Raw genomic sequence first — 57,671 nt, forward strand, 5'->3', positions numbered from 1 at the left:
GGGTGGTGTGGTTTTTTTTTAACACCCCCCGCCCCCGTGGGGGGGGGGGGGGGGGGGGGGGGTGGGGGCTCTGGGCGTATCTGGGGGGGGGGGTGGGGGGGGGTTGGTTTTTGGCGGCCCCCCCCCACACCTGGAAGCAACCTACTGAGCGGCGCGGTTCACTGCCGAGACGACCGCGCGCAGCGAAGCGGTGGTGATCGAGGTGGCGATGCCGACACCCCACACGACCTTCTCCCCGATCGCGACCTCGACGTAGGCAGCGGCCTGCGCGTCGTCACCGGCGGACATGGCGTGCTCGCTGTAATCGAGCACCCGCACATCGAAGCCGACGGTCGCGATCGCGTCGACGAACGCGGCCAGCGGGCCGTTGCCGGAACCGCTGATCTCCTGCTCGGCGCCCTCGACCTTCACGGTCGCCACGATCGAGTCCACACCACCGTCGGTCTCGGCGGCGGTGACCTTCTGCTTGATCCGCTCGAGCGGCAGGATCGGGTTCAGGTACTCGGTGGCGAAGACGTCCCACATCTCCTTGGGCGTCACCTCGCCGCCCTCACCGTCGGTGATCGCCTGGATGGCCTGCGAGAACTCGATCTGCAGGCGACGCGGCAGCACCAGCCCGTGATCGGTCTTCATGATGTAGGCCACGCCGCCCTTGCCGGACTGCGAGTTCACCCGGATCACGGCCTCGTAGGTGCGGCCGACATCCTTCGGGTCGATCGGCAGGTACGGGACCTCCCAGACGATGTCGGACACGTCGGCGCCCTGCGCGTCGGCGGTGGCCTTCATCGCGTCGAGGCCCTTGTTGATGGCGTCCTGGTGGCTGCCGGAGAACGCGGTGTAGACCAGATCGCCGCCGTAGGGGTGACGTTCCGCGACGGCCAGCTGGTTGCAGTACTCCACCGTGCGACGGACCTCGTCGATATCGGAGAAGTTGATCTGCGGGTCGATGCCGCGCGAGAACATGTTCATGCCCAGCGTCACCAGGCAGACGTTGCCGGTGCGTTCACCGTTGCCGAACAGGCAGCCCTCGATGCGATCGGCGCCGGCCTGGTAGCCCAGTTCGGCGGCCGCGACGGCGGTGCCACGGTCGTTGTGCGGGTGCAGCGACAGCACGATCGAATCGCGACGGGCCAGATTGCGGTGCATCCACTCGATCGAGTCGGCGTACACGTTCGGCGTGGCCATCTCGACGGTCGCGGGCAGGTTGAGGATCAGCGGCTTCTCGGGAGTCGGCGCGATGATCTCGGAGACCGCGTCGCAGACCTCACGGGCGTAGTCCAGCTCGGTGCCGGTGTAGGACTCCGGGCTGTACTCGTAGCGCCACTCGGTGTCGGGGTAGCGCTTCTCGATCTCCAGGCACAGCTTCGCGGCATCGGTGGCGATCTTCTTCACCGCGTCGCGCTCGGCGCGGAAGACCACACGACGCTGCAGGATCGAGGTGGAGTTGTAGAAGTGCACGATCACGTTCGGTGCGCCGGCGCAGGCCTCGAAAGTGCGCTCGATCAGCTCGGCGCGGCACTGGGTGAGGACCTGGATGGTGACGTCGGCGGGGACCGCGCCGTCTTCGATGATCTCGCGGACGAAATCGAAATCGGTCTGGCTCGCGGCCGGGAACCCGACCTCGATCTCCTTGTAGCCCATCCGCACCAGCAGGTCGAACATGCGGCGCTTGCGGGCCGGGCTCATCGGGTCGATGAGGGCCTGGTTGCCGTCACGCAGGTCGACGGCGCACCACGCGGGCGCGCGATCGATGATCTTGTCCGGCCAGGTGCGGTCGGGCACCGTGATCGGCTCGACCTCTTCGGCGAAGGGCCGATACCGGAACGACGGCATCGAGGAGTTCTTCTGGGTGTTCCAGGCGGGCTGGTCGGCCGGTGCGGGTTTGCCGGGGGCCGAAATGGTGCGCGAAGCGGATACGAATGCGTCAGCCGAGGACATGCAAGTTTCTCCGTGGGTGTGATGGATTCCCTGATGGGAGCGGGTCGACCGGCGCGTTGGAACCCCGCGACGGGAGCCGGTCCGTATCAGGACCCGTCGCGGCGGCCGAGAAGAAGAGCCCGCTGCAGCATGATCCTCCGAGCTTACCGCGTGCCCACCCTCGCTTGTCAGCGACCCGGACCAATTCGGTGAATCAAGTCCGCTGCCATTCACTCACCAGTTGACCAGTACGGTTTCCCCCATAACGCACGCTTGTACGGACCTGCGCGTCCGACGAGACGTACCAAAGGAATTCGAATGACTTGGTTACAACAGGTGGCCATCTTCGCCGCGGGTATCGCGGCGGGTGGCATCAATACGATCGTCGGATCGGGCACGCTGATCACCTTTCCCGCGCTGCTCGCGTTCGGGTTGCCACCGGTGACGGCGAATGTGTCGAACACGATCGGGCTCGTCCCCGGCTCGGTGAGCGGGGTAATCGGGTACCGGCGCGAACTGCGGGGACAGCGGTCGCGACTGCTGCAATTGGGCACCGCGTCGCTGCTCGGCGGCATCACCGGCGCGATCCTGCTGCTGACGATGCCGGAAGAGGCGTTCAAGGCGATCGTCCCGGTCCTCATCATCGTGGCGCTGATCCTCGTTGTCGTGCAGCCACGACTGGCCGCGTGGGTGAAACAGCGCCGCGAGGGCGGTGAATCGGCCGCGCCGGAGCACGGTGGCCCGATCCTGCTGGTCGCGGTGTTCGCCACCGGCATCTACGGCGGGTATTTCGGGGCGGCGCAGGGAGTGCTGCTGATCGGTTTGCTCGGGGTCTTCGTGCACGAGGACATTCAGCGGCTCAACGGCGTGAAGAACGTGCTGGCGCTGATCGTGAACGCGGTGTCGGCGGTGATCTTCATCGTGGTCGCCGAGGTGGATTGGCAGGCGGTGGCGCTGATCGCGGTCGGTTCGATCATCGGCGGGCAGCTCGGCGCGAAAGTGGGTCGGAAGTTGCCACCGAATGTGCTGCGCGGGGTGATCGTGGTGGTCGGAACGATCGCGGTGGTACGCCTGCTCACCAGCTGAGTTCCAGCCGGGCCGCTCGCGCCGTCGTGACTTGGGACAAATGTGGGTACCACCGGGCGATTTGCGTGTTTGCGGGGTATTCTTCGCGTCGGCCATGCGTGATGAGGGAGGTGGCCTGGTGCACAGACGTGCCTTCTTCAAGGCGGCGGGACTGGCGGCTGTTGCCGGTGCCGTGGGAACGACGCTGACAGGCGCGCCCGCTTCGGCGGATCCGCGCGAGGCGATGTTCCGGTCCTGGGTGCCGGAGATCTTCGCCCCGATTCCCGACGCGCCCGCGCACTCGCCCGCCATCGTGATCGGATCCGGCTTCGGCGCTGCCGTGACCGCGCTGCGCCTGGCCGAGGCCGGAATCGCCAATACCGTGCTCGAGCGCGGTTCGCACTGGCCCAACGATCCGTGGCGGGAGATCTTCACCGGCGACGATCTGCCCGACGGCCGCGGGTTCTGGCATCGCACCAGCTTCACCGGCGTCACCAAGGTGCCGGTGAGTTTCGGCGCGTTCGGCGGGGTGCTGGATGTGACCGAGTACTCCGGTATCGATGTGTGGCGGGCCGCCGCGGTCGGTGGCGGATCGGTGATCTTCACCGGGGCGATGGTCGCGCCGGAACGCAAGCTCTTCGACCAGGTCTTCGGTGGTGTGGTCGACTACGGCGAGCTGGAACGCGTCTACTACCCGCGGGTGCGCCAGATGCTGCGGCTGGACACGATGCCCGCCGACATCTACAACTCCTCGCCGTTCGCGCACTCGCGCGCCTGGGACGACCAGGTGCGCGCGGCCGGTTACCAGCCGCTGCCCAACGATTCGATCTTCACCTGGAACGTGCTGCGCAGCGAGCTCGCGGGCAGCTCCCGTGTCTCGGCCACCTCGGCCCGCTCGAACCTCGGCAACTCCAACGGCGCCAAGTTCGATCTCAACCAGAACTACCTGCGCTATGCGCGCGAGACCGGCAAGTCGCAGGTCTTCCCCGGCCACCGCGTCGACGCCATCGCCCAGGAGGCGAGTGGCAAGTTCGTGGTCGCTGTGTCGAAGCTGGCACCGAGCGGTCAGGTGCTGAGCACCCGCAACCTGACCTGCGACAAGCTGTTCCTCGGCGCAGGCTCGATCGGCACCTCGGAACTGCTGGTCCGGGCCCAGGCCACCGGGACGCTGCCCAACCTCAACGAGCACATCGGTGACGGTTTCGGCACCAACGGTGACGTAGTGCTGGCCCGCGGCGCGAGCGCCATCGCGGGCCACGGCCAAGGTGTGCCGAGCGCGAGCCGGATCTACGACGAATCCAGCGTGCCCCTCACCCTGGAGAACTGGTACATCCCCGGCATTCCGTTCGAGACCGGCGCGCTGGCCTCGCTCGGCATGGTCCTCGACCCGACCCGCGCCCGCTTCGGCTATCACGCCGCGACGGGCGGCGTCGGCCTGAACTGGTCGGCGGCCACCCAGCACGCGGTCGCCGCCGCGGCCCGCGCGGTCGACCACCGGATCGCCGAACGCGCGGGCGCGGTCGCCGAATACGGCGCGCTCGGCTACGACGCCAACGCCCAGTTCACCGCGCATCCGCTCGGTGGCGCGGTCCTCGGCAGGGCCACCGACGCCTTCGGCCGCGTCCACGGACACCCCGGTCTCTACGTGATGGACGGTGCCGCGATCCCCGGCAGCACCGCAACAGTCAACCCGTCCCTGACCATCACCGCGCTGGCTGAACGCAATATCGAGGCCATCCTGCGGGGCTGAACACGCCGCCGCCCGGCGTCCGCAACTACCCCTCGCGGCACCGGTCAACCAATTAGCGTGGGCAACTCAAGGCCGACCTACGCGGCGCCGACCGCCAGATGATCAGGAGCAACAGTGGCTTCACCGGGGATCGAACGGGTCGAGGCCCTGCCGGACGTACGTTCTAAAACGCCCACGCTGCGCACCGACATCTTCATGCTGATCCTCGCGATCATCTCGGTGGTGCTGGTCGTGTGGATCACCTTCTTCGACGTCAGCGAACCGACCTATCACGCGATCGTCATCGTCGACACGTCGATCTGCGCGATCTTCCTCGTCGAGTTCCTGTGGCGCTGGCGGCGCGCGGGCTGGCCGTGGTCGTACCCGTTCATCTACTGGTACGAGATCCTCGGCATGATCCCGGTGACCAGCCCACTGTTCCGCAGTTTCCGGCTGCTGCGGATCGTGGTGATCGTGATCCGGCTCGGCCGGGTCGCCGATCGGGCGCTGGGGGAGCGGGTCACCGCGTCGGTCGTCAACCGGTTCGTCGGCACGATCGTCGACGTCATCAAGCGCCCGATGACGATCGCGATCCTCGACGAGGTCTCCAAAGTCCTGCGCGCGGGCCACTACACCCAGAACATCGCCGCCGCGCTCGAGGAGAACCACGCCGAGGTCGACCAGCTGATCATGGACCTGATCAAGAACGACCCGCAGACCGGCAAACTGCGCTACGTCCCGTTCCACGACGACATCATCCGGCTCGTCGCCGACACGGTCTACCGCATGCTGCGCCAGCTGCTCGACGACCCGCGCACCGACGAACTCGTCGCAGACATGTTGCGGGAGAACCTCGACCAGATCAACGACGCCGTGCGCGCCGGGGTGCGGGTTCCGCCGTCGCACCGTGGGGCGACGCCCGCCGAGCACGGCGTGCGCCACCACCTCGGTCAGATCAAGCGTGTCTGATCTGGTCGCGCGGCTCGGCGAATCGCAGGGTCTCGAAGATCACCAGCGCGGCCAGCAGCGCGCACAGCAGGGTGAGTGAGGCGAGCGCGGGCAGATGCGCGGCGAACGGGATGAGCCCGAACAGCAACGCGGCGACCACGAGGCGCTCGGCCGACAGTGACTTGGTCGCATAGTACTTCGCGAACGTGATGCCGATCAGGAACAGCGCCGGACCGCCGTAGAGCGCGCCGAGCGGGATGCCGTACAGCGGGTCGGTGAGCGTGTGATGCGACGAGTCGCCGACGTAGTACAGCACCTTCTTCAACCCGAGCGAGAGACCGATGATGCCGACGATCATCGGGAAATGCCCGTACATGTAGGTGTTCTGGGCGATCTTGATCTGCCGCGCGTCCTTGGCATGGGCGAAGGCGTGCTCGATCGAGATCGCGGCGACGTCGAAGTACAACCACCACAGCAGGCCAGAGATGGCCAGGCCCAGCATGGAACCGAGTGCGATCGGCCAGGAGATGGGCAAGCCGGCCACCCCGATGCCGATCGAGACGATGGATTCGCCGAGCGCCACGATGATGATGAGTCCGTAGCGTTCGGCGTAGTGCTTGGCCGAGTTGAGCCGCCAGTCGGTGCCCGCCGCCCAGGTCCACAGCATGTCGCCGACGATCGCGGCGAGCCACAGCAGGATCTGGGCGAGACCTGTCGTCATCGCGGCGACGACCAGCAGCGTGGTGCCGACGGTGATCGAGCCGAGCGCCCAGCGCAGCAACTGCTTGCGCAGCTGCGAATCCCCGGCGCTGATCGTCCAGAACACCGTGACGTGCACCAGTCGCACGATCAGGTAGGCCACCGCGAAGACCAGCGGACCGGACCAGCCACCGGGTAGATCGGTGAAGGCCTCGGGAATGGTGAGCGCGGCCAGGAACGCGCCGCCCATCGCGACGAACATCGCGACCCGGGTGATGCCCTCGTCGGCCCGCACCACATTGCCCAGCCAGGAGTACGCGATCCACAGCCACCACATCAGGGCCAGGACCAGCGTCGCCCGCAGCATGTTCGCCGCGGTAGTCGCCTCGGCGGCCAGCGCCGTGACCATCGTGAATGCGAAGACGATCACCAGGTCGAAGAAGAGTTCGAGCTGGGTCACCGAGTTCTCTGCGGTGACGGGCTGGAACCGGGCCCGTCGATTTCCGATCATGCGCCAATCGTCGCACCCCTGGCCGCGATTCGCGCGGACAGGAAATCGACGACGCGATGGTTTCGCCGACGGCGCAACTAGCCGGCCGCGAAGCCCCCGACCTCGGGGTACCGCTCGGCGAAGTCGATGAAGTTCGCGACCGTCTCCTCGTGCAGCTTGCGCAGCGAGCGGTTGAACAGGATGCCCGGAATGGGTAAGGGGAGCGAGAGCTCCACGTGGTAGTCGACCTCGGTGCCCTCTGGAGTGTCGAGCAGCTCGATCCAGCCGCCGCCCTTGGATCCGCGGCTGCTGTCGACGACCCGCCACGACGACCGGTATTGCTCCCAGGTGTATTCGAGCACCTGGGCGTCGGAGTTGCCCATGAAGTGAGCGGTGGCGAAGACCCGGCGTGGCCTGCCGTCGGCATCACGCGGGCCGACCCGGACATCACTGAGCGAGGTCGACCACTCCGACATCAGGTCAACGGCCAGTAGTGCGTCCATCACTTGGTCGATCTCGGCGTCAACGGTGAATCGGATGTCGATCTTCGAGCGCATCTGTGTCTATCCTCCGAACCCCCGCAGCTTTCGCGCCCGATTGTGCACAGTCGTACTAGTGATCGTCAACACGTCTATGGTCTGGACATATGACCGGGTCAGCTGCATATCACACGCTCTACGGCTTTTTCGATCAACGCCATGCTCTGTTCCTCGGTGAAGATTCCGGGCAGTGTGAGGTGTTCGACAATGAGCCAGTTGAGCGCCAGATAGAGCAGTAGTACCGACTCCGCGTCGCCCGGCAGCCCGGATGCCAGATGGTTGCGCACGTTGAAATCGATGTCGGCGCGGACGCGTTCGGTGAGCACCTCGCGGAGTTCGGGGCGCCGGGTGGCCTCGAGGCGGAGTTCCAGCAGCGCGAGATAGGCCTTGCGATGCGATTCGATGCGCCCGACCACCTCTTTCATCAGTGCGGTGATGTTCTCGATGGTTTTGGGGCCATCGCTGACCAGGGCCATCGTCTCCTCGCTCGGCTGCACCACCTCGTAGAAGCGGATGCCCGCCTGGGTCAGTAGCTCGTCGCGATTGGCGAAGTAGTTCGATGCCGTGCCCGCGGGGACGGCCGCCTGTTTGTCCACGGCGCGGAAGGTGAGGCCACGGGCGCCTTCATCGGCGAGCACCTCGATGGCCGCGTCGAGCAGGGCTTGTCGTCGTTCGGGGTTGGTACGCACTTGACACCACTCCATCTGTAGTACTACGTTGAAACCACTTCAATCAGAGTACAACAACTGAGGCGGTAACCATGCGAAAGCTTGTCTACTACATCGGCGTCTCCCTCGACGGCTACATCGCAGGTCCCGGCGGCGAGGTCGACTTCTATCCGACACCGCAGAACTATGTGGAGTGGATGACGGCCGAGTTTCCCGACGCCATCCCGACCCACCTGCGTGGGCACTTCGGCATGGACCCCGACCTGCCTGCCGAGCACTGGGACACCGTGCTGATGGGGCGCGGCACCTACGTGCTGCCGGATGAGCACGTCGAGAGCCCGTTCTCGCACCTGAAGCAGTACGTCATCTCGTCCACGCTCGACCAGGCCGATCATCCCGGGGTCGAGATCGTCTCCGGTGATCCCCTCGAGCTGGTGCGCGAGCTCAAGCAGCGCGAAGGTGGCGACATCTGGCTGTGTGGCGGCGGGAAGCTGGCCGGGCAACTGCTCGACGAGATCGACCAGATGATCATCAAGAGCTATCCGATCGTCGCGGGTGACGGCGTCCCGGTCTTCACCGGCGTCTTCAAACCGACACAGTTCGCTCCGGTGCGGCGTAAGGAATTCGACAACGGCACGCAGGTCACCTGGTTCGATCGAGCGTGAATCCCGTGGTTATCCACAGGTGACAAGCCTGTGTCGTTTTCCACAGGCAGGGTAGGTAGCAGCAAAACCGGTGGACCTGGGCCGGTACTCTTGGTCGCTGATACCAACCTGACACTCGATCGTGAAGGACCTGCTGTGGCTCTCGTAGTTCAGAAGTACGGAGGATCCTCGGTGGCCACCGCCGAGCGGATCCGGCGCGTCGCTGAACGGATCGTGGAGACCAAGAAGCAGGGGCACGACGTAGTTGTCGTGTGCTCGGCCATGGGTGACACGACCGATGAATTGCTCGATCTCGCGGAGCAGGTGGCCCCGGCGCCGCCTGCTCGCGAGATGGACATGCTGCTCACCTCGGGCGAGCGCATCTCCAATGCCTTGGTGGCCATGGCTATTCATACTCTCGGCGCCGAGGCTCGCTCGTTCACCGGTTCGCAGGCCGGCGTGATCACCACCGGCGCGCACGGCAACGCCAAGATCATCGACGTGACCCCTGGCCGCCTGCAAGAGGCACTCGCCGAGGGTCAGATCGTGCTGGTGGCGGGCTTCCAGGGCGTGAGCCAGGACAGCAAAGACGTCACCACACTGGGCCGCGGCGGTTCCGACACCACCGCCGTCGCGTTGGCCGCGGCGCTGAAAGCCGATGTCTGCGAGATCTACACCGACGTCGACGGCATCTTCTCCGCCGACCCGCGCATCGTGCCCGACGCCCAGAAGCTCGACAAGATCTCCTACGAGGAGATGCTCGAGATGGCGGCCTGCGGCTCGAAGGTGCTCATGCTGCGCTGCGTGGAATACGCGCGCCGCTACAACGTTCCCGTTCATGTTCGGTCGTCCTACACCGACAAGATCGGCACCACTGTTTTCGGATCGATGGAGGACATTCCCGTGGAGCAGGCAATCCTGACCGGCGTCGCGCACGACCGCAGCGAAGCCAAGGTGACCGTCGTCGCCCTACCGGACGAGCCGGGCTACGCGGCCAAGGTGTTCCGCGCGGTGGCCGACGCCGAGATCAACATCGACATGGTGCTGCAGAACATCTCCAAGGTCGACACGGGCAAGACCGACATCACCTTCACCTGCCCCAAGACCGATCTGGTCCGCGCGGTGCAGATGCTCACCGCGCGCCAGGACGAGATCGGCTTCGCCGAGATCCTCTCCGACGACCACATCGGCAAGGTGTCGCTGGTCGGCGCCGGAATGAAGTCGCACCCGGGCGTCACCGCCACCTTCTGTGAAGCGCTGGCCGACGCGGGCGTGAACATCGACCTGATCTCCACCTCGGAGATCCGGATCTCGGTGCTGGTGCGCGATACCGAACTCGATGAAGCGGTACAGGTGTTGCACAGGGCATTCGATCTCGGCGGCGACGAGGCCGCTGTCGTCCACGGCGGAACGGGGCGTTAAGCAATGGGTGTACGTGTAGGTGTTGTCGGTGCGACCGGTCAGGTCGGCACCGTCATGCGCAAGCTGCTCGAAGAGCGCAACTTCCCGGCCGACGAGGTGCGGTTCTTCGCCTCCGCTCGGTCCGCGGGCAAGACGCTGCCCTGGCGTGGCGGCGAGATCGTTGTCGAGGACACCGAGACCGCCGATCCCGCCGGCCTCGACATCGCGCTGTTCTCGGCCGGTGCCACCATGTCGCGTGTGCAGGCCCCGCGTTTCGCCGCGGCCGGTGTGACCGTGATCGACAACTCCTCGGCCTGGCGCAAGGACCCCGATGTGCCGCTGGTGGTGTCGGAGGTCAACCCCGAGGCCACCCGCAACCTGCCCAAGGGCATCATCGCGAACCCGAACTGCACCACCATGGCCGCGATGCCGGTGCTCAAGCCGCTGCACGACGTGGCCGGGCTGCAGCGACTGATCGTTTCGAGCTACCAGGCTGTTTCGGGTAGCGGGCTGTCCGGCGTGGAGGAGCTCGCCTCGCAGATCCGCGCGGTGTCCGCCGACGCGGAGAAGCTGGTGCACGACGGTTCGGCCGCTGAGTTCCCCGCGCCGAACAACTACGTCGCGCCGATCGCCTTCAACGTGATCCCGCTGGCCGGTGCCCTGGTCGATGACGGTTCCTTCGAGACCGACGAGGATCAGAAGCTGCGCAACGAGAGTCGCAAGATCCTCGGGCTGCCCGATCTGCTGGTGAGCGGCACTTGCGTGCGGGTTCCGGTCTTCACCGGGCACTCGCTGTCGATCAACGCCGAATTCGCCGAACCGCTTTCGGTGCTGCAGGCCAAGGAACTGCTGGCCAAGGCGCCGGGCGTGCGCCTGGTCGACGTGCCGACCCCGCTGGCCGCCGCGGGCCAGGACGACTCCCTCGTCGGCCGCATCCGCCAGGATCCGGGCGTGCCGAGCGGCCGTGGTCTCGCACTGTTCATCTCGGGTGACAACCTGCGAAAGGGCGCCGCGCTCAACACGATTCAGATCGCGGAAGTGCTGCTCGAAAACCGCTGATTCTCGCAGGAAGGCCGGGTCATCGATCACGATGGCCCGGCCTTTCTGCTGTCCTCAGCCGATCGGGCGGATGCCAGGGGTGCGTGGGTCGTTGCCTACGCAGGCGAGGATGGCGCAGCCGGGTGGGATGCTGGCGAACGGCGGGGCAAGGGGCTGGTTGAGGCAGTCGAAGACGGTGCAGCCGGGGTAGGCGCCGGGGCCGATGCCGAAGACGGCAAGCAGGATGTTGGCGTCGATGAGCTTGCCCGCGTCGAATTGGAGTGGAGGCTCTACGTAGGGTTCGGCGATCGGGACCCGCGTGTCGGTGATGGCGGCGAACAGGCGGCGGAAGAATTCGTGGGGCAGTTCTTCGGCGTGCGCGAGGACGCCGCTCGGGCCGTGGGCGGTCTGGTTGCCGAAGGGGCCGGTCCACATCACCGTCATGTCGAGGCTGGGCAGGAAGAACACGTTCTGCAGGCCGAGCCCGGACATGAAATACGTGTCGTCGGCCAGGAATTCGGGGGATTCGCCGCAGTTGGCCCCGAGCCAGAACAGGTAGCCGTAGCAGCTGTTCGCCTTCGACGGTGTGCGGGCTTTGCGCAGATAGTCGGCCGATATCACCCGTTCGGCGCCCCAGCGGCCGTCATTGGAGACGAGCAGCCCGATCTTGGCCAGGTCGTTGGGCGGCAGCATGAGGTGGGCGTAGCCGTAGGTGTGGCCGGATCGGTCACTCGCCCAGTAGTAGTCGGTGCGCGGGATGCCGAGTGGGTCGAACAATTCCCGCTGCGCGAACTGCTGGAGCGGTTCGCCGACGGCCAGCTCGATCACATACGACAGCAGGTCCACATTGCGCTGGCTGTAGCTGAACGTGGTGCCGGGCGGGTTGGTCAACTCCACCGACAGCGCTTGCACCGCCGAGTGCGGGTCGATAGGGATCACCGCGGTGATGCCCTCCGAAAGCACACCCACCTTCATACCTGAGGTTTCGGTGAGCAGGTTCTCGACGGTGATCGAGCGGTGCACCGCGTCGCCGAGACCGGGCGGCAGATAGCGGTCGATGGGCGCGGCGATGTCGATTTTGCCTTCGTCGGAGGCGATTCCGGCCAGCATCGACACCACCGATTTGGTGACGCTCCAGATGTTCCACGGCGTATTGCCGGTCTCGTCGTTGCGCAGCCCTTCACCGACGAGGCAGTTGTGCCGGAAGATCTGGACATTGAGCCGGTTACGCGTGGCGGCGAACTGCAGTGCCGCTTCGAGTTTCGCCGAATCCAGCCCGACCTGTTCGGGTTCGGCTCGTTCCAATTCGCGACCGGATGTCACCTCGCAGGTCGTACTCGGCGCAGCGTGGGCCGGAACGGCGAACAAGCTCGCCGAGGCCAGCACCGCAGCGATCGTTCCTGCGAAAACGCCCGTGATGTGCCGCATGTGGGCGAGAGTAGCCCCCGACACGCACCGTAACCCGTATAGCGTGGCCGCGGAATCAACCGCGAATCCCATATACCGCAGCACCAACCGCGAGCACAGCGAGCCCGGCCAGCACCGATCCGATCGGCAACGCGAACCCGACCACCACACAACCCACCGCGCCGAGCACCGGAACCCAGCGTTGCGGCCTACCCTCGGCGGCGGTCAGTGTGGCCGCCGACAGGTTGGCGACGAGGTAATACGCGAGCACCGCGAACGACGAGAACCCGATCGCCGCCCGCAGATCCACCGTCGCCGCGAGCACCGCGACCACCACACCCACCGCGAGCTCGGCCCGATGCGGGACAGCGTATTTCGGATGGATCTCGGCCAACCCCTTGGGCAGATGGCCGTCACGCGCCATCGCCAGCGAAGTCCGCGAAACCCCCAAGATCAACGCCAGCAGCGAACCCGCCGCCGCCAGCACCGCACCCACCCGCACCACGGGCGCCAACCAGCCGGCCCCCGCCGCCTCGACGACCTGCGCGAGCGGATCACGCGCCGCCGCCAGCCCACCCGACCCCAACGTCAGCAACGCGGCCACCGCGACCAGGGCGTACACCGCCAATGCCACCGCCAATGCGAGCATGATCGCCCGCGGAATTGTGCGCTCCGGCTCACGCACCTCCTCTCCGAGCGTGGCGATCCGCGCGTACCCCGCGAACGCGAAGAACAACAACCCCGCCGCCTGCAACACCCCATACGGCCCGATCTCCTTGTCGAGAACCGTTGCCTCCGTATGACTCCCACCGACCCCGACCACAACAACCACCGCCAGCACCGCCAGCACGACCGCCACGATCACCCGCGACGCCGACGCCGACTTCTGCACTCCCACATAGTTGATCCCCGTCACCAGCACCACGGCTCCCACAGCCACCGCGTGCGCCTGCTCCGGCCACGCGTAACTCCCCACCGTCAACGCCATCGCCGCACACGACGCCGTCTTCCCCACCACGAACCCCCACCCCGCCAAGTATCCCCAAAACGCCCCCAACCGCTCCCGCCCGTACACATACGTCCCCCCGGACACCGGATACAGCGCGGCCAACCGCGCCGAAGACATCGCATTGCAATAGGCGATCACCGCGGCCACCCCCAAAGCCACCAGCAACCAAGACCCACCCACCCCTGCCGCAGGACCCAACGCCGCGAAAACCCCGGCCCCCACCATCGCCCCCAACCCCACGACTACCGAGTCCCCCAACCCCAACCCCCGCCGCAACCGCCCATCCGAAGTCATAGGCCCATCCTCGAGCATGGGCGAAGGGCCCGCGACCCGGACAAGACAAACGCCGCCAGGTCGATGAGGGTGACCTGGCGGCGTTCGCTGGGGCCGACGCCCCACAAGCGCCTCTCGGCGGGTGGTCGCTCGTAGCGACAAAGGGGTGAGGCCCGGGGCTGTTCGGACGTCGACTCCCGTGTTCAACCGCGGCAGGCAGTGAACTATTCCGACGGCTCGATGTGATCCGCGCAACGCATGAGGCAGGTACCGCGAAAGGCGTACCTGCCTCGTGTCATAGCGGGGCGAAGGGCCTGGTTCCGGGCTCTTTCGTGGTCGGTGTCAGGGGTCAGAAGTTGCTGAACCAGTACAGGATGCTTGCCAGCAACCAGACGATCGCGGTTTCCATCGTCGTTCTCCTTGCGTCGGTACTTCCATCATCGCCGACGACGCGCGTTTGCCGACAAGTTGTTCTTAAGAAGCTCTAGAGACCGACACCGCATTGTTGCTTCAGACACCGGAACAACCGGGTCCGATCGGTCTCGAGGGGTGATCGGTCGGACCCGGCGGTGCAGACCAGAAGGTGGCTCTTCCAGACGCTGAAGACGCACTGCCGACGGTAACCACACCGACGGGCTGGGCCGGGAATGTTCCATGACGTGTCGTCGGGTATGCGGACCGGGCCGGTCTGATCGAGGGGTGATCGGCCCGGCCGTTTGCGTATGGCCCGGATTCGGGTAAGGGTTGTGGGGTGGTCGATATTGCGGAGCACTCCGACGCGCTCGACCGTGCTGAGGTGCGGCTGCGCGAAGAATTCGCGACAATGTTCGAGCCGGAGACGATCCATCGTTTCCTGCATTCCTCCTACGACGACTTCGCCGCCAGGGCGACGGTGACCCTGTACTTACCGCTGCTGGCCGAGCGATTCGGGCGGCAGCGCTTGCAGGCGCTGGCCAAGATCGAGGGCAAGGTGGCCCAGCCGCGCCCGACGGTGCTGTTCCTCTGTACGCACAATGCGGGCCGCTCGCAGATGGCGCTCGGCTTCTTCGAGGACTTGGCGCTGGGTCGGGCGGTGGCCTGGTCGGGCGGGTCGGTGCCGAGCGGGCAGCTCAATCCTTCCGCCGTGGCGGTGATGGAAGAGGTCGGCGTCGATATCTCGCGCGAGTATCCGAAGCCGTGGACCGACGAGATCATCCGCGCCGCCGACGTGATCGTCACGATGGGCTGCGGCGACACGTGTCCGCTGGTGCCGGGGGTGCGCTACGAGGAATGGATCATCGAGGATCCGGCCGGGCTGGAGGTCGAGCATGTGCGGCCCATCCGCGATGACATCGGTCATCGCGTGACGGGCCTGCTCGCCGAGCTCGGCATCGACGTCATCGATCCCGTAGATACGCCACCCAGCTCCCGTACCGCGTGATGTCGGTGGCGGCGACGGCGGCGTCGTAGCTGCACGCGAAGCCGACCACCGCGCGTCCGTCGGACAGATCGATGCTGGTCAGGGCCATCGGCGGCGGTAGTTCGGCGAGGAATCGGCCGATGCCCGCCGGGGAGACCAGGAACAGTTCGCCGAGGATCGGTGCGCCCTGCCCGTCACCGTGGCGGACCAGTCCGGGTTTGGGCGGGGTGGTGTCGAGGGCGGTGAGTCGGTAGGCGTCGCTGGTGGTGATCTCGCCTGCGAAGCGGGCGCCGAGGTGTTCGAGTTGCCAGTGCAGGGGTTGGCCGCGCAGGTGTGCGCCGAAAACCGCGAGGGGCACACCGGTTTCCACGAGTAGCGGTGCCGGGGTGTCGGTGATGCGGGCGGCCAGGTCGACGGCGAGTTGGTCGGCGAAGGCGGGGACTACGACCGTCACGCCGAACGGGAGGCCGTCGGTGGTGGGCTTTCCGGGGACCGCGACGGCCGCGAGGTCGAGGAGGTTGCAGAAGTTTGTGTAGGTGCCGAGACGGCGGTTGATCGCCAGTGGGTCGGCTTCGACTTCGGCGATCGACGGGTGCTCGGTGGTGGTGGGGAGTAGGAGACCGTCGAAGTCGGCGAGCAGTGTCGCCGCGGTGGTGCGTGCTCTGGCCAGGGTGTCCAGATCATGGACGAAAGCATGGGCGTCGAGTTCTTTTGCGGCACCGATGATTCCAGCGACGGTTTTGTCGAGCCCGAGGGCGCCTTTGTCGACGAACTCGCCGACCGCCGCGTATCGCTCGGCTACCATCGCGCCGTCGTAGAGCAGGCGGGCTGCGTCGAGAAGTGGGGAGATGTCGATTTCGGTGATATGGAGCCCCTGATTATGCAGGGCTGCAACAGTTTCGGTGAAGGCTGTGCGGTAGGCCGGGTTCAGGGGCTCGAGATCTTCGGGCCGGGGGATTGCGATCTTGGGATCGGCGGATACCGCGAGGCGGACGTCAGCGGGCCATTCGCGGCTACGTGGATCTCGAGAATCCTTGCCCGTCATCAACTTTGCTGCGGTGACGGCCAGGTCGAGGTCGGCGGCGAAAATGGTGACCGCGTCATAGTCGGCGCAGGCGGGGACGACGCCATGGGTGGGGATCACGCCGAGGGTCGCCTTGATGCCCACGATTCCGTGGAACGCGGCGGGCACGCGACCCGAGCCCGCCGTATCGGTGCCGATGGCGAGGTCGGCGATGCCGAGCGCGACAGCCGCCGCCGAGCCGGAACTCGAACCACCCGAGATCAATTCGGGATGCAGCGCATTGCGCACAGCACCGTAGGGGCTGCGAGTGCCGACGAGCCCCGTGGCGAACTGGTCGAGGTTGGTCTTGCCGAGAACCAGCGCGCCCGCCGCGACCAGACGCTGCACAGCAGCGGCGGTTTCCGTTGCCGTATAGGCGAATTCAGGACAGGCGGCGGTGGTGGGCAACCCCGCCACGTCGACGTTGTCCTTCACCGCGAGGAGCAGACCTGCCAGCGGGAGTTTCTCGCCCGCGGCGACACGGCGTTCCAGATCGACGGCCTCGGTCGTCAGATCCTCCTGCGACCGCAGCGTGATCCAGACCTCGGGCCGATCCACCTCGGCGATCCGCGCGTAGGCGGCGGCGACCCGCGCGGTCGGGGTTAGAGACATTGACGCTCCTGTGATCACTGAGGGCTCTATTCGCTGAGGGACATGGCGGCAACGGCACGCGAAATGCGCTCGAGCACCACATCCAGCGAATCGCCGATGTGGGTGTGCAAGAGCTGCTGAGCCAGCGTGAGGTCGTCGGCGAGAACCGCGTCGAGGATGCCGAGGTGCTCGCTGATCGTGGTCTCGATGCGGTTGTTGATCATGAAGTCGTACATGCGCACATGCCGGATCCGGGAGTTCACCGCCACCAGGGCGCGCACCATCTCGGCATTGCCCGCCGCGGTCAGCAGCGCGACGTGGAATTCCTCGTCGACGACGACGAAACCCGGCTCCTGGGCGGGCGGGTCGGCCTGTAGAGCCAGCCATTTCTCCTGTTCGGTGCGCAGCAGCGCCGCGTCGTGGGTGAGCCGCGGATCCACCCGCACCCGCGTCATCCCACCCAGCTCCAGGGTCAGCCGCAGCTCGTAGAGATCGCGAATGCGCGCCACACTCGGCCGCACCGGACTGAACCCGAACTCCTCACGCTGCAACAGCCCGTCCGAGCAGAGCATCGTGAGCGCCTCCCGAACCGGCGTGCGGGAGATCCCGAACCTGGTCGACAGTTTCGGTTCGGTGAGTCGCTCCCCGAACCGGATGTCGCCGTTCATCAACTCCCCCCGCAACGTCGAATACACGACGTCACGCAACGGCCGTCCCGAGCCATCGCCCGGTGCATCCACCCTTGTCGACATGGGTGTATACGCTATCGACCGCGAATTTCTATCAAGTGACAGAAAGTAAGCGCCACGTTATCCCTTGCTCACACCGGCACCCTCACCACGCCGAGCCTCGCGAAGGGAGAACTTCTCAACCAACCCCGAACACGCAGGCAACCCCACCCGCCACGCGGACGCCCACACTCGAACCACGAGCCCACCGCCGCGCTCCCACTCCGCTCACCCCGGAAGGGCGACCCCATGAGCCCCACCATCCTGGCCCTCATCCTCGGCCTGATCTTCCTCACGGCCATCACCATCTGCTGGCCGAACCCCCTCGACCGCAAACCCCCACAGACAAGCGAAGAGCCCCTGACCAGTGAACTGATCAGGGGCTCTTCTGTGTCTCAACCAACACGTCGGGGTGACAGGATTTGAACCTGCGACCTCTTCGTCCCGAACGAAGCGCGCTACCAAGCTGCGCCACACCCCGTGAGGCGAACCTGAAGTAGCTTACAACGTGGGGTCGTGAAACGTTAAATTGGCTGGTCAGGTGGGGGTTAGTCGAGGGATCTGATGGTGCTGAAGATGCGCTTGGCCGCTGCGACGTCGATGGCGCCGGGGACGCCGGTGTCGGCGATCATGACCATGACGAAGCTGCCGTCCTTGGCGCCTTTGAAGGCGTAGGTGTAGACGGAGTAGGTGGCGGCGCAGCCGGGTTTGGGGGCGGGGACGGTGCCGGTGGTCTCGGTGAACATGCCCTCGGTTCTGCCGTCGATCGACTTCAGAGGCTGGGCGGGGCCGGGGGTGCCCTTGGAGCCCTGGTAGGCGAGGGGGGCGGCCTTGGTGCCGAGTTCGGCGCCCGCCGCGGCGTTGTCGGCGTTCTTGGAACCGGTGAGCAGCGACATGGTGCGGGTGGAGTTGGGGCAGTAGTCGCGGCCGTCGGAGGCGTAGCCCTTGCCGATCACGGAGTCACCGGGCGGTTCGCCGACGCCGCCGATGGTGGTTTCGGTAGCGACTTTCCAGCCTGCCGGGACGTCGTAGGCGGCACCACGGTCGGGGGAGGCGACGACCTGGTAGCCCTCGATGAGGGGTTTGCGGTTCGACGCGGCACCCGTGGGGGCGGGGGTGGTCGTGCTGGGTTCGGACTTGCTCGACGAGGTCGGCTTGGGAGTGGTGGACAGGGCGCTGACCATCGACGGGGTGGCGCCGGCGTTGGTGGTCGGTGCGTCGTCGCCGCGAGTCAGCGCGACCGCGGTGATGGTGCCGCCGACCAGGAGAAGCGCCGCGACACCTGCCGCGGCCCAGATCGCCGCCTTGTTTCCGGATTTCTGACCGGGCGGGAAGGGCTGGCCGTAGGACTGGACGCCGCGGTGGTCCAGCGGGGGGACTTCGCCGTATTGCTGCGGCGCGGGCTGCTGCCAGCTCGGCGCGCCGACCCTGGTCGGATCGGCATGTCCCGCCTGTGTGCCCCACTGCTGCTGACCAGGCTGTTGCGGATCAGCCGCACCCCAAGCTTGCGGGCTACCCGCGGCGGGGGCACCCCACTGCTGGCCGGGAGGCACCCACTGGCCCGCAGGCTGGTGTCCGGCAGGATTCATGCCCGGTTGCGGACCCCCGGGGTGCCACTGCTGGCCCGGAGGATGTTGTCCCGCCGGGGGATTCATGCCGGGCTGCCATGGCTGATTCGAACCCGGCTGGCCCACAGGCGGATTCGCGCCCGGCCAAGGTGCGCCCGGCTGACGGAGCTGGGTCGGGTCGCCCTGCCCCGGCGGTGGACCCTGTTGTCCCGCAGGAGGATTACCGGAATCCTGCCAATCCTGCGGACCCGCGGGAGCCCACGAGGTGGGCTCGGGGAGCCCGGGCGGTGGGCCGGAGCCGTCCCAGCGCAGCGTTGGCGGCAGGCCGGTGCTGCCCGGCGTCCAGACCGCGGTGGGGTCGGGTGTGCCCGGATTCGGTTGTCCCGCAGCCGGATCCGGTGAACCGGGCCGCTGCCACTGCTGGTCGGGCTGGTTCGGTGCGCCGGGCCCGCCGGATACGGTCGGGTCGTCGGGTCCACTGCTCACGGTCGTCTCCTGATGACACCTCAATGACAAATGTCGTTCGGAGCCAGACCCTAGCGGGCGACGGCCTCCGAGGTCGAAATGCCGAAGCCGGTGTCGGCGGAGGGCCGCTTGGGCTGGGCGCCGACCAATGTCAGCAGCGTGGCTTCGGGTCGGCAGCAGAAGCGGTAGGGCGCCCACGGTGAGGTGCCGATGCCCGCCGAGACGTGCAGCTGGGTGTGCTCGCCCCACTGGGAGGCGCCCTTCACGCGGGACTTGTCGATGCCGCAGTTGGTGACCAGCGCGCCGTAACCGGGAACGACCAGCTGCCCACCGTGGGTGTGACCGGCCAGCACCAGGTCGTAGCCGTCTTCGGCGAAACGATCGAGCACGCGCGGCTCGGGCGAGTGCGTGACACCGATGCTGAGCTGCGCCAGCTGGTTCGGTGCGCCCGCGACGGTGTCGTAGCGGTCGCGCTGCAGGTGCGGGTCGTCGACGCCGGCACTGGCGATGCGGATACCCGCCACTTCGAGGTCGCGCCGGGTGTGGGTCAGGTCGAGCCAGCCGCGTTCGGTGAATGCCGCGCGCAGGTCCTTCCACGGCAGCGGATCACCGTAGACGCGACGGTGATCTTTCTTGAAATACTTCAGCGGATTCTTCGGCACCGGCGCGAAATAGTCATTCGAACCAAACACGAACAAGCCAGGTCGAGCCAGCAGCGCACCGAGAGATTGCACCACGGCGGGCACGGCCTTGGGATGGGAAAGATTGTCGCCGGTATTCACGACCAGGTCGGGTTCGAGCCGGTCGAGTTCGCGCAGCCACTGTTGTTTGAGCTGCTGGCCCGGCATCATGTGCAGGTCACTGACGTGCAGAATGCGCAACGTCGGCGAACCGGGCGCGAGCACCGGCATCGTGGCTTCACGCAGGACGAACGCGTTCCGTTCGATCAGCGTGGCGTAGCCGATGCCTGCGACGGCGGCCCCGGCGGCTCCCAACGCGGTTCGGCGGACAGCGGACGTCGAGATAACGGGCATTTGCCCAGCATAGGCGACCCCCTCCCGGATCGGCGCGTGTGTTTCCGCACAAACGGTCTGGAATTTCCGTCGCGACGAAAATGTGATGGGACTCCACAGGGTGAACGACTACGGTAAACCGCATGTCGGAACTGAAAGCCAAGCTGCGCGCGGATATGACCACCGCGATGAAAGCCAAGGACAAACTGCGTCTCGCGACCCTGCGGATGCTGCTCGCCGCTATCCAGACTTCCGAGGTCTCCGGTACGGAGGCACACGAACTCTCCGATACCGATGTCGTGTCGCTGTTGCAGAAGGAAGCGAAGAAGCGCAACGAAGCGGCGGTGATCTACGAGCAGAACGGTCGCGGTGAACTGGCCGCGAACGAGCGCGCCGAAGAACAGATCATCGAGGAGTACCTGCCGACTCAGCTCGACGACGCCGAGGTGGCGGAGGTCGCCGATACCGCGATCGCCCAGGTCGCCGAGGAGCTCGGTGCGCGCCCCGGGATGAAGCAGATGGGCCAGGTCATGAAGGCCGCCACCGCGCTGGCAGGCGGCAAGGCCGACGGTTCGCGAATCTCCGCCGCGGTCAAAGCCCGGCTCTGAAACGAACAAGGCCGCCGTCCGAATCGGACGGCGGCCTTATCCGTGTGACTAGCGCGGCACCGGAATGGGGATCGGTGGCAGGCGCGGAATCTGCGGCAGCCCCGGAATCACCGGTGCGGGCGCGGCGGGCGGGGGAGTCGTCGGCGGGGGTACGCGGACAGTCCCGTCACTGATGTAGATCGTGACCACCGAGCCCGGAATGGCCGAGCCGTTCGGGGAACTGCCCATCACGGTGCCCTTGGCCTGCGAACCGGCCCCCGTCACCGCGGAGACCTGGAAGCCGGCACCGGACAGGATCGAGGTGGCCTCGCCCTGCGACTTGCCCGCGACATCGGGGACCTGGGAGTTGTTCGCGCCGCGGACGTACTTGTCGTCCAGCGGCGGCAGCGCGGCAGGCGGATATCGGTCCATCAGCGGCTTGATGGCGTTGAACCAGGTGCGGGCCGGTTCATTACCGCCGAACAGGCCGGACGCATCGCTGGCGCCACAGTTGCGCAGCGGGAACGAGCAGATCTCGCCGGGGGTCGGGCTGTCGCCGTAGACGTAGACCGACGATGCCAGCGAGTTGGTGAAGCCGAGGAACGCCGAGGAACGGTGGCTCTCGGTGGTGCCCGTCTTGCCCGACATCGGCGCCGCCCAACCCGCGGCACGCGCCGCGCCCGCGGCGGTACCGCTGATGTCGTCCTTGCTCATCGCGTTGGCGAGGGTGTTGGCCAGGCCGGGGTCGACCACTTGCTCGCAGGCCTGCTGGGTGAGCGGAACGGTCTTGCCGCTGCGGTCGAGGACTTCCTTGATCGGCGAGGGCGGGCACCACTTGCCGCCCGAGCCCAGTGTGGCGGCCACGTTCGTCAGCTCGAGCGGGTTGATCGAGAACGGGCCGAGGGTGAACGAGCCCATGTTGTTGTTCTTGATGTGGTCGGCCAGGCTCGAGTTGCCGTGGCCGGAGGTGCCGGGTTCGGTGTATGCCCGCATGCCGAGGCGCACAGCCATATCCACGGCGGCCTCGACGCCGACGTCCTGGATCATTTTCACGAAGGTGGTGTTGGGCGAAGTGGCGAGCGCGTCGGTCACCGACATCGATCCCGGGTAGTTGCCCGCGTTCTTGACGCACCACGAGTCGGCCGGGCAGCCCGGCGAGTTCGAGTAGCCCATGCCCCTTGCTGCGTAGGTACCGGGGACATCCACCTGGGCGGCGATTCCGAGGCCCTTCTCCATCGCGGCGGCGGTGGTGAACAGCTTGAAGATCGAGCCGGCGCCGTCACCGGCCAGCGAGTACGGCTGGCCGAGCAGCGTCTCGTTCGCGTCGCGGTTGAGGCCGTATGTGCGGCTCGACGCCATCGCGAGAACGGGGTGCGAATCCTGACCGGGCGCGACCACCGACATGACCTCGGCGATGTTGTCGAGGTTGGGGTCGGCTTGCTCGTTCACCGAACGCTTCACCGATTCCTGCAGGACCGGATCGAGGGTGGTCTTGATCAGGTAGCCGCCCTTGTCGATCTGTTCGCGACTGATCCCGGCCTCGGCCAGGTATTGCAGCGCGTAGTCGCAGAAGAAGCCTTTGTCGTTGGCCGAGATGCACCCGCGCGGCAGACCCTTGGGCTCGGGCAGCACACCGAGCGGTTCGGCCTTGGCCTTGCGGAACTCCTCGGCGCGGTGCGGGATGTTCTGGATCAGCGTGTCGAGCACGGTGTTGCGGCGGTCGGTGACGCCGTTCACGTTGGTGTAGGGGTTCAGCTTGGAGCTGGACTGCACCATGCCCGCCAGCATCGACGCCTGGGTGATGTTGAGCTGGGCCGCGTCGATGCCGAAGTAGGTCTGGGCGGCGTCCTGGACGCCGTAGGAACCGTTGCCGAAGGGCACCAGGTTCAGGTAGCGGGTGAGGATCTCGTCCTTGGACAGTTCGCGGTCCAGCGTGAGCGCCATCCGGATCTCGCGCAGCTTGCGCGCCGGTGTGGTCTCGATCGCGGCGCGGCGTTCGGCGTCGGTCTTGGCGACCACGAGCAGGTTGAAGTTCTTCACGTACTGCTGGTCCAGGGTCGACGCGCCCTGCTGCACCGCACCGGAGGAGGTGTTGGTGAGGAACGCGCGCAGCGTGCCCTGCCAGTCCACGCCCTTGTGGTCGGCGAAGCGTTTGTCCTCGATGGACACGATCGCCAGCTTCATGTTGTTGGAGATGCGATCGCTGGGCACCTCGAAGCGGCGTTGCTCGTAGAGCCACGCCATGGGCGACCCGTTCGCGTCGACCATGGTCGAAACGGCGGGGACGGTGCCCTCCACCAGTTCGGCTGAGACATTGTCGACGGCATCGGCGGCGCGGTTGGAGATGAACCCGAATCCACCGGCCAAGGGGAACAACAGCCCAGCGACAAGCACGGCGGCCAGCGCGCAGCTGCCGGCCAGCCTCGCGAGCGTTTGAGTGATCGGCACCAGCCCAGACTAAGGGGTGGCGTGGCGAGGTTCACTGCTGTGCTGCTCGATGGGGAATGTCCGGGCGGTGCCAGGGGGGTTGCTCGGGCGTGTCAACAAAATGATCACATCGGCGTGTCGCGACCGGCCACGCCGGTGAACAGCACTACTGCGCCGTTCTGGCCGGATTTGAATGGACGCCCGTACCAAAAAATCAGGGGGCGGTCTTGCGTAACCGCCATACCTTTACCTAGATTGAGAACCCAGTGTGATAGAGCTAACACTCAAAGTGGAATGTGGTGCGGGACGCAGCGGTAGTTGGGTTGCTGTGATCCGCGCTCGCGATTCTGGAGCGCCGCACAACGGTGTTCGGACTGCAAAGGGGCACATCAAATGCACATCACAACCCCCATCGCTCGACTGGATGTAGAGCAGGCCGAGGCAAGGATCGCTTGGGTTGCCCAGGCGCGATGCAAGGAAGTGGACCCTGATCAGCTGTTCGTTCGCGGTGCGGCCCAGCGCAAGGCGGCAACGATCTGCCGTCACTGCCCGGTGCTGATGCAGTGCGGTGCTGATGCGCTCGACAACCGGGTCGAGTTCGGTGTGTGGGGCGGGATGACCGAGCGGCAGCGGCGTGCGCTGCTCAAACAGCATCCCGACGTGACGTCGTGGGCCGAATTCTTCAACGCCCAGCGGCAGCACCAGGTGGCTATCTAGCAGACGAGACCGGACCGTTATCACAAACGGCGCCGAGACCGCGTGGTTTGCGGAATCGGCGCCGTTCGTGAGTGTTACCGGATTGTGAGCTATAGCGGATTTGTCTGAATCGATCAGGCCGAAGCCGGGGTACCTGTCAGCTGATCGGCGACCGCGCGCAGTGCTTCGAGGTCCGAGACCTCGAAGGGCAGCGCCGTCACCGAGACGATCTGCACGCGCGGATGCGCACCGGTGAAGCGATGCAGCAGCCGCCGCTCCCGCGCTGCCGTCGACACCCGGTCCGCGTGGATGCGCAGCACCGAGGCAGTCAGCGGGTCCGAATCGGCCAGCTGGTCCGACGCGGTCAGCGCGTGATCACCGGACAGCTCCGAGAGCGCGGGGTGCGTCCGGTTCAGCACCAGACCGGCCAGCGGCATCTTCTCGGTCGAGAGCCGGTCGACGAAGAACGACGCCTCGCGCAGCGCGTCCGGCTCGGGCGCGGCGACCACCAGGAAGTGGGTGCCCGGCCGGGACAGCATCGCGAAGGTGCGTTCGGCCCGGTCCTGGAACCCACCGAACAGCGATTCCAGCGATTGCAGGAACGTCGAGGCGTCCTTGAGCATCTGCCCGCCGACGATGGTCGACACCCCGCGCATCGCCAGGCTCATCGCCCCGGTGACGAATCGGCCGACACCGCGCCCCGGCGCCATGATCAACCGGATCATCTTGCCGTTGAGGAACGTGCCGAGCCGCTTGGGCGCGTCGAGGAAATCCAGCGCGTTGCGCGAGGGCGGAGTGTCGACCACGATCAGGTCCCACTCCTTGCGCGCGGCCAGCTGGCCGAGCTTCTCCATCGCCATGTACTCCTGCGTGCCACCGAACGAGGACGCCACCGTCTGATAGATCGGATTGGCGAAGATCTGCTCGGCCTTGTCGGCGCTGGTGTGCTCGAGCACCATGTCGTCGAAGGTGCGGCGCATGTTCAGCATCATCGCGTGCAGCTCGCCGGGCACCTCGGGCTGGAGTTCCACGCGCTGCGGGGTGTTGTCCAGCTCGGCCACGCCGAGCGACTGCGCCAGCCTGCGCGCCGGATCGATGGTCAGCACCACCACCTTGCGGCCCGATTCCGCCGCTCGCAGCGCGATCGAGGCCGCGGTGGTGGTCTTGCCGACCCCGCCGGACCCGCAGCACACGATCACCTTGGCGTTCGGATCGGCGATGATCTTCGAAACGTCCAATAAGGGCGGGGTGGAAACGTGCTCGCTCATCGGACTCCCTGCGCGGATAGCTGTTCGGCCAGTTCGTAGAGGCCACCGAGGTCGATGCCGTCGCCGAGGGCGGGCAGCGACAGCTGGGGGACATCGATCTGCGCCAGTTCGGCGGCGCTCGCGTTCTGCGCGGTGAGCACGATCGCGTGATCGACCGTTTCGGCGATCAGGCCGTCGAAGTCGGATTCGGACAGGGTGATCCCGGCCTTCGCCAGGCCTGCGGCGATGGCGGCGGTGTCGAGCTCGCCCGCCACGGCCGTGTCGCGCACCGCGGGGGTGAGTTCGGCGGTGGCCGCCCGGTTGACGATCACCGTGCCGATCCGCAGATCGTCGGCGGTGAGTTCGGCGATCGCGTCGGCGGTCTCCTGCACCGGCAGCGCCTCGAGCAGCGTCACCAGGTGGATCATCGTCTGATCGGAGTGCAGCAGATTGGACACGCCCTCGGCCTGCGAGGCGATCGGGCCGCCCTTGGCGATCTCGGCCATGGCCGTGGTGACGTCGAGGAACCCGGCGATCCGGCCGGTCGGCGGCGCGTCGACGACGATGTCGTCATAGGCGGGCTTGCCGTCCTTGCCGGTGCGAACCACGCATTCTTTGATCTTGCCGGTGAGGATCACATCGCGCAGACCAGGCGCGATGGTGGTGACGAACTCGATGGCGCCCATCCGGCGCATCGCCCGGCCCGCGAAGCCGAGGTTGTAGAACATGTCGAGGTATTCGAGGAACGCGTACTCGATGTCCAGTGCCAGCGCCGTCACTTCGCCGCCGCCGTCGGCGCTGGCGATATGGGTCTCGGTGGGCGGCAACGGTGGCCGGTCGAACAATTGCGCGATGGACTGGCGACTCTCGACCTCGACCAGCAGCACTTTGCGTCCCCCCGCGGCGAGCGCGAGTGCGAGTGCGGCCGAAACGGTCGACTTGCCGGTGCCTCCCTTGCCGGTCACGTAGTGCAAGCGGGCCTTGGCCGCGCGCTGTGGCCATCCGGTCGACGGTCCGGGAACCGACGAAACCGGCTCTGCTGTTGGTGCTCCCACGTCGCCGAGCCTATAACCCGTTTCTCTCACGTGTTCGGGGTGAGCCCTAAACTCTCCCCATGAGTGAAGTCACCCGTTGGGAGTACGCGACCGTGCCGCTGTTGACGCACGCGACCAAGCAGATCCTCGATCAGTGGGGTTCCGATGGCTGGGAACTGGTTTCGGTGCTGCCCGGACCGACCGGCGAACAGCATGTCGCCTACCTGAAGCGGCAGAAGTAGCCGTGGCCACCGCGTGGAAGGACGCGCTCGACCGGCTCGGTGTCACGCTGCCGCCGGTCGCCGCGCCTGTCGCGGCCTACATCCCCGCCGTGCGCACCGGTTCGCTGGTGTACACCTCCGGCCAGCTGCCCTTCGTCGACGGTGAATTGTCGGCGGTCGGCAAGGTCGGGGCCGAGGTGGATGTGGAGCAGGCCAAGGAGGCGGCCCGGCTGTGCGCGCTGAACGCGCTCGCGGCCGTGCACGATCTGGTCGGGCTCGACCAGGTGGTGCGGATCGTGAAGGTCGTCGGATTCGTCGCCTCGGCGCCGGGATTCAGCGATCAGCCGATCGTGATCAACGGCGCGTCGGAGTTCCTGGGTGAGGTGTTCGGCGAGGCGGGCGTGCACGCGCGCTCGGCGGTCGGCGTCTCGGAACTGCCCAAGAACACGCCCGTCGAGGTGGAATTGATCGTCGAGGTTAGTTAGGCAGCCGCCATGGCACTGGAACATCCCGCGTACAGCCAGGTCAGACAGGTCACCCCGACGGCATCGGTACTACTGGCCGACAATCCCGGTCAGATGACGCTCGACGGCACCAACACCTGGCTGCTGCGCGGTCCGGACAGTGACTCCTACGTGGTCGTCGACCCGGGACCGAAGGACAAGAAACACACCGCCGACATCGTCGAGGCCACCGGCGGCCGGATCGCGCTGACCCTGATCACCCATCACCATCACGATCACACCGGCGGTATCGATCACCTGGTGAAGGCCACCGGGACGCCGGTGCGTTCGGTGGATCCGGCGTATCTGCGCGGTGCGGTCGTGCCGTTGGCCGACGGCGAGGTCATCGAGGCCGCCGGCCTGCGGATCACGGTGCTCGGCACGCCGGGACACACCACCGATTCGGTGAGCCTGCTGCTCGACGACGCGGTGCTCACCGGTGACACGGTCCTCGGCCGTGGCACCACCGTGCTCGAATCAGCTCCCGGCGCGCTGGCAAGCTTTCTCGCGTCGCTGGAGAAGCTGCGTGAGCTGGGTGCGGGCAAGGCGTTGCTGCCCGCGCACGGGCCCGATCATCCCGACGTGGCGCCGGTCGCGCAGTACTACCTCGACCATCGGCGCGAGCGGCTCGACCAGGTGCGGGCCGCGCTGGTCGAACTGGGTTCCGACGCGGGCGCTTTCGCGGTGGTCCGCAAGGTGTACGCCGATGTGGACAAGCGGCTGTGGCCCGCCGCGCGCAGTTCCGTGCGCGCGCAGCTGGAATACCTGCGGGCCGAACAGAACTGAACCCACTCGATCGCCGACGCGTTTGCTCCGTCGGCGATCGAGCTATGTCCGGGGTAGAACACAGATGTCCCGGCACGACGAAACCGCGATGGTGTGGACGAGGCCCTCTCCTCGTGAGCCCACACACATACGCGGCCCCGCTGTACCGGGACGACTTCGTGTTCGAACGTCAGCGAGCGCGACGTGCCAGACGCTCGGAATCCGAGATCAGCACGCTCTTGCCCTCGAGGCGCAGCCACCCGCGATGAGCGAAGTCGGCGAGCGCCTTGTTGACGGTTTCCCGGGAAGCACCGACCAGCTGGGCGATCTCTTCCTGGGTCAGGTCGTGGGTCACGCGCAGCGCGCCCGCTTCCTGGGTGCCGAAACGCTGTGCGAGCTGCAGCAGCGCCTTGGCGACGCGACCTGGCACGTCGGTGAAGATCAGGTCGGCGAGGTTGTTGTTGGTGCGGCGAAGGCGTCGTGCCAGCACGCGCAGCAGCTGCTCAGCGATCTCGGGGCGCTGATCGATCCACGACTTGAGAGCGTCGCGGTCCATCGTCACGGCGCGGACCTCGGTGACCGTGGTTGCGGTCGAGGTACGCGGGCCCGGGTCGAAGATCGACAGTTCACCGAACATGTCGGACGGACCCATGATGGTCAGCAGGTTCTCCCTGCCGTCCGGGGACCGTCGGCCGATCTTCACCTTGCCCGTCGTGATGATGTACAGCCGATCGCCGGGTTCGCCCTCGTTGAAGATGACGTGGCCGCGCGGAAAATCTACGGGCTGCAGCTGCTTGGCGAGCGCGGCCACCGCGGTGGGCTCGACGCCTTGGAAGATGCCTGCTCTGGCGAGGGCCTCGTCCACGAATGTGCTCCTTATGGGATATGGCTTGCGAACCTGGTCGAGCGAATCGACCAACCGCGCAGTCTACGCGGCATTCCGGCACCGCAGTGACAGACACCACGTAAAGAGTGGATTGCGCTCTGTGAATCGATCGTTTAGCTCGCCCGGGCAACGTCCATTTCGGAGGTTCGGGAACGGCGCTTGCGCACGCGCGCCACGGCGGCGGGCAGGCCGAGCTTCGTCAGCTCTTTCACTTCGGCGTTGCTGGCGCTGTCCAGGTACTGCTGAACCTCTTCGTCGGGTTCGAGAAGCTTTCGGAGCCGATTCTCGACCCGCTCCATCCCCAGCGCGAACAGCATCAACAGCACTGGGAAGAGCACCACAGCGAGTCCTTGCATGACTGGCAGTAAACACGGTCCAGGTCTCAGATGGAACACAGCGGGCAAACTGGCCGGGCAATGTTGTCGTAGCGGTTCCGTATGGTGAAGCAGTGCCCGTTTCCCCTGCCCCAGCCGCCGCCGGCGATGCCGATCCGGCAGCGGTCACGGCTGCCGTACCCGCCGGAATTTCGGCCGCCCGTAAGCGCAAGAACCGTGCGATAGCTGCGGAAACGCGGATCGGACTTGTCCGGCGCGCCCGCCGGATCAACCGCACGCTCGCCGAGGCGTTCCCCGGCGCGCACTGCGAGCTCGACTTCACCACGCCACTGGAACTGGCCGTCGCAACGATCCTGTCCGCCCAGTGCACCGACGTCCGGGTGAACCTCACCACTCCGGCGCTGTTCGCGAAGTACCGCAGTGCCTACGACTACGCGCAGGCCAACCGGGTGGAGCTGGAGGAATACATCAGGGCCACCGGCTTCTACCGGAACAAGACCAGTTCGCTGATCGGCCTCGGCCAGGCGCTGGTCGAAAAATACGACGGTGAGTTGCCTCACACTCTGGACGAATTGGTGAAATTGCCGGGGATCGGGCGCAAGACCGCCAACGTCATCCTCGGCAACGCGTTCGAGGTGCCCGGCATCACCGTCGACACGCACTTCGGTCGGCTGGTGCGCCGCTGGCAGTGGACCGACGAAGAAGATCCGGTCAAGGTCGAGCACGCGGTCGGCGCGCTGTTCGAGCGCAAGGACTGGACGATGCTCTCGCACCGGGTGATCTTCCAGGGGCGCCGGGTGTGTCATGCGCGCAAACCGGCCTGCGGCGCGTGCGTGCTCGCCGACGACTGCCCGTCGTTCGGGCTCGGTCCGACCGATCCGGCGGTGGCCGCGGAGTTGGTGAAGGGCCCGGAGCGCGAACACCTGCTGAACATGGTCGGCCTGTGAGCGAACCTTCGCTGCTGCGGCGGCCCGCGTTGCGCTGGGTGCTCGCCGCGGTGATCTTGGTCGCCGCGGCCACGGTGGCGCTGTGGCCGCGTGAGGGTTCCGAGATCACCGGCAGTGTTTCGCAGACAACGCGGCAGACCTCGGGCGTGTCGGCCGAGGAACGAGCAGCAGCGGAACTCGCACCCTGCCCGGCAACGCAAGCATCTGTGTCCGGCCCACAGCCGACCGCGCAGGGATCACCGCAGACAACGCAGGCGCGAGCGGCTGGGTCGGGACCGTTGGCAGAACTTCAGCTGACCTGCCTGGCCGATGGCAAGCCGACCGATCTGGCCGCCGCGCTGGCGGGAAAGCCCGCACTGCTCAATCTGTGGGCGTACTGGTGTGGCCCCTGCGCCACCGAGTTGCCCCACCTGCAGGAATTCGCGCAGCGGGCGGGCTCGGCACTCACGGTCATGACCGTGCACAGCGATCCCGACGAGGCGAAGGCACTGTCTCGGCTGAGCGGGCTCGGCATCACTCTGCCCGGTGTCGAGGATCCGCAGGCCGCCGTGCGCAGTGCGGTCGGTGCGCCCGCGGTACTGCCCGTTTCGGTGCTCGTGCGGGCCGACGGCACCATCGCGAGTGTGGAGGTGCGTACCTTTGCCGACGTGGCCGACATCGCGGATACGGTATCCGCGAAGCTCGGGGTCACGGTATGACAGAGGACGTAACAGTGGCGTGCGGATCGAAGGCGATGGCGTGAACGATGTAGCGAGGCTCGACGATTCCGGCGTTCCCTCCTGGCTGCGCAGCGCGATCAGATCCGGTGGCCACGACGCCGACGACACACTCGCTACCTCCCGAGCGCTGCGCCGGGCCATGTCGATCACCGGCAAACCACGCCAGGCCGCCGTCCTCGTGCTGTTCGGCGGCTCGCCCGACCCCGACGAGTCAGCGCCCGGCGGCTTGCCCGCCGACGCCGATGTCCTGCTCACTCAGCGCGCCTCGACCATGCGCCAGCACCGCGGCCAGATCGCGTTCCCCGGCGGCGCCGAGGATCCCGGCGACGGCGGCCCGGTGGGCACCGCGCTGCGCGAGGCCGCCGAGGAAACCGGTCTCGACCCCGCGGGTGTGCAGCCGTTCGCGCTGCTGCCGAAACTGTTCGTTCCGCCGTCGAAGTTCGACGTGACTCCGGTGCTCGGCTACTGGCGAGCACCCAGCGCGGTCCGCGTCGTCGATCAGGGCGAAACCGAGCGTGTCGTGCGTGTGCCGCTCACCGAATTGCTTGATCCGGCGCACAGATTCATGGTGCGTGGCAGTCTCGGCTACCAGAGCCCCGCGTTCCAGGTCGACGGCATGCTGGTGTGGGGACTCACCGGCGGTATCCTCGCCGGCATCATCAAATCAGCTGGGTGGGAACGAAACTGGGATCGGGGCGACGTGCGTGACCTGGAGAGCTCGCTGGCTGCGGTCGGAATGACCCTGTGAGCGAGCGTAGCGAGCGGCAAATCGGTGCAGCCGCCACCGCGGTCATGCTGGAGCCGAGCGCCAGCGAGGTGGAAGCATGAGCGCGTCGGTATGGCTCGACATCGCGGTGGTATTGATCGCGCTGGTCGCGGCGTCCACCGGGTGGCGGCAGGGCGCGGTGGCGTCGGCGCTGGCGTTCTTCGGGGTCGCGCTCGGCGCGGTCGCGGGCATTCTGATCGCACCGCACATCCTCAAACACCTCAGTGAGGGTCGCAGCCGGGTACTCGGCGGCATCCTGCTGATCGTGCTGCTGGTGATCGTCGGCGAGGTCGCGGGCATGGTGCTCGGCCGGGCCGCGCGCACCAGCATCCGGCAGCCGGTCGCGCGCAGTGTGGACAGCGTCGTCGGCGCGGTGTTGCAGGCGGTGACCGTGCTGGTCGCGGCCTGGCTGCTCGCGTTGCCGCTGGCTACCGCGTCCCAACCCGCCGTCGCCGCCGCGATCAACGGGTCAAGGGTTCTCGCCGACGTCAACTCCGTCGCGCCGGACTGGTTGCGCAAGGTACCCAACGAATTCTCCAAGCTGCTCGACACTTCCGGGCTGCCCGATGTGATCGGACCGTTCGGCCGAGCGCCGATCGCCGCCGTCGAACCGCCGGATCCTTCGGTGCTGGCGAGTCCGGTAGCGGCGTCGTTGCAGCAGAGCGTGCTGCGCATCCGCGGCACCGCACCCAGCTGCCAGCGGGCGCTGGAGGGTTCGGGCTTCGTCGTCGCGCCGGAACGCGTGATGACCAACGCGCACGTCGTCGCCGGCACCAACACCGTGTCGGTCGATACCGCGCGCGGCGCCCTCGATGCCACCGTGGTGCTGTTCGATCCGTCCAAGGACATCGCGGTGCTGGCCGTACCCGGGCTCACCTCGCCGGTCCTGAACCAGGCACCGGAGCCCGCGAGTTCGGGCGAGAGCGCGATCGTGCTCGGTTATCCCGGCGGCGGGCCGTACACGGCCAGCGCCGCCCGCGTCCGCGAGACTCTCGACCTCACCGGCCCGACCATCCACCGCGACGGCACCGTCGAGCGTGAGGTGTACACCGTCCGCGGCCAGGTCCGCGCCGGCAACTCCGGCGGACCACTGGTCGATGCCGAGGGTCAACTGCTCGGCGTGGTCTTCGGCGCGGCCGTCACAGACGACGACACCGGGTACGTCCTGACCCTGCACGAGGTCGCGTCCGAATTGGCCGCAGCCGCCCCGAGCAGCACCCCGGTGAACACAGGCGCCTGCGTACTGAGCTGATCAACCCTCCGGGAGCAGGTTCCGCCCGGGCATGTCTCTTCCAAGGGGCCCGAAGGGCCCCGCTCGAGCGCGCCAGCGCTCCAAATTACGGAGAGACCAGGTCGTCGTGGGGTGGTGACCCGTTGACGCCGTTCTGCTCGCGCCAATGCGTGGTCAGCGCCTCGTTGACCTTGCTCGGGTTCTCCTGGTGCGCGTAATGCCCGGCGTGCGGAATCGACACCAGCGTCCGATCGGTCGCCAATCCCGCTCCACGGTGGAACGTGGCGTCCAGCAGGTAGGGATCGTGTTCGCCGCGCAGCATCAGCACCGGGATGTCGATCGGGGTCCGCATGGTCGCCATGAACCGCTTGCCGTCGGGCCGCCACTGACTGCGAAAGGCCCAGCGCTGGTACTCCAGCGCACTGTGCGCGGCCCCGGGAATTCGGATGGCATGCCGCATCCGCGACGCGGTCTCGACGAATTCCGCACTGCGCGACCAGGATTCACCGACCCGGTCGTGCAGCAGTCGCTCCACCTCGGCGCCACCACGCCGGGTGAGCAGGTTTTCGGGATAGCGCGGCAGCTGATACCGCAGGAAATCGGGCAGCCAGGTCGCACGCTGCGCCGGATCGCGCAGGACTGCGCTCTTGAGCGCGGCGGGATGCGGCGAGCTGACCAGCGCGATCCGGCGGACCAGCCGCGGATGCAGCACCGCGGTGGCCCAGCAGACCAGTCCACCTTCGGCATGTCCGACGAGCGTGGCCTCGGTGTGTCCGAGCGCCCGGACCAATCCGGCGATGTCACCGGCGAGGGTCCACCCGTCATAGCCGCGCGGTGGTTTGTCGGTATCGCCGTAGCCGCGCAGGTCGACGGCGACGGTGCGGTACCCGTGGTCGGCGAGTGCGGTCAGCTGATGCCGCCACGACCACCAGAAATCGGCGAAACCGTGCAGCAGCAGCACCAAGGGCGCCTCGGAGCGGTCCGTACCGTCGGCTTCGGCGGCAACTGCTTCGACGACGTGGAAGCGGATTCCGTTGGCGTGCACGTCCCGGTGGGTCCACGGTCCATCGAAACGGACGCTGGAGGGATCCGGGAATGAGTTGGACGACACGCCGATCGAGCCTAGTGGGCGGGTCCGGCTGTTGCGACCGGGCCCGCCCGGTGCGTCATCGGTTGCTCGACTTCTCCAGCGAAGGAGTCACGTCACGATGGGTGAACGCGGCAGGCAGAACCTCGGCGGTCTGCTTGAGCGAGCCGATCGTCTTCTCCGGCGCGCGGACCTTCCGTACCTTGAGCCACCCCAGCAAGGCCAGCAAGACGGTGGTGAGCACCATCAGTGCGAACACGATCAGGAACGCGGCCCAACGCCACAGACCGAACCAGTCGAGCAATTCGGCCAGGAAGAAGAAAAAGAAGAACGAGCTGAACAGCAGGACCACCAGCGCGAGGATGAAGAAGACGCTGCCGGTGAGCCCCTTCTTGATCTCACCGGTGACCTCGGCCTTGGCCAGCGCCACCTCGGCGCGCACCAGCGTCGACATCTGCTCGGTGGCATCGCGCACGAGGCTGCCGATGCTCGCCGATCCGGGCGGATTGGCGTCGGTCAACGGGATCGAAGTGACCGTCCGACCGTCATGTCCGCCTTGGGTGTAACTCACTTCGTCGACCCTTCTCCCTGTGGTAACTGGTCTGCATCGCGGCGCGCCTGGTGCACACGTCCTCGGCGCAACAGTAGCGCCGATCCGATCAGCGATGCTGCCATCGAGGTCACCAGAACGGCGGCCTTGGCAAGATCGATGGCATCGGTGCCGACGTCGGCGAGCGCGAGTTCCGCCACCAGAAGGCTAACGGTGAACCCGATCGCGCCGAGTACCGACAGGGCGAACATGTCGCGATACTCCAGTCCGGCCGGCCGTTTCACCCAGCCGAGCCGGATCGCGACCCAGCTCACCCCGAAGATCCCGATCGTCTTGCCGAGCAGGAGCCCGAGGATGATCGCCAGCGCGAGCCGGTCGGTGAACAGCGATCCGAACACCGCTCCGTTGAGCGGCACACCGGAAGCGAACAGTGCGAACAGCGGCACACAGAACCCGGCCGAGATCGGCTGCACCACATGTTCGAGATGCGTCGCCGGCGCGGTTTTCTCGCCGGGATCCTTGCGCGCCCTGGTGAGCAACCCGAGCGCGACACCGGCCAGCGTCGGATGGATGCCCGCCTCGTGCAGTGCGTACCAGCACACCAGCGCGACCGGAACATAGAACAGCGGCGTGTGCAACCGCAGCTTCTGGGCGAGCGCCCACGCACCGCAGCAGGCGATGGCCGCGGCCAGCCACAGCAGCGACAGCGAGGCGGTGAACAGCACCGCGATGAGAACGATGGCGAGCAGATCGTCGACCACGGCCAGGCTGAGCAGGAACACCCGGGCGCTGGTGGGGATCCGCGAGCCGGTCATCGCGAGGATCGCGAGCGCGAAGGCGATATCGGTGGCGACGGGAATGGCCCAGCCTTTGTCCATGCCGGGCACGCCGTGGCCGATCACCAGTGCGATCACGGCCGGGGTGATCACACCGCCCACCGCGGCGATGACCGGCAGCGCGGCCCGTTTCGGGTCGGCCAGCTCGCCGACGGCGAACTCGCGTTTGAGCTCGAGCCCGGCGACGAAGAAGAAGATCGCGAGCAATCCGTCCTTGGCCCAGTCGGCCAGGGTGAGGTCGAGGTGCAGCGCGGAAATGCTGAGGTGGGTGTCGATCATCGTCTGATAACTCGCGCCCCACGGCGAGTTCACCCAGATCAGCGCCACCGCGGCGGCCACGAGCAGCAGCGCACCGCCGACCGTTTCGGTGCGGAGATAACGGGTGAGCTCGGAGCGGACGCGTGTGATCAAGGGCAAGCCTTCCGGCAGGGGTCGACTGAGCTGCGGACGCTCATCGACTCGATTCACGACCGCATGCCGACCAGACTTCCCGGCACACCTCTACGCGATCTTAACGGACCCGGCCGGTGACATCCGGCGTCACCGGCCGGGTGCTCGTCAGTTGCTCCCGGTGCGAATGGCCTCGAAGACGCCAGGATCGACCAGCGTAGAGGTGTCGCCGAGCTCGCGTCCCTCGGCGACATCGCGCAGCAGCCTGCGCATGATCTTGCCGCTGCGCGTCTTGGGCAGCTCCGGCACGATGTGGATCTCGCGCGGCCGCGCGATCGGGCTGATCTCCTTGGACACCTGCGCCTTCAGCTCGGCGACGAGCTCGGGCCCCGCCGACCCCGCGGCCTCGCCGGTGAGGATGGTGAACGCGACGATCCCCTGCCCGGTGGTCGCGTCCGTAGCGCCGACCACGGCGGCCTCGGCGACAGCCGGATGCCCGACCAGCGCGGACTCGACCTCAGCGGTGGAGATGCGATGCCCGGAGACGTTCATGACGTCGTCGACCCGGCCGAGCACCCACAGGTCACCGTCGGCGTCGAGCTTGGCGCCGTCGCCCGCGAAGTACCATCCCTGCTCGGCGTAGCGCTCCCAGTAGGTGGACCGGTAGCGATCCATGTCGCCCCAGATGCCACGCAGCATCGACGGCCACGGCTTGTCGAGCACGAGGTATCCGTTGGCCTCGGTCTCCCCGAGCTGCACCGGATTGCCCTCTTCGTCGACGACGGTCGCGGAGATTCCGGGCAACGGACCCATCGCGGCGCCGGGTTTGGTGGCCGTGACGCCCGGCAGGGGCGAGATCATGATGGCGCCGGTCTCGGTCTGCCACCAGGTATCGACGATCGGAGTCTTGTTCGCGCCGAACACTTCCCGGTACCAGCGCCATGCTTCGGGGTTGATGGGTTCGCCGACGGAGCCGAGCAGTCGCAGGGTGCTCAGATCGTGGGCGTCGGGGATCTCGCGGCCCCATTTCATGAACGTGCGGATCAGCGTGGGCGCGGTGTAGTAGATGGTGACGCCGTATTTTTCGATGATCTGGAAGTGTCGGTGTTCGTCGGGGGAGTTGGGGGTGCCTTCGTAGACGACCTGGGTGGCGCGGTTGGCGAGTGGTCCGTAGACGATGTAGCTGTGTCCGGTGACCCAGCCGATGTCGGCGGTGCACCAGTAGACGTCTTGTCCGGCTTTGTGGTCGAAGACGTTGTGGTGGGTGTAGGCGGTCTGGGTGAGGTATCCGCCGGTGGTGTGGAGGATTCCCTTGGGTTTTCCGGTGGTGCCGGAGGTGTAGAGGATGAACAGCGGATGCTCGGCCGGGAAGGGCTGGGCTTCGTGGGAAGGCGAAGCGGTAGCTACGGTTTCGTGCCACCACAGATCGCGCCCGTCGGTCCACGGCACCTCCGTGCCCACCCGGCGCACCACGAGCACGTGCTCCACCGACGACGGCACGTCACCCTTGGCCGCGAGCGCCTCGTCGACGGCCTCCTTGAGCGGTGCCGGCTTACCGCGCCGCCACTGACCGTCGGTGGTGATGATCAACCGGGCTTCGGCATCGTCGACCCGCTGACGCAGCGCGCTCGGCGAGAATCCCGCGAACACCACCGAGTGCGTGAGTCCCAGCCGCGCGCACGCCAGCATCGCCACAACCGCCTCGGGCACCATCGGCATGTAGATGGCGACGCGATCGCCTGCCTCCAGCCCGAGCTCGGTCAGGTAGTTCGCCGCCCGCGAGACTTCCTCCAGCAGTTCGCGGTAGGTGATCTCGCGCGAGTCGCCGGGTTCGCCCTCCCAGTGGATAGCGACCTGGTCGCCGTGCCCGTCGATGACATGGCGGTCGACGCAGTTGTAGGAGACGTTGAGTTCGCCGTCGCCGAACCAGCGCGCGACCGGCGCGTCGGCCCAGTCGAGGACCTCGGTGAAGGGTTTGTGCCAGTGCAGCCGGTTGGCCTGTTCGGCCCAGAAGCCGTCGCGGTCGGTCTCGCCACGGTCGTAGAGCGTGGCGTCCGCGTTGGCGGCGGCGGCGAATTCCGCACTCGGCGGAAACGAGTCCTGGTGTCCTGCAGCAGTTTCGGTCACGTCGGTTCAGCCTCACATGCCTGGTGCGGTCGGGTCGGTTGCCGGCGTGCGGCCCGGCTGTCTAGACAGTAGCCAACAGACCCGCGCCGGGGTGGCTCGTTGTCCCGGCGATGTTTCGCGACGGTCAATAGGGCTAGTTCATCCAATGACTTCGCGGACAGACCGGCCGGTCGCGAGCTATCGTTTTTACTCAACGGTTCAGCTGATGGTTCCCGATATTTGTTCATATTTTTCTGCCGAGGGTGAGGGGCTCGGCAATTTTTCCTGCGTTTCCAGCGAGTAACCGTACTGATACATGTGACCTGAAAATGGCTCGGATCGCTGAAAAATCCAGCCGGAGCCGCTAACCTCCGACCGTTAGCCACGGAATTGAACCGGGAGAGAGCGTTGAGATTCATCAGAGCGACCGCGCTGGTCGCGGCGGGACTGGCGGCCACAAGCCTCGGTCTCACCGCGTGCTCGTCCGACGACAGTGCTGATTCGAGCATCGTCACCACCAATGCGGGCGAGCCGCAGAATCCATTGGTGCCAAGCAATACCAACGAGAACATGGGCGGCCGCGTTGTCGACCGCTTGTTCGCCGGGCTGAAGTACTACGACGCCAACGGTGTTGCCCACGACGAGATGGCCGAGAAGATCGAGACGACCGATCGTAAGTCGTACAAGATCACCATCAAGCCGAATTGGAAGTTCACCGATGGCACCACGGTGACCGCGAAGTCCTTCGTCGACGCGTGGAACTACGGCGCTCTCGCCGACAACGCGCAGCTGCAGAGTTATGTGTACAACCCCATCGCCGGGTTCGACGAGGTAAGCGCGGAAAAGCCGACCACCAAGACAATGTCGGGCTTGAAGGTCGTCGACGACCGAACTTTCACCGTCGATCTGAAGTCGCCCTCGATCGACTTCGAGAGCGCGCTCGGCTACGCGCCGTTCTATCCGCTGCCCGAGGCCGCTTTCAAGGATATGAAGGCTTTCGGTGAGAAGCCGATCGGCAACGGTCCCTACGCTTTCGGTTCGTGGGAACACAACGTCAAGATCGATTTGACGCCCAACCCGGACTACCCCGGTGGCCGCCCGGCCAAGAACAAGGGCCTCCGATTCGTGATGTACCAGTCCTACGACACCGCGTACGCGGATCTGCAGGCGGGAAACCTCGACACCCTCGATACCATTCCCGACAGCGCCATCACCACGTATGAGAGCGACCTCGGCGACCGCGCGATCACCAAGCCGACCGCGCAGAACCAGCACATCGGCATCCAGACCACCGTGCCGCATTTCGGTGGCGAGGAAGGCGTTTTGCGGCGCAAGGCCATCTCGATGGCGATCAACCGCCCGCAGATCATCGACAAGATCTTCAACGGCACGCGCACGCCGTCGCGCGACTTCACCGCCGCGACCCTGCCCGGCTACGACGCGAACCTGCCAGGTGCGGAAGTGTTCGATTACAACCCCGACCAGGCCAAGAAACTGTGGGCGCAGGCCGACGCCATCTCGCCGTGGTCGGGTCAGTACCAGATCACCTACAACAGCGACGGCGGCCACCAGGCCTGGATCGAGGCCGTGGCCAACAGCGTGAAGAACACCCTGGGTATCGACGCGGTCGCCAACCCGATGCCGACGTTCAAGAACATCCGTGACGCGGTGAACGCCAAGACCATCGGTACGGCGTTCCGCTACGGCTGGCAGGGTGACTACCCGACGATGATGCAGTTCCTCGGTTCGCAGTACTACAGCTTCTCCGAGACCAACAACGTCAACTACAACAATCCCGAGGTCGACCGCCTGTTCAACGCCGCCCTCGCCGCCCCGACGCAGGCGGATTCCTACAAGCTGATCGCACAAGCGCAGGCCATCATGATCAAGGACATGGCCGACATCCCGGTGTTCGACTATGTCGCCAACGCGGGTCGCTCGGACAAGGTCACGAAGGCCGAGCTCACCTGGAACGGTCTGTTCGACTTCGAGAACATCGAGAAGTAGAACTCGACGATGGGGCCGAGTCACTGTGTGTGGCTCGGCCCCCGTCGTTTTCGGAGGAAATGATGGCTTGGTACGTACTTCGGCGTCTGCTCCAGATGATCCCGGTATTCCTGGGCGCGACGCTGCTCATCTATGCGATGGTCTTTCTGATACCGGGTGACCCGATCAAGGCGCTGGCAGGCGAGAAACAGCTCACGCCTGCCGCCGAGGCGGTACTACGCGCTCGATATCACCTCGATCAGCCTTTCATTATGCAGTATTTGCATTACTTGAAAGGGATCCTCACGCTGGACTTCGGCACTTCGTTCTCGGGTCGGCCGGTGCGCGAGGAACTCGAACGCGCCTTCCCGATCACCATCAAACTCGCGTTTCTCGCGGTGCTGATCGAAGGCGTATTCGGCATCGTTTTCGGATTGATCGCCGGGTTGCGGAAAGGCAAACTGTTCGATTCGACGATGCTCATCGCGAGCCTGGTGATCATCGCGCTGCCGGTATTCGTCGTGGGTTATCTCGCGCAATTCCTGCTCGGTGTGAAGTGGGGGATCGCCCCGGTCACCGTCACGGGTAAAGCGAGCCTGAGCGAGTTGATCGTGCCCGCGTTCGTACTCGGCTCGCTGTCGTTCGCCTATGTGCTGCGGCTGACCAGGAACTCGGTGGCGGAGAACAAATCCGCTGATTTCGTTCGCACCGCGACGGCGAAGGGGCTCGGGCGCCGACGCGTGGTGACCGTGCATATTCTGCGGAATTCGATGATCCCGGTTGTCACCTTTCTCGGTGCCGATTTCGGTGCGCTGATGGCGGGCGCGATCGTCACCGAGGGCATCTTCAACATTCCCGGCGTCGGCGGCACCATGTACCAGGCGATCATCCGCGGCGAGCCGCCGACCGTGGTGTCGTTCGTGACGGTGTTGGTGGTGTTGTTCCTGCTCGTCAATCTCGTGATCGACCTGCTCTATGCCGCACTGGACCCGAGGATCCGTTATGCATGACAAGCAACAGCATTTCGTGGCCCCCGCCGACGAGGTGGAGGTGCTCGCCACCGACCGTGTCCTGGACAAGGGCACCCCGACCAGCATCTGGGGCGACGCGTGGCGGCGACTGCGCCGTAACCCGGTGTTTCTGGTCTCGGTGGTGTTGATCGTGTTCGTCATGCTCGTGGTGGTGTGGCCTTCGCTGTTCACCAGCCAGGACCCGCGATTGTGCCTCGGCGAGTTCGGCATGGACGGCCCGCGCGAGGGTCATCCGTTCGGATTCGACAAGCAGGGCTGTGATGTCTTCGCGCGCACCATCTACGGCGCGCGTGCGTCGGTCACCGTCGGCATCGCGTCGGCGGTGCTGTTTCTGCTGGTAGGTGGCATCCTCGGTGCGATTTCCGGCTTCTACGGCGGCTTGCTCGACACGATCGTCTCCCGTATCGCCGAGGTCTTCTACGCCATTCCGATGGTGCTGGCCGCGATCGTGCTGCTGCAGCTGCTGCGGCCCGCGGGGATCATGACGGTCGTCGCGATCCTGGTGGCTTTCACCTGGCCGCAGGCCGCGCGCATCACGCGTGGCGCGGTGATCGAGGCCAAGAACAGCGAATATGTCACCGCTGCCAAGGCATTGGGTGTGTCGCGTCTTGGCACGCTGATGAAGCACGTGCTGCCCAACTCGGCGAGTCCGCTGATCGTGGTCGCCACCATCTGGCTCGGCGTCTTCATCGTCACCGAGGCGACGCTGTCCTACCTCGGCGTCGGCCTGCCACCGAGCATCGTGTCGTGGGGCGCCGATATCGACCGCGCCAAGACCGAGATCCGTACCTCGCCGATCCTGTTCTACCCGGCGACCGCGCTGGCCATCACGGTGCTGAGCTTCATCATGCTCGGTGACGCGGTGCGCGACGCGCTCGATCCGAAGGAGCGCACCCGATGAAGCCCCTACTCGAAATCCGGGACCTGGACGTCGGTTTCACTTCCGACGGCAAGCAGATTCCCGCCGTGCGCGGGGTGAACCTCACCGTCTATCCCGGTCAGACCGTCGCCATCGTCGGCGAATCCGGCTCGGGCAAGTCGACGACCGCGCACGCGATCATCGACCTGCTGCCCGGCACCGGCAAGGTGACCGGCGGTTCGATCCTGTTCGACGGCAAGGACCTGACCACGGCGTCGGAGAAGGAGATCGTCGCGATCCGCGGCAACGGCATCGGCCTGGTCCCGCAGGACCCGATGTCGAACCTGAACCCGGTGTGGAAGATCGGCTTCCAGATCCGGGAAACCCTGGTGGCCAATGGCATCGCCACCGGTGACGCCGCTCGTAAGCGCTCGGTGGAATTGCTGGCAGAGGCGGGTATGGCCGATGCCGAACGCCGGGTGAACCAGTACCCGCACGAGTTCTCCGGCGGTATGCGTCAGCGCGCGCTCATCGCGATCGGCCTGTCGTGCAGGCCGAAACTGCTGATCGCCGACGAGCCGACCTCGGCACTCGACGTCACGGTGCAGCGCCAGATCCTCGGTCATCTCGAACAGCTCACCACCGAGCTCGGTACCGCGGTGCTGCTGATCACCCACGACCTCGGCCTCGCCGCGGAACGGGCTGAGCACCTGGTGGTGATGTATCGCGGCAAGGTGGTGGAATCCGGGCCGGCGCTACAGATTCTGCGTGATCCGCAGCACGCGTATACGAAGAAGCTGGTGAACTCCGCGCCGTCGCTGGCGGCATCGCGGATGTCGTCGTCGCGGCAGCGGGCCGAGGTGCGTGCTCAGGCTGTCGAGGTAGCTGTCGCCGAGAAGGCGTCCGACGCGGTACCAGACACTGTGCTTGAGGTGCGAAACCTGTCCAAGGCGTTCAAGATTCGCGGCAAGCGGCCGTGGCAGTCCGCGAATTTCGTGGCCGTCGACGATGTGAGTTTCACGGTCTGTCGGGGTACAACCACCGCGATCGTCGGCGAGTCGGGATCGGGCAAGTCGACCATCGCGCAGATGGTGCTCGGCCTGCTCGAACCGACCTCGGGCACCGTGGCTTTCGACGGTAAGGACGTCGCGAAGCTGGACAGCAAGGGTGCGTTCGCGTTCCGGCGCCGGGTGCAGCCGATCTTCCAGAATCCCTACGGTTCGCTCGACCCGATGTACTCGATCTTCCGCACGATCGAGGAGCCGCTGCGGGTACACAAGATCGGTACCGCCGCCGAGCGCGAAACGGTGGTGCGCGACCTGCTCGACAAGGTGTCGCTGCCGTCGTCGGTGCTGCGGCGCTATCCCAACGAGTTGTCGGGCGGGCAACGTCAGCGGGTGGCGATCGCCCGCGCGCTTGCCCTCTCGCCGGAAATGGTGGTCTGCGACGAGGCGGTCTCGGCCCTGGACGTGCTGGTCCAGGCCCAGATCCTCACCCTGCTCAACGATCTCCAGGCCGAGCTGGGGCTGACCTACCTGTTCATCACCCATGACCTGGCAGTGGTGCGGCAGATCGCGGACAACGTGTTGGTGATGCGCGAGGGCAAGGTGGTCGAGGCGGCCACGACCGATGAAGTGTTCGCGTCGCCGCGCGAGGAGTACACGCGGGCGCTGCTCGAGGCGATTCCCGGTCGCGAACTGCTCACGGGGTAGGGGATCGGCTGGGCTCTCGAAACCCTTCGAGAGCCCAGCTCATCGGCGTACCGTGGGTTCGTCCGAGGTGGTGCGGTGTTGATCGCAGGGGTTGGAGACGCCGGTGGATCGAATCGATGCTGAACGGCTGGCCGAGCGGGAAGCGCGGCGGCGCAGGGCGGTGACTCCGGCGGCCAAGCGGCTCGCCGAGGTGCCGTGGCCGGATCGCAGCTGGCCGACGGTGCGCGGGTTGTATGTGACCGTGGGGGCCGCACTGTACGAGCGGTAACCTCCATGCCGTGACTGATCCGCTGCAGCCCCTGGTCGACCTGCCCGGCGTGCGCGAGGCCGCCGACAAGGCGCGCGACGCGCTCGCGGCCGTGCACCGGCACAAGTCGAATCGGCGCGGCTGGGCGACCACCGCCGCCGAAGCCGCCGTCCGTGCCGCCCGTTCCTCGGCGGCCATCGAAGGCGCGAGTACCGACCTGCCCGCCGACGGTCAGGTCAGCGACCCGGTGCTGGCCGGCGCGTTGCGGGTGGGTCAGGCGCTCGACGGCGACGCGCTCACCAACCTCATCGGCACCTGGCGGCGCGCGCCACTGCAGGCGCTGGCCCGGCTGCATCTGCTCGCCGCCGCCGACCTGGTGACCGACGAGCAGGAACTCGGCCGTCCGCGCGCCACTCCTGGCGTCGCCGAGCGGCTCGATCTGCTCGCGCAGACCGTCCAGACCAGCAAGGCGCCCGCCCCCGTGATCGCGGCGATCGTGCACGGCGAGCTGCTGACGTTGCGTCCGTTCGGCACCGGCGACGGGGTCGTCGCGCGCGCTGCTTCGCGCCTGGTCGCGGTGGCCAGTGGGCTCGATCCGCACAGCCTCGGCGTGCCCGAGGTGTTCTGGCTGCGCCGCCGTCAGGCCTACCTCGACGCGGCGGCCGGATTCGGGATGGGCACGGCCGAAGGCGTCGGCGGCTGGGTGTTGTTCTGCGCGGGCGCGCTGGAAGACGGTGCTCGCGAGGCCAACTCGATCGCTGACGCGGCAGCCGGCTGAGCCGGACCCACACATCGAAACGGGCGGCGTTGCCGATTGCTCGACCTCACCGCCCGCTAGCACGGAACACCCGGTTACCAAGCGTGCAGGGTGGGTTGTGTTCGGTGGCCTCGGCGATCATCCCAACCCCGCCGGTTCATCCCCGCAACCTGTGCGAGGCGTTCGCCGACGTGAACTCGGATTTCGCAGGCCCACAACTCTTTCGGCCTTGTCGCGGCGCGCTCCGCGTGGGTGCCTGGTGTCCGTGCTGGGAAGGGTGGGATGGGAGGCGAAACCTTCTCTTCCGGCTCCGTCTTGGCCTTCCGTCCTTCCGTGCCTCCATTCTTACACTGTGATGGCACTCACATCAAGGGTTTCAGAGGCATTACCGAATCCTATCGAATTCGGCGTGTCGCTCGGAGATTCGTGCTGGAGCGTCGCAGGTCAGCGTCGTTTACGTAGCAGTCGATAGCTGATCGCACCCGCGATGATCGCGCTGAGTCCGACGGCTGCCGTCGCGGCGACGGTGGTGGTCGAGGGCGTCTGGAATCGCGACCACAGCGACACCGGATTGGAGAACGTGAGCACCGGCCAGCCACGGCTCGCGGCTTCCTTGCGCAGCGCGCGGTCGGGGTTGACCGCGGTCGGATGGCCGACGGCGCTCAGCATCGGCACATCGGTCACGGAGTCGGAGTAGGCGTAGCACCGTGACAGGTCGTAGCCCTGCTCGGCGGCGAGCTTCTCGATCGCGGCGACCTTGCCCTCGCCGTAGCAGTAGAACTCGATGTCGCCGGTGTACTTGCCGTCCTCGACCACCATCCGGGTCGCCTCGGTGTGCGAGGCGCCGAGCACCTCCGCTATCGGGCTGACGATCTCCTCGCCGGAGGCCGAGACGATCACCACATCGTGTCCGCGGATCTTGTGATCGGCGATCAGATCGGCGGCTTCGGCGTAGATCAGCGGGTCGACGAGGTCGTGAAGTGTCTCGGCCACAATGGCTTTCACTTGCTCCACATCCCAGCCCGCGCACATGTTGGCCAGGTTTGCCCGCATCCGTTCCATCTGGTCGTGATCGGCACCGGAAAGCAGGAACAAAAAGTGCGCGTAGCTGCTCTCCAACACCGCTCTGCGGTTGAGCAGACCCTGTGCGTAGAACGGTTTGCTGAAGACGAAAGCGCTCGACTTCGCGATCACCGTTTTGTCGAGATCGAAGAACGCGGCGACCCGCCCACCCGGCACCGGGGCCGCGCCCGATTTGCCGAGTCTTGTGTCCGTAGGCGAGGTCTGGTCGCGTTCTGGCGTCACGTCAACAGAATAGGCACGACCTGCGCGCGCCGCAGGATCGGCTGCCCGCACCGTGGAAAAGGGTTTGCCCTGGGGACGCCGGGTGGTGCGAATCGCCGAAGAATGTCGGCGAATGCTACTTGCGCCCCGAGCAGGGGATGGGTGTAGTATTGCTGGCACCTGGACTTAGTCCAGGCGCGTTCAGCCCGACCCCCCGGGGCTGAACCCGACGGCCCCAGCCTCCTCCCCCCCGGCTGGGGCCGTCCTCTATTTCGGGGACGATCGTAAAAGTTCTCCACACCCCCGAGTTATCCACAATCGTCGTTTTCGGGGTGTTGACAACTTCCTCGCTCGGCGACGCTGAGTCGTATGAACCCAGCTCCGATGCGCAGTGCCTCCCCACCCATCGCGCCCGCTCTCGTGCTCGTGCGTGACGATCGATTGCGCGCGGAGGTACGCCGGGTCGCGGCGGCCGCCGAGCGCGTCACCGACGAACGGGTGATGCCTGTCGGCAGGCATGCGTGGGCCGGGGCAGGGATGGTGATCCTCGATACCGCGGCCGCGGTCGCCGCCGCTGTCGCAGGCTGTCCGCGCCGGGCGGGCGTCGTCCTGGTCACCGAGGGCGAACCTGCCGTGCCCGACTGGCAGGCGGCGACGGCGGTGGGTGCCGAACGGGTTGTCGCGTTGCCCTCGGGCGCCGTCGCGCTGGTCGAGCAGTTCGCCGAACACGCTGAATCCCGCACGGGCGAAGGGATAGTCGTCGCGGTGGTAGGCGCGGGTGGCGGCGCCGGGGCATCCACGCTCGCCGCGGCTACCGCGCTGCGCGGGGCCGCGCGCCGGGTCCGTCGTGACACCGTGCTGATCGACGGCGCCCCGCTCGACGGTGGGATAGATCTGGTGCTGGGCATGGAGAACGTGCCAGGACTGCGCTGGCCCGACCTGATCATCGAGGACGGGCGGGTGTCGGCTGCGGCACTGCACAATGCGTTGCCCGCCGCGTCTCCCGGCTTGGCGGTGCTGTCCTGCGGGCGGGCGCGGCCGGGTGCCAGCGGTGAGGGTCGCTCGCCGACTACCGCGGCCGGGTTGTCTCCGGCCGCGGTGCGGGCGGTCATCGAATCCGGCAGGGATGCGGGTGATCTCGTCGTCTGCGATGTCTCGTCCGAGCGTGGCCCCGCGGCCGACTCGATGCTCGACGCCGCCGACCTTGTCGTCCTCATCGTCCCGGCCAGGCTGCGCTCCATCGCCGCGGCCGAAGTCGTCTCGGCGTATCTGGGAGAACGAAACCCAAACCGCGGCTTGGTTGTTCGTGGCCCAGCACCCGGCGGCCTACGCGGGGCGGAAGTGGCCGAGTTGCTCGGGCTGCCGCTCCTGGCAGCGGTTCGCGGGCAAGCAGGCCTGGCGTCCCGTCTCGAGCGCGGAGGTCTGAGCGTGCGCCGTCGCGGCCCCCTGCGCGACGCCGCCGATGCCGTCCTCGCCATGGTCGGAGCCGACGCGCCATGACTACCGCCGGGATGACCACATTTGTCACCGTCGATCTCCTCGAACGGGTCCGTGAGCGCCTTGCCGAACATCCGGGCGTCCCAGATGCCGCGCAACTGGCGGCCGCGATCCGTACTGAAGCCGGCGGTGTGCTCGCCGACACCGACCTGCTCCGGGCCCTGCGCCTGTTGCAGACCGAGATGACCGGGGCGGGGCTGCTCGAACCGTTGCTGCACGATCCCCGGGTCGCCGACGTGCTCGTCACAGCCCCGGATTCGGTGTGGGTCGACCGTGGCCGCGGGCTGGAGTTGACCGATGTGCGATTCGCCGACGAGGCTGCGGTTCGCCGCCTCGCCCAGCGTCTGGCACTGGCCGCTGGCCGCCGCCTCGACGACGCTCAACCCTGGGTCGACGGCAAACTCGCCGGAACCGAAGCCACGCTCGGTGATGCGTTCGGCGTGCGACTGCACGCCGTCCTCGCCCCCGTTGCCCACGACGGGACATGCCTATCCCTTCGCGTACTCCGCCCCGCGACCCAGGGCCTCGACGCGCTGGCTGCCGCGGGCTCGATTCCACCGGATGCGCGCCGGCTGCTCGGCGCCATCGTCCGCGCCCGTCTCGCATTCCTGGTCGTAGGTGGCACGGGCGCGGGAAAAACTACGCTCCTCTCCGCGCTGCTCGCCGCGGTAGACCCGGCCGAACGAATCATCTGCGTCGAAGACGCCGCCGAACTGGCCCCCGTTCATCCCCATGTCGTGCGCCTGGTCGCACGGACCGCGAATGTCGAAGGCGTAGGCGCTGTTACGGTGCGTGACCTGGTCCGCCAGGCATTGCGTATGCGACCCGATCGGATAGTCGTCGGTGAGGTCCGCGGTGCCGAAGTCGTCGACCTGCTGACCGCGCTCAATACCGGCCACGACGGCGGTGCGGGCACCGTCCACGCCAACTCGCCACAGGAAGTTCCCGCCCGGCTGGAAGCCCTGGCGGCTCTCGGCGGCATGGACCGCGCCGCCCTGCACAGCCAACTGGCCGCGGCCGTTCAAGTAGTTCTCCACGTCCACCGCCGCTCCGACGGAACCCGCGCCCTCCGCGAAATCGGTGTCCTCCAACGTGATTCCGACGGAGTCCACATCATCCCGGCCTGGCGGTCGGACAGCTATCCGACCCCCGCGGCGGCCGAACTCCAACGACTGCTCGAGGTGCGACTCGGGTGAGCGAACTCATCGCGGAGATGGTTTCACCGCCAGATCGGCGCCTACTCGACCGAATCGGATCGGTGGGCGCGGAGATTCGCTGGTCGAGGTGGTCGGCGTGTGGTGACCGAGCAGCAGGTTTCGTCTCGAGGATGGTGAGCTCGTGGGTAGTGCTTTGCTCTGTTGTGCGGTCGCGGTGCTGGTGCTTCCGGTGGCGGGCGGGCAGCGGCGGTTCGCGCGCCTGTTCGGCACGGGCGGGCGTCGTGCGCCGAGGCGGGTGCCTGTGGAGTGGTGTGCAGGAATCGGATTGGGGTGCACGGCATTCACCTTCGGCCCCGGTGTCGGTCTGGCAGCTCTCATGCTTGGAGCCACGGTGGCAGCGCGGAAGCGGCGCGGTCGAGGTGACCGCGAACGACGCCGGGAATGTGGACACCTGCTGGCCGGTCTCGAAGCCGTGGTCGGCGAGCTCCGCGTCGGCGCCCACCCGAGCGCGGCGGCCGAATCCGCCGCGGGCGAGTCGCGCGGCGAAGCCGCACGCGTACTGGCGATCAGCGCGGGCCGTAGCCGCCTCGGCGGCTCGGGCGCCGACGCCTGGGTGCAGCCGGATTCGATTGTCGCCGAGGAACTGTCGAGGGTCGCCGCCGCGTGGCGGGTAGCCGAAGAACACGGCCTGGCCCTGGCGGAACTGCTCTCGGCCACCAGATCGGACCTACTGGGCCGCATCCGCTTCCGAGACCGCACCGAGGCCGCCCTCGCCGGCGCCCGAGCATCGGCTACCGTCCTGGCCGGCCTCCCCTTGGTAGGGATCGGCCTGGGTCAACTGATGGGCGCAGCCCCGCTCACCATCCTGTTCACCACTTCGGCGGGCGAGCTACTGCTCCCGCTGGGCGCGGCCCTCGCCTGCTGTGGACTGCTGTGGACAGATGTCATCACCCGCAAGAGCACGGCCTGAACCCACATCGCAGCGCGGTCGAACGGTTGGCAGGAGTGGCCGCCGACCCGAATGCCTGTGGACAGATGTGAACACCCGACGAGACCACAGCTGACCGCGAGGTGCCCGGCGGTCGGCCCGGATCGGGTGTGGACAGATGTGGATCAAACTTCGAGGAGGGGATTGCTGTGCAGGGGATGGTTGGTGACGCTTCGCCGGCGGCGTTGTTGGTGGCGGCGGTGGCGATCGTGTTGTTGCCTGGGCGGGTCGCCGTCAGCCGACGGGTGCGTGCGCTCGGCCCGCCACCGGTCGGTGCCTCCGGAGCGGCGGGCGACGCCGCGAAGGTCGATCCGCTCGGGTCCGCGTCCGCATTCGATCTGCTGGCCGCTTGTCTCCGAGCGGGACTGCCGATGGCCGCGGCCGCGCGCGCGAGTGCACCGACGGCGCCGCCGGTCCTTCGGGCCGCATTGCTCAGGGCCGCAGACCTTCTCGCACTGGGCGCCGACCCGGCGACGGCATGGGAGCGGGCAGCCGCGGATGCCGTCGGGTCGGTCAGCGCGGACGAGGTGGAGTCGCTGGCCAGGATGGCACGCCGTTCGGCCCGCTCCGGTGCCTCCTTGGCGGTGGCGGTCGGCGAACTCGCCACGCAGCGGCGCGAAGCCGTGGAAGACGCCGCCGTCGCGCGCGCCGAACGCGCGGGCGTGCTGATCGGCGGACCGCTCGGCCTGTGCTTCCTGCCCGCTTTCGTCTGTCTCGGCATCGTCCCGGTCGTCATCGGCCTGGCCGACCGAGTTCTCGGCGACGGAGGCCTGCTGTGACCGGCCTCCACGAGGCCACCGAATCTTCACCGTGCGGAGCAGCCGCGCGGTGCAACCAGAGAGGGGATCACGATGACGTTCGTCCACACGGTATACACGGGGGCCCGCACCCGATTCACGCGTCTGCTGATCGACGACGACGGCATGTCCACGGCAGAGTACGCAATCGGGACTATCGCCGCGGCGGCCTTCGGGGCAGTGCTCTATGGGGTGGTCACCGGGGACAGCATCGTCAACGCGCTGACCGGCATCATCGACAAAGCGCTCAACACGAGCGTGTAAACCACTGCGACACAAGCACTTTTGTGGCCGACACGGGTGCGGTGACGGTCGAGGCCGCCATCGCCCTCGCGGCCTTGGTGTGCGCTGTAGCCCTGTGCATAGGCGCCCTCTTCGCCGGATCCACCCAGGTCCGCTGCACCGACGCGGCCCGGGAGACCGCCCGGTTGGCCGCTCGCGGTGACACCTCGCGGGCGATCACCGCGGGCAAAGCCGTCGCCCCTCCGGGCGCGACCGTCGAACTTCGCACCGAAGGAGATCGAGTCGTAGCCACCGTCTCCGCGAACACCCCGCTGCTCCCCGGTCTGCGCCTTCGCGCCGAAGCGGTCTCTGTCACCGAGCCGGGAGTGCAACCGTGACGGCCCGGCGCGACAGGTCGGTGTGGCGTGGGCTGGCTGGGGACGGTGGTGGGGCGACGGTGTTCGTGTGTGTGGCGTTGGCTGCGTTGATCTGCCTGACGTTGTCGGTGGGGCAAGTCGGTGGGGTGGTGGTGGCTCGGCACCGGGCGCAGGCGGCCGCTGATCTGGGGGCGTTGGCCGCGGCGGAAGTGTTGGCGGAGGGTGCGGAGTCGGGATGTGGGGAGGCCGGTGAGATTGCTCGGCGGATGGGGGTTCGGGTGCGGCGGTGCGCGGTCGCGCAGTGGGATGTTGTTGTCGATGTCGAGGCGAATGTGTCGGCCGGAGTGTTCGGCGTGCGCACCGTGCGGGCTTCGGCACGGGCGGGTCCGGTAGAAGAGAATGAGTGACCCGGAAGTGTTATCACTGGTCGGTGGTTGTTCCGCTCCGAACCAATTAGGAATTCAGCACCGAGCCCGTTTGCGCATTCTTTGATCCCTCCAGAAAAAAATGAAAAGTATTGGTGCGGTGGTACCGGCGGTTCCGGTTGGCTATGGGCCAGTTAATAGAAAAGTGGTCCTTTTTAATCGGACATCCAGGGCGTGCGGGCATATCGCCGCTGGTCAACGCTAATTCGGACGCGTGACCAGCATTCCTCGAGTGAGGTGTATCGGCGGTCACGTGTCGTGCGTACGGACATCACGAGTCCGTGGACTGGTCACCATGTGCCCGGAGCTCGCCGAGAACGGCGGCCAGCAAGCGTCCGGCGGCGTCCTTGTCCAGGGGATTGTTGCCGTTGCCGCACTTGGGCGACTGCACACACGAGGGGCACCCGTCCTGGCACGCGCAGCTGCGGATCACGCTCAATGTGGCGGCCAACCAGGCTGTGAGCTGGGCGAATCCGCGCTCGGCGAAGCCCGCACCACCGGGCTGCCCGTCGTATACGAACACCGTCGGCGCACCCGTATCGGGATGTTCGGCGATGGAGACACCGCCGATGTCCCACCGGTCGCAGCCCGCGACCAGGGGCAACATGCCGATGGCCGCGTGCTCGGCCGCGTGCAAAGCGCCGGGCAGCTGTTCGTCGGAGATGTCGGCGGCGGCGAGCAGGCGGGATGTGACGGTATACAGAACAGCCTTGGTGTGGAGGGTGTGCGCGGGCAGATCGAGCTCCACCTGGTCGAGCACCTCACCGGTCACCAGGGTCCGCAGGTAGCCGACGACCTGGTTGGTAACCGCCACCTGCGCGGATGCCGCGGTGACCGCGCCGAGCACCCGCTCCTCGATCACCCCTTCGACGGTGATCGAGGTGATCTGCCGGGAGCTGGTGGTGAAGCCGGGATCCACCTCGTTGACGAACGCGACGCCACCCTCGAGATCGAGTTCGTCGACGAGATAGGTCTCGCCCTGGTGCAGATGGACAGCCCCGGTATGCAGGGTGGCCGGGGCCCGGCCCGCGTCGGCGGTGCCGAGCAGGCGCCCGGTTTCGGCGTCGACGATCGCGACCGGCGAGCCGAGCCCACCGCGCACATCCACGTCGTCGTGCGGGTGGGTATGCGCGGTGACGTGCCAGCGAGCACCCGCGCCACGGGTGCTCGGCCTGTGCCGGATCAAGCCTTGTTCAGCCAGGTCGGCGAGCACCTCGTCAGCTCGGAGCTCGCTCGCCTCTTCGTCGGTGAGCGGCAGTTCCATCGCGGCGCACAGCAGCTGGGGGCCGAGGATATAGGGGTTGTACGGGTCGGTGATGGTGGCCTCGATCGGCCGGTCGAGCAGCGCTTGCGGGTGATGCACCAGGTAGGTGTCGAGCGGGTCGTCGGTAGCCACGAGTACCACCAGCGAACCCTGCAACCGCCTGCCCGCTCGCCCCGCCTGCTGCCAGAACGAGGCGACCGTCCCGGGAAAACCGGCGATGACCACGGCATCGAGGCCCGCGATGTCGACGCCGAGTTCGAGGGCGTTGGTGCTGGCCGCGCCGAGCAATGTCCCCTGCGACAGTGATTGCTCGAGCTCGCGCCGGTCCTCGGCCAGATAGCCCGCACGATACGCGGCAACCCGTTCCTGCAGTTCAGGAGCGGTTTCAGCAAGGACGCGACGGGCATCAAGCGCGATCAGTTCCGCACCGCGCCGGGAGCGGACGAAGGTGAGCGTCCGGGCGCCCTCGGCCACCAGTGCCGCCATGATCTTGGCCGCCTCGCTGGTAGCGGTGCGGCGCACCGGCGCCCCGTTCTCCCCGGCCTGCGTCGCACTCAGCGGCGGTTCCCACAGCGCGACAGTGCGGGCGCCGCGCGGCGAACCGTCCTCGGTGACAGCCACGACCGGTGCCCCGATCAGCCTGCTCGCCGACGCGGCCGGGTCGGCACTTGTGGCCGAGCACAGGACGAACACCGGATCTGCACCGTAGAACCGCGCGAGTCTGCGCAGCCTGCGCAGCACCAGCGCGACATGCGAACCGAACACTCCTCTATATGCATGGCATTCGTCGACGACCACATACCGCAGGTTGCGCAGCACCCGTGCCCAGCGCTGATGCGAGCGGAGAATCCCGACGTGCAGCATGTCGGGATTGGTGAAAATCCAGCGTGCGTTGGCCCGCACCCACTGCCTGACCTCGGCGGGAGTGTCGCCGTCATAGCTCGCCGGATGCGCCTCCCGTAGTGGATTGTCATGGATCAGGCTGCCGACGGCGCGGAGTTGATCGGCGCCGAGCGCCTTCGTTGGGGAGAGGTACAGCGCGGTGGCGCGCGGGTCGTCGTGCAGCGCGGTGAGCACCGGCAACTGGTACCCGAGCGATTTCCCCGATGCGGTTCCCGTGCTCACCACAACGTGGTTTCCGGTCGCCGCGAGCTCGGCCGTGCGGGTCTGGTGTTCCCACGGTAGTTCGATCCCCTGCGCGTCCAGGGCTGTGACCAGCTCCGATGGCACCCATTCCGGCCATACCGTGGTGCTGGCCCGCTGCGCGGGCAGCTCCGCGACATGGGTCAGCGGGTTGGCGCCGGCAGCCGCTTCGGTCAGGACACGATTCAGCAACGATCGACCGTAGCTCTCGCTCGCATCGCGCTCCCGGACCTCGGTCCGGTCGGTCGGATTCATCCAGTCCTCCTCTCACGCGACACGAGAAGTGTGAAACGTGTGTGTGCGACAACCACTACCTGGGATTTCGTAACCCAGTAGCGATCTGGGTCACAGCATGTTTGCTGGAAGCTCACTCGGTTATCAAGAAGCAAACAGACCGAAAGTACGGATACACCCAATCTGTCCCTTACCTGCACATTCGCAAGATCAGGAATTTTGCAAATAGTCGGTAACTCGACTGTCGAATTGCTCAAAGACATGGTTCACTGGGTCTCGGTCGCAAGCTTCTGTGTTCGAGGGACGGATCCAAGGTCCAAACCATCAGCAGGATCGTTGTTGCGAACGCCGTGCTCAGGATTTCCTTGCAGGGGGACCAACGGTACAGCGGTCGGAACGGGCCCGGTGGACGAACCCAGTTGTCCGCCGTTTCCGGTAGAAAGAGAAGGAAACAGAATGGCACAGGGAACTGTGAAGTGGTTCAACGCGGAGAAGGGGTTCGGCTTCATCGCGCCCGAGGACGGCTCAGCTGACGTCTTCGTCCACTACTCGGAGATCCAGGGCACGGGCTTCCGTACCCTCGAGGAAAACCAGAAGGTCGAATTCGAGGTCGGCCAGGGCACCAAGGGCCCCCAGGCTACCGGCGTTCGCGCGCTCTCCTGAGCTGCGAAACACAACAACGCCTCATCCCCCACCTCCGCATGCGGAGGTGGGGGATGAGTCATTTCCGGGTAGCATCGCCCAGGACAGCGCCCGCGACGGCAAGCGCCGCAAATGCCTCTACCCCCAGTGCGCAGGGTATAAACGTCACTGATGGTGATGTCCGAACATCACTGTCAGCCCCAGCCGCGCACCGAGCGGACCTCCCGACGCGCGGATCAAGAAGGAAGGTGTTCGCCGGTGGCAACACGAGACCGCAGTTCAGCCGACCAGGGCCGACCCCTGCGTCGTCTCGTGATCGTCGAGTCGCCGACGAAGGCCCGCAAGATCGCGCCATATCTGGGCCGTAACTACACCGTCGAGGCCTCGGTGGGCCACATCCGTGACTTGCCGCGCGGTGCCGCCGACGTGCCCGCCAAATACAAGGGGCAGGCGTGGGCCCGCCTCGGTGTCGACGTCGATCACGACTTCGAGCCGATCTATGTGGTGAACCCGGATAAGAAGGCCAAGGTCGCCGAGCTCAAGAGCTTGCTGGCCGACGCCGACGAGCTCTACCTCGCCACCGACCCCGACCGCGAGGGCGAGGCCATCGCCTGGCATCTGCTCGAAACGCTCAAGCCGAAGGTCCCGGTTCGCCGGATGGTCTTCCACGAGATCACCGAGCCCGCCATCCTCGCCGCGGCCGCCGACACGCGCGAGCTCGATAACGACCTGGTCGACGCGCAGGAAACCCGCCGCATCCTCGACCGCCTCTACGGCTACGAAGTCTCACCGGTGCTGTGGAAGAAGGTGATGCCGCGGCTGTCCGCCGGTCGCGTGCAGTCCGTCGCCACCCGGGTGATCGTGCAGCGCGAGCGCGAGCGCATCGCGTTCCGCTCCGCCGGGTACTGGGATATCGCCGCCAAGCTCGACGCCGGTCCCGACGAGAAGTCCGACTCGACCAATCCGCGCACGTTCGGCGCGCGCCTCGTGCAGGTGCAGGGCGATCGGGTCGCCTCCGGTCGTGACTTCGGTTCCGACGGCCGGCTCAAGTCGGCCACCGGTGTGGTCGTCCTCGACGAGGCCTATGCCCGCAGGTTGGCCGAGGCGCTCGACGGTGCCGCGCTCGAGGTGAGCTCGGCCGAGGCCAAGCCGTACACGCGCAAGCCGTATCCGCCGTTCATGACCTCGACGTTGCAGCAGGAAGCGGGTCGCAAGCTGCGGTTCACCTCCGAGCGCACGATGCGGGTCGCGCAGCGGCTGTACGAAAACGGCTACATCACCTACATGCGTACCGACTCCACGACACTGTCGGAGTCGGCCATCGCGGCGGCCCGCTCGCAGGCGACCCAGCTCTACGGCGCGGAGTACGTCTCGCCGACGCCGCGCCAGTACACCCGAAAGGTCAAGAACGCGCAGGAGGCACACGAGGCGATCCGTCCCTCGGGTGACACGTTCATGACGCCCGGTCAGCTGGCCTCGAAGGTCGACAACGACGAGTTCAAGCTCTACGAGATGATCTGGCAGCGCACGGTCGCCTCGCAGATGGTCGACGCGCGCGGCACCACGCTGACCCTGCGCATCACCGGCACCGCGCGGACCGGCGAGGAGTGCGTGTTCTCGGCCTCGGGTCGCACCATCACCTTCGCCGGATTCCTCAAGGCCTACGTCGAGAGTGTGGACGAGGAGGCGGGCGGCCAGTCCGACGACGCCGAATCCCGTTTGCCCGCACTGGAAGAGGGCCAGAGCGTCACCGCCGTCGAGCTCAACCCCGACGGCCACAGCACCAACCCGCCCGCCCGCTACACCGAAGCCTCGCTGATCAAGACGCTGGAAGACCTCGGCATCGGCCGTCCGTCGACCTACTCCTCGATCATCAAGACGATCCTCGATCGCGGGTACGTCTACAAGCGCGGCAGCGCGCTCGCCCCGGCCTGGGTGGCGTTCGCGGTGGTCGGTCTGCTCGAGGCCTACTTCGGTCGGCTCGTCGACTTCGACTTCACCGCCGCCATGGAAGACGACCTCGACGCGATCGCCGGTGGACGCGAGCAGCGCGGAAACTGGTTGTCCAGCTTCTACTTCGGTGGCGATCACGGCGCCGAGGGCTCGGTCGCGCGTTCGGGTGGCCTCAAGAAGATGGTCTCCGTGCAGCTCGACGACATCGACGCGCGCGAAGTGAACTCGATCAAGATGTTCGTCGACGAAGAGGGCCGCGATGTCGTGGTCCGCGTCGGCCGTTTCGGTCCGTATCTCGAGCGGATGGTCATCAATCCCGATGACCCCGAAGGTGATCGGATCTCGCAGCGGGCGAACCTGCCCGACGATCTGCCACCGGACGAGCTGACGCCCGAGGTCGCCGAGAAGCTGTTCTCGACGCCGCAGGAGGGTCGCTCGCTCGGCGTCGATCCGGTATCGGGGAACGAAATCGTCGCCAAGGAAGGACGTTTCGGCCCGTACGTCACCGAGGTGCTGCCCGAGCCGCCCGCGCCCGACCCGGACGCGGCGCCGGCGAAGAAGACCAAGAAGGCCGCGGAGGTCAAGCCGCGCACCGGTTCGCTGTTCAAGTCGATGGATCTGGCCGAGATCACCCTCGACGACGCGCTGATGCTGCTCTCGCTGCCCCGGGTGGTCGGCAACGATCCCACCTCGGGTGAGGAGATCACCGCGCAGAACGGCCGTTACGGCCCGTATCTGAAGAAGGGCACCGACTCTCGCTCGCTGGCGACCGAGGATCAGCTGTTCTCCGTCACTCTCGATGAGGCGCTCAAGCTCTACGCCGAGCCCAAACGTCGCGGGCGTCAGGCCTCGGCCGCGGCACCGCTGCGTGAGCTGGGCAACGACTCCGCCACGGACAAGCCGATGGTGATCAAGGACGGCCGCTTCGGTCCGTACGTCACCGACGGCGAGACCAATGCCAGCCTGCGCAAGGGCGACGAGGTCGAGTCGATCACCGACGAGCGCGCCTCCGAACTGCTGGCCGATCGCCGGGCGCGTGGTCCGGTGAAGAAGGCTGCGAAGAAGACGACCGCGAAGAAGGCGGCCAAGAAGGCGCCCGCCAAGAAGGC

Annotated in this window: 52 protein-coding genes and 1 tRNA gene (1 of these 53 running past the window's edge); 31 read left to right on the forward strand and 22 right to left on the reverse strand. The window is 66.8% G+C overall.

Annotated features, from left to right (window positions below):
- Nucleotides 1-141: 141 nt before the first annotated feature.
- Nucleotides 142-1,938 carry a 2-isopropylmalate synthase gene (gene leuA / locus ACFWPX_RS32880; RefSeq protein WP_378931995.1) on the reverse strand — a complete coding sequence of 599 codons (1,797 nt, stop codon included), beginning with the start codon at nt 1,936-1,938 and terminating at the stop codon, nt 142-144.
- 297 nt (nt 1,939-2,235) lie between these two features.
- Here leuA and ACFWPX_RS32885 point away from each other — a divergent pair, with 297 nt between their 5' ends.
- From ACFWPX_RS32885 to ACFWPX_RS32895, 3 genes are all read left to right on the forward strand, one after another.
- A complete protein-coding gene (locus ACFWPX_RS32885) occupies nt 2,236-3,003 on the forward strand; it encodes a sulfite exporter TauE/SafE family protein (RefSeq protein WP_378918640.1) in 768 nt (255 codons plus the stop codon).
- 118 nt (nt 3,004-3,121) lie between these two features.
- Nucleotides 3,122-4,732: a GMC oxidoreductase gene (locus ACFWPX_RS32890; protein ID WP_378931997.1), complete on the forward strand. Its 1,611-nt coding sequence runs from the start codon at nt 3,122-3,124 to the stop codon at nt 4,730-4,732.
- A 114-nt stretch (nt 4,733-4,846) separates the two neighbouring features.
- Nucleotides 4,847-5,680, forward strand: coding sequence for an ion transporter (locus ACFWPX_RS32895; protein ID WP_378931999.1), 834 nt, complete (start codon nt 4,847-4,849; stop codon nt 5,678-5,680).
- Here the strand turns inward: ACFWPX_RS32895 and ACFWPX_RS32900 are convergent.
- From ACFWPX_RS32900 to ACFWPX_RS32910, 3 genes are all read right to left on the reverse strand, one after another.
- Entirely contained in the window at nt 5,667-6,869 is a 1,203-nt protein-coding gene (locus tag ACFWPX_RS32900) for a low temperature requirement protein A (protein WP_378932001.1), read from the reverse strand. The genes ACFWPX_RS32895 and ACFWPX_RS32900 overlap by 14 nt on opposite strands.
- 77 nt (nt 6,870-6,946) lie before the next feature.
- A complete protein-coding gene (locus tag ACFWPX_RS32905) occupies nt 6,947-7,405 on the reverse strand; it encodes an SRPBCC family protein (protein ID WP_378918633.1) in 459 nt (152 codons plus the stop codon).
- Between the two features lie 98 nt (nt 7,406-7,503).
- Nucleotides 7,504-8,076 (reverse strand): TetR/AcrR family transcriptional regulator, encoded by a 573-nt coding sequence (locus ACFWPX_RS32910; protein WP_378932003.1) that lies wholly within the window; start codon nt 8,074-8,076, stop codon nt 7,504-7,506.
- Between the two features lie 71 nt (nt 8,077-8,147).
- Here ACFWPX_RS32910 and ACFWPX_RS32915 point away from each other — a divergent pair, with 71 nt between their 5' ends.
- From ACFWPX_RS32915 to ACFWPX_RS32925, 3 genes are all read left to right on the forward strand, one after another.
- Nucleotides 8,148-8,720 (forward strand): dihydrofolate reductase family protein, encoded by a 573-nt coding sequence (locus tag ACFWPX_RS32915; RefSeq protein ID WP_378932005.1) that lies wholly within the window; start codon nt 8,148-8,150, stop codon nt 8,718-8,720.
- A 135-nt stretch (nt 8,721-8,855) separates the two neighbouring features.
- Complete coding sequence (locus tag ACFWPX_RS32920) at nt 8,856-10,121, forward strand: aspartate kinase (protein ID WP_378918628.1); 1,266 nt, start codon at nt 8,856-8,858, stop codon at nt 10,119-10,121.
- Nucleotides 10,122-10,124: 3 nt separating this feature from the next.
- Nucleotides 10,125-11,159, forward strand: a complete 1,035-nt coding sequence (locus ACFWPX_RS32925) for an aspartate-semialdehyde dehydrogenase (RefSeq protein ID WP_378918626.1) — start codon at nt 10,125-10,127, stop codon at nt 11,157-11,159.
- A 54-nt stretch (nt 11,160-11,213) separates the two neighbouring features.
- Here the strand turns inward: ACFWPX_RS32925 and ACFWPX_RS32930 are convergent, their stop codons facing one another.
- Both ACFWPX_RS32930 and ACFWPX_RS32935 read right to left on the reverse strand, forming a co-directional pair.
- Nucleotides 11,214-12,566: a serine hydrolase domain-containing protein gene (locus ACFWPX_RS32930; RefSeq protein ID WP_378932008.1), complete on the reverse strand. Its 1,353-nt coding sequence runs from the start codon at nt 12,564-12,566 to the stop codon at nt 11,214-11,216.
- Between the two features lie 55 nt (nt 12,567-12,621).
- Nucleotides 12,622-13,848 (reverse strand): APC family permease, encoded by a 1,227-nt coding sequence (locus ACFWPX_RS32935; protein WP_378932010.1) that lies wholly within the window; start codon nt 13,846-13,848, stop codon nt 12,622-12,624.
- A 730-nt stretch (nt 13,849-14,578) separates the two neighbouring features.
- On the opposite strand from ACFWPX_RS32935, the gene ACFWPX_RS32940 reads away from it, so the two are divergent.
- A complete protein-coding gene (locus ACFWPX_RS32940) occupies nt 14,579-15,247 on the forward strand; it encodes an arsenate reductase ArsC (RefSeq protein WP_378932012.1) in 669 nt (222 codons plus the stop codon).
- Here ACFWPX_RS32940 and atzF read toward each other — a convergent pair.
- The 5 genes from atzF to ACFWPX_RS32965 all read right to left on the reverse strand — a co-directional run bounded on the left by atzF (nt 15,204) and on the right by ACFWPX_RS32965 (nt 20,675).
- Nucleotides 15,204-16,901: an allophanate hydrolase gene (atzF, locus tag ACFWPX_RS32945; RefSeq protein WP_378932014.1), complete on the reverse strand. Its 1,698-nt coding sequence runs from the start codon at nt 16,899-16,901 to the stop codon at nt 15,204-15,206. The two genes, ACFWPX_RS32940 and atzF, sit on opposite strands and share 44 nt — an antisense overlap.
- Before the next feature lie 26 nt (nt 16,902-16,927).
- Nucleotides 16,928-17,632 carry a GntR family transcriptional regulator gene (locus ACFWPX_RS32950; protein WP_378918614.1) on the reverse strand — a complete coding sequence of 235 codons (705 nt, stop codon included), beginning with the start codon at nt 17,630-17,632 and terminating at the stop codon, nt 16,928-16,930.
- 383 nt (nt 17,633-18,015) lie between these two features.
- Nucleotides 18,016-18,089 (reverse strand) — tRNA-Pro (locus ACFWPX_RS32955).
- A gap of 67 nt (nt 18,090-18,156) precedes the next feature.
- Nucleotides 18,157-19,662 (reverse strand): hypothetical protein, encoded by a 1,506-nt coding sequence (locus ACFWPX_RS32960; RefSeq protein WP_378932016.1) that lies wholly within the window; start codon nt 19,660-19,662, stop codon nt 18,157-18,159.
- A gap of 50 nt (nt 19,663-19,712) precedes the next feature.
- On the reverse strand, nt 19,713-20,675 hold the full coding sequence (locus tag ACFWPX_RS32965; RefSeq protein WP_101464816.1) for a metallophosphoesterase: 963 nt from the start codon (nt 20,673-20,675) through the stop codon (nt 19,713-19,715).
- A gap of 122 nt (nt 20,676-20,797) precedes the next feature.
- On the opposite strand from ACFWPX_RS32965, the gene ACFWPX_RS32970 reads away from it, so the two are divergent.
- On the forward strand, nt 20,798-21,262 hold the full coding sequence (locus ACFWPX_RS32970) for a GatB/YqeY domain-containing protein (RefSeq protein WP_378918610.1): 465 nt from the start codon (nt 20,798-20,800) through the stop codon (nt 21,260-21,262).
- Nucleotides 21,263-21,310: 48 nt separating this feature from the next.
- Here the strand turns inward: ACFWPX_RS32970 and ACFWPX_RS32975 are convergent, their stop codons facing one another.
- Complete coding sequence (locus ACFWPX_RS32975; protein WP_378932018.1) at nt 21,311-23,689, reverse strand: penicillin-binding protein; 2,379 nt, start codon at nt 23,687-23,689, stop codon at nt 21,311-21,313.
- Nucleotides 23,690-24,061: 372 nt separating this feature from the next.
- On the opposite strand from ACFWPX_RS32975, the gene ACFWPX_RS32980 reads away from it, so the two are divergent.
- Entirely contained in the window at nt 24,062-24,385 is a 324-nt protein-coding gene (locus tag ACFWPX_RS32980) for a WhiB family transcriptional regulator (protein ID WP_056821932.1), read from the forward strand.
- 113 nt (nt 24,386-24,498) lie between these two features.
- Here ACFWPX_RS32980 and ACFWPX_RS32985 read toward each other — a convergent pair whose 3' ends face one another.
- Together ACFWPX_RS32985 and ACFWPX_RS32990 are read right to left on the reverse strand one after the other, a co-directional pair.
- Nucleotides 24,499-25,632, reverse strand: coding sequence for an ArsA family ATPase (locus ACFWPX_RS32985; RefSeq protein ID WP_378932020.1), 1,134 nt, complete (start codon nt 25,630-25,632; stop codon nt 24,499-24,501).
- A complete protein-coding gene (locus ACFWPX_RS32990; RefSeq protein ID WP_378932022.1) occupies nt 25,629-26,666 on the reverse strand; it encodes an ArsA family ATPase in 1,038 nt (345 codons plus the stop codon). The genes ACFWPX_RS32985 and ACFWPX_RS32990 overlap by 4 nt, the downstream gene beginning before the upstream one ends.
- 59 nt (nt 26,667-26,725) lie before the next feature.
- Here ACFWPX_RS32990 and ACFWPX_RS32995 point away from each other — a divergent pair, with 59 nt between their 5' ends.
- Genes ACFWPX_RS32995 through ACFWPX_RS33005 form a run of 3 tightly spaced genes read left to right on the forward strand, consistent with a single transcriptional unit; the run spans nt 26,726 to nt 28,155 of the window.
- The gene (locus ACFWPX_RS32995) at nt 26,726-26,887 is read left to right on the forward strand and encodes a DUF4177 domain-containing protein (protein ID WP_266297640.1); all 162 of its coding nucleotides are present in this window, start codon (nt 26,726-26,728) and stop codon (nt 26,885-26,887) included.
- 2 nt (nt 26,888-26,889) lie between these two features.
- Entirely contained in the window at nt 26,890-27,351 is a 462-nt protein-coding gene (locus ACFWPX_RS33000; RefSeq protein WP_378918602.1) for a RidA family protein, read from the forward strand.
- A 9-nt stretch (nt 27,352-27,360) separates the two neighbouring features.
- On the forward strand, nt 27,361-28,155 hold the full coding sequence (locus ACFWPX_RS33005) for an MBL fold metallo-hydrolase (RefSeq protein ID WP_378918600.1): 795 nt from the start codon (nt 27,361-27,363) through the stop codon (nt 28,153-28,155).
- A 169-nt stretch (nt 28,156-28,324) separates the two neighbouring features.
- Here the strand turns inward: ACFWPX_RS33005 and ACFWPX_RS33010 are convergent, their stop codons facing one another.
- Together ACFWPX_RS33010 and ACFWPX_RS33015 are read right to left on the reverse strand one after the other, a co-directional pair.
- Nucleotides 28,325-28,999 (reverse strand): Crp/Fnr family transcriptional regulator, encoded by a 675-nt coding sequence (locus ACFWPX_RS33010; RefSeq protein ID WP_040703546.1) that lies wholly within the window; start codon nt 28,997-28,999, stop codon nt 28,325-28,327.
- Between the two features lie 134 nt (nt 29,000-29,133).
- Entirely contained in the window at nt 29,134-29,376 is a 243-nt protein-coding gene (locus tag ACFWPX_RS33015) for a hypothetical protein (RefSeq protein ID WP_378918598.1), read from the reverse strand.
- A 167-nt stretch (nt 29,377-29,543) separates the two neighbouring features.
- Here ACFWPX_RS33015 and nth point away from each other — a divergent pair, with 167 nt between their 5' ends.
- From nth to ACFWPX_RS33035, 4 genes are all read left to right on the forward strand, one after another.
- Nucleotides 29,544-30,302, forward strand: coding sequence for an endonuclease III (nth, locus tag ACFWPX_RS33020; RefSeq protein WP_378932072.1), 759 nt, complete (start codon nt 29,544-29,546; stop codon nt 30,300-30,302).
- The gene (locus ACFWPX_RS33025) at nt 30,299-31,000 is read left to right on the forward strand and encodes a TlpA family protein disulfide reductase (protein ID WP_378932024.1); all 702 of its coding nucleotides are present in this window, start codon (nt 30,299-30,301) and stop codon (nt 30,998-31,000) included. Before nth ends, ACFWPX_RS33025 begins: the two co-directional genes overlap by 4 nt.
- Nucleotides 31,001-31,040: 40 nt before the next feature.
- On the forward strand, nt 31,041-31,769 hold the full coding sequence (locus ACFWPX_RS33030; protein ID WP_378918593.1) for an NUDIX hydrolase: 729 nt from the start codon (nt 31,041-31,043) through the stop codon (nt 31,767-31,769).
- A gap of 76 nt (nt 31,770-31,845) precedes the next feature.
- A complete protein-coding gene (locus tag ACFWPX_RS33035) occupies nt 31,846-33,039 on the forward strand; it encodes a MarP family serine protease (RefSeq protein ID WP_378918591.1) in 1,194 nt (397 codons plus the stop codon).
- A gap of 85 nt (nt 33,040-33,124) precedes the next feature.
- On the opposite strand, the gene ACFWPX_RS33040 is transcribed toward ACFWPX_RS33035, so the two are convergent.
- The 4 genes from ACFWPX_RS33040 to acs form a co-directional block, all read right to left on the reverse strand.
- A complete protein-coding gene (locus tag ACFWPX_RS33040) occupies nt 33,125-34,129 on the reverse strand; it encodes an alpha/beta fold hydrolase (RefSeq protein WP_378932026.1) in 1,005 nt (334 codons plus the stop codon).
- 55 nt (nt 34,130-34,184) lie between these two features.
- Nucleotides 34,185-34,676: a phage holin family protein gene (locus ACFWPX_RS33045; RefSeq protein WP_378932028.1), complete on the reverse strand. Its 492-nt coding sequence runs from the start codon at nt 34,674-34,676 to the stop codon at nt 34,185-34,187.
- Entirely contained in the window at nt 34,673-35,902 is a 1,230-nt protein-coding gene (gene nhaA / locus ACFWPX_RS33050; protein WP_378932030.1) for a Na+/H+ antiporter NhaA, read from the reverse strand. The genes ACFWPX_RS33045 and nhaA overlap by 4 nt, the downstream gene beginning before the upstream one ends.
- A 147-nt stretch (nt 35,903-36,049) precedes the next feature.
- Nucleotides 36,050-38,008 (reverse strand): acetate--CoA ligase, encoded by a 1,959-nt coding sequence (gene acs / locus ACFWPX_RS33055; RefSeq protein WP_378918583.1) that lies wholly within the window; start codon nt 38,006-38,008, stop codon nt 36,050-36,052.
- Between the two features lie 387 nt (nt 38,009-38,395).
- On the opposite strand from acs, the gene ACFWPX_RS33060 reads away from it, so the two are divergent.
- The 6 genes from ACFWPX_RS33060 (at nt 38,396) to ACFWPX_RS33085 (ending at nt 44,600) form a co-directional block, all read left to right on the forward strand.
- The gene (locus ACFWPX_RS33060) at nt 38,396-39,994 is read left to right on the forward strand and encodes an ABC transporter substrate-binding protein (RefSeq protein WP_378918581.1); all 1,599 of its coding nucleotides are present in this window, start codon (nt 38,396-38,398) and stop codon (nt 39,992-39,994) included.
- A gap of 62 nt (nt 39,995-40,056) precedes the next feature.
- Nucleotides 40,057-40,983 carry an ABC transporter permease gene (locus ACFWPX_RS33065; RefSeq protein ID WP_378918652.1) on the forward strand — a complete coding sequence of 309 codons (927 nt, stop codon included), beginning with the start codon at nt 40,057-40,059 and terminating at the stop codon, nt 40,981-40,983.
- Complete coding sequence (locus tag ACFWPX_RS33070) at nt 40,976-41,905, forward strand: ABC transporter permease (RefSeq protein ID WP_378918579.1); 930 nt, start codon at nt 40,976-40,978, stop codon at nt 41,903-41,905. Before ACFWPX_RS33065 ends, ACFWPX_RS33070 begins: the two co-directional genes overlap by 8 nt.
- A complete protein-coding gene (locus tag ACFWPX_RS33075) occupies nt 41,902-43,575 on the forward strand; it encodes an ABC transporter ATP-binding protein (RefSeq protein WP_378932033.1) in 1,674 nt (557 codons plus the stop codon). The genes ACFWPX_RS33070 and ACFWPX_RS33075 overlap by 4 nt, the downstream gene beginning before the upstream one ends.
- A gap of 103 nt (nt 43,576-43,678) precedes the next feature.
- Entirely contained in the window at nt 43,679-43,843 is a 165-nt protein-coding gene (locus tag ACFWPX_RS33080; RefSeq protein ID WP_266297608.1) for a hypothetical protein, read from the forward strand.
- 10 nt (nt 43,844-43,853) lie between these two features.
- Nucleotides 43,854-44,600: an oxidoreductase gene (locus ACFWPX_RS33085; protein ID WP_378932035.1), complete on the forward strand. Its 747-nt coding sequence runs from the start codon at nt 43,854-43,856 to the stop codon at nt 44,598-44,600.
- 423 nt (nt 44,601-45,023) lie between these two features.
- Here the strand turns inward: ACFWPX_RS33085 and ACFWPX_RS33090 are convergent, their stop codons facing one another.
- On the reverse strand, nt 45,024-45,818 hold the full coding sequence (locus ACFWPX_RS33090; protein WP_378918650.1) for an HAD-IB family hydrolase: 795 nt from the start codon (nt 45,816-45,818) through the stop codon (nt 45,024-45,026).
- A 414-nt stretch (nt 45,819-46,232) separates the two neighbouring features.
- Here ACFWPX_RS33090 and ssd point away from each other — a divergent pair, with 414 nt between their 5' ends.
- The 7 genes from ssd to ACFWPX_RS33125 all read left to right on the forward strand — a co-directional run bounded on the left by ssd (nt 46,233) and on the right by ACFWPX_RS33125 (nt 51,308).
- Entirely contained in the window at nt 46,233-47,363 is a 1,131-nt protein-coding gene (gene ssd / locus ACFWPX_RS33095) for a septum site-determining protein Ssd (RefSeq protein WP_378932037.1), read from the forward strand.
- An 11-nt stretch (nt 47,364-47,374) separates the two neighbouring features.
- Entirely contained in the window at nt 47,375-48,556 is a 1,182-nt protein-coding gene (locus tag ACFWPX_RS33100) for a TadA family conjugal transfer-associated ATPase (RefSeq protein ID WP_378918571.1), read from the forward strand.
- A 352-nt stretch (nt 48,557-48,908) separates the two neighbouring features.
- Nucleotides 48,909-49,487 (forward strand): type II secretion system F family protein, encoded by a 579-nt coding sequence (locus tag ACFWPX_RS33105; protein WP_378918569.1) that lies wholly within the window; start codon nt 48,909-48,911, stop codon nt 49,485-49,487.
- Between the two features lie 176 nt (nt 49,488-49,663).
- Nucleotides 49,664-50,284, forward strand: a complete 621-nt coding sequence (locus ACFWPX_RS33110; protein WP_378932075.1) for a type II secretion system F family protein — start codon at nt 49,664-49,666, stop codon at nt 50,282-50,284.
- 72 nt (nt 50,285-50,356) lie between these two features.
- A complete protein-coding gene (locus ACFWPX_RS33115; protein WP_378918567.1) occupies nt 50,357-50,566 on the forward strand; it encodes a DUF4244 domain-containing protein in 210 nt (69 codons plus the stop codon).
- Nucleotides 50,567-50,589: 23 nt separating this feature from the next.
- The gene (locus ACFWPX_RS33120) at nt 50,590-50,922 is read left to right on the forward strand and encodes a TadE family type IV pilus minor pilin (protein ID WP_378932041.1); all 333 of its coding nucleotides are present in this window, start codon (nt 50,590-50,592) and stop codon (nt 50,920-50,922) included.
- Nucleotides 50,919-51,308 (forward strand): Rv3654c family TadE-like protein, encoded by a 390-nt coding sequence (locus ACFWPX_RS33125; RefSeq protein ID WP_378932043.1) that lies wholly within the window; start codon nt 50,919-50,921, stop codon nt 51,306-51,308. The genes ACFWPX_RS33120 and ACFWPX_RS33125 overlap by 4 nt, the downstream gene beginning before the upstream one ends.
- Nucleotides 51,309-51,597: 289 nt before the next feature.
- On the opposite strand, the gene ACFWPX_RS33130 is transcribed toward ACFWPX_RS33125, so the two are convergent.
- Entirely contained in the window at nt 51,598-53,988 is a 2,391-nt protein-coding gene (locus tag ACFWPX_RS33130; protein WP_378932045.1) for a DEAD/DEAH box helicase, read from the reverse strand.
- A 435-nt stretch (nt 53,989-54,423) separates the two neighbouring features.
- Here ACFWPX_RS33130 and ACFWPX_RS33135 point away from each other — a divergent pair, with 435 nt between their 5' ends.
- Both ACFWPX_RS33135 and topA read left to right on the forward strand, forming a co-directional pair.
- Nucleotides 54,424-54,630, forward strand: a complete 207-nt coding sequence (locus ACFWPX_RS33135) for a cold-shock protein (protein ID WP_019044597.1) — start codon at nt 54,424-54,426, stop codon at nt 54,628-54,630.
- 237 nt (nt 54,631-54,867) lie between these two features.
- Nucleotides 54,868-57,671 carry the 5' portion of a type I DNA topoisomerase gene (topA, locus tag ACFWPX_RS33140; protein ID WP_378932048.1) on the forward strand. The gene runs 121 nt beyond the window's last position, so the window shows 2,804 of its 2,925 coding nt (coding positions 1-2,804); its start codon is at nt 54,868-54,870; the stop codon falls past the right edge of the window.

The organism is Nocardia sp. NPDC058518 (assembly GCF_042719655.1).
In the GTDB taxonomy this organism is placed as follows: Bacteria; Actinomycetota; Actinomycetes; order Mycobacteriales; family Mycobacteriaceae; genus Nocardia.

What these genes read in the sequence shown, in the direction of transcription:
- ACFWPX_RS33035 (WP_378918591.1), top strand. Translation starts at nt 31,846, where the DNA reads ATGAGCGCGTCGGTATGGCTCGACATCGCGGTGGTATTGATCGCGCTG.
- ACFWPX_RS33100 (WP_378918571.1), top strand. Translation starts at nt 47,375, where the DNA reads ATGACCACATTTGTCACCGTCGATCTCCTCGAACGGGTCCGTGAGCGC.
- ACFWPX_RS32970 (WP_378918610.1), top strand. Translation starts at nt 20,798, where the DNA reads ATGTCGGAACTGAAAGCCAAGCTGCGCGCGGATATGACCACCGCGATG.
- ACFWPX_RS32965 (WP_101464816.1), bottom strand. Translation starts at nt 20,675, where the DNA reads ATGCCCGTTATCTCGACGTCCGCTGTCCGCCGAACCGCGTTGGGAGCC.
- ACFWPX_RS32985 (WP_378932020.1), bottom strand. Translation starts at nt 25,632, where the DNA reads ATGAGCGAGCACGTTTCCACCCCGCCCTTATTGGACGTTTCGAAGATC.
- ACFWPX_RS33135 (WP_019044597.1), top strand. Translation starts at nt 54,424, where the DNA reads ATGGCACAGGGAACTGTGAAGTGGTTCAACGCGGAGAAGGGGTTCGGC.
- ACFWPX_RS33015 (WP_378918598.1), bottom strand. Translation starts at nt 29,376, where the DNA reads ATGCAAGGACTCGCTGTGGTGCTCTTCCCAGTGCTGTTGATGCTGTTC.
- ACFWPX_RS32950 (WP_378918614.1), bottom strand. Translation starts at nt 17,632, where the DNA reads ATGTCGACAAGGGTGGATGCACCGGGCGATGGCTCGGGACGGCCGTTG.
- ACFWPX_RS33115 (WP_378918567.1), top strand. Translation starts at nt 50,357, where the DNA reads ATGACGTTCGTCCACACGGTATACACGGGGGCCCGCACCCGATTCACG.
- ACFWPX_RS32885 (WP_378918640.1), top strand. Translation starts at nt 2,236, where the DNA reads ATGACTTGGTTACAACAGGTGGCCATCTTCGCCGCGGGTATCGCGGCG.
- ACFWPX_RS33070 (WP_378918579.1), top strand. Translation starts at nt 40,976, where the DNA reads ATGCATGACAAGCAACAGCATTTCGTGGCCCCCGCCGACGAGGTGGAG.
- atzF (WP_378932014.1), bottom strand. Translation starts at nt 16,901, where the DNA reads ATGTCTCTAACCCCGACCGCGCGGGTCGCCGCCGCCTACGCGCGGATC.
- ACFWPX_RS32915 (WP_378932005.1), top strand. Translation starts at nt 8,148, where the DNA reads ATGCGAAAGCTTGTCTACTACATCGGCGTCTCCCTCGACGGCTACATC.
- leuA (WP_378931995.1), bottom strand. Translation starts at nt 1,938, where the DNA reads ATGTCCTCGGCTGACGCATTCGTATCCGCTTCGCGCACCATTTCGGCC.
- ACFWPX_RS33075 (WP_378932033.1), top strand. Translation starts at nt 41,902, where the DNA reads ATGAAGCCCCTACTCGAAATCCGGGACCTGGACGTCGGTTTCACTTCC.
- ACFWPX_RS32995 (WP_266297640.1), top strand. Translation starts at nt 26,726, where the DNA reads ATGAGTGAAGTCACCCGTTGGGAGTACGCGACCGTGCCGCTGTTGACG.
- ACFWPX_RS33005 (WP_378918600.1), top strand. Translation starts at nt 27,361, where the DNA reads ATGGCACTGGAACATCCCGCGTACAGCCAGGTCAGACAGGTCACCCCG.
- ACFWPX_RS33110 (WP_378932075.1), top strand. Translation starts at nt 49,664, where the DNA reads ATGGTTGGTGACGCTTCGCCGGCGGCGTTGTTGGTGGCGGCGGTGGCG.
- ACFWPX_RS32900 (WP_378932001.1), bottom strand. Translation starts at nt 6,869, where the DNA reads ATGATCGGAAATCGACGGGCCCGGTTCCAGCCCGTCACCGCAGAGAAC.
- ACFWPX_RS32930 (WP_378932008.1), bottom strand. Translation starts at nt 12,566, where the DNA reads ATGCGGCACATCACGGGCGTTTTCGCAGGAACGATCGCTGCGGTGCTG.
- ACFWPX_RS32905 (WP_378918633.1), bottom strand. Translation starts at nt 7,405, where the DNA reads ATGCGCTCGAAGATCGACATCCGATTCACCGTTGACGCCGAGATCGAC.
- ACFWPX_RS32925 (WP_378918626.1), top strand. Translation starts at nt 10,125, where the DNA reads ATGGGTGTACGTGTAGGTGTTGTCGGTGCGACCGGTCAGGTCGGCACC.
- ACFWPX_RS33065 (WP_378918652.1), top strand. Translation starts at nt 40,057, where the DNA reads ATGGCTTGGTACGTACTTCGGCGTCTGCTCCAGATGATCCCGGTATTC.
- ACFWPX_RS32980 (WP_056821932.1), top strand. Translation starts at nt 24,062, where the DNA reads ATGCACATCACAACCCCCATCGCTCGACTGGATGTAGAGCAGGCCGAG.
- ACFWPX_RS32935 (WP_378932010.1), bottom strand. Translation starts at nt 13,848, where the DNA reads ATGACTTCGGATGGGCGGTTGCGGCGGGGGTTGGGGTTGGGGGACTCG.
- ACFWPX_RS33130 (WP_378932045.1), bottom strand. Translation starts at nt 53,988, where the DNA reads ATGAATCCGACCGACCGGACCGAGGTCCGGGAGCGCGATGCGAGCGAG.
- ssd (WP_378932037.1), top strand. Translation starts at nt 46,233, where the DNA reads ATGAACCCAGCTCCGATGCGCAGTGCCTCCCCACCCATCGCGCCCGCT.